The sequence below is a fragment of the Mycobacterium lehmannii genome (assembly GCF_002245535.1).
In the GTDB taxonomy this organism is placed as follows: Bacteria; Actinomycetota; Actinomycetes; order Mycobacteriales; family Mycobacteriaceae; genus Mycobacterium; species Mycobacterium lehmannii.
Map to the genome: position 1 here is coordinate 395,544 of NZ_NKCN01000001.1, position 55,295 is coordinate 450,838.

Annotated in this window: 61 protein-coding genes, 4 tRNA genes and 2 pseudogenes (2 of these 67 cut by a window edge); 38 read left to right on the plus strand and 29 right to left on the minus strand. The window is 66.5% G+C overall.

Translation table 11 applies throughout. From position 1 onward, the window contains the following. The 3 genes in view from CEX87_RS02010 to CEX87_RS02020 are tightly spaced (at most 41 nt apart) and all read right to left on the minus strand, a layout consistent with a single transcriptional unit that may run on beyond the window. Positions 1–208 carry the 5' end (the start) of an RNA polymerase sigma factor gene (locus CEX87_RS02010; RefSeq protein ID WP_064417035.1) on the minus strand. 266 nt of this gene lie to the left of the window's left edge, so 208 of the gene's 474 nt are visible here — the first part of the coding sequence; its start codon is at positions 206–208; its stop codon lies beyond the left edge, outside the window. A 41-nt stretch (positions 209–249) separates the two neighbouring features. Beyond that, positions 250–975 carry a Clp protease N-terminal domain-containing protein gene (locus CEX87_RS02015; protein WP_094285730.1) on the minus strand — a complete coding sequence of 242 codons (726 nt, stop codon included), beginning with the start codon at positions 973–975 and terminating at the stop codon, positions 250–252. Positions 976–1,008: 33 nt separating this feature from the next. Then, positions 1,009–1,497 (minus strand): SRPBCC family protein, encoded by a 489-nt coding sequence (locus CEX87_RS02020; protein ID WP_064426007.1) that lies wholly within the window; start codon positions 1,495–1,497, stop codon positions 1,009–1,011. Positions 1,498–1,573: 76 nt separating this feature from the next. On the opposite strand from CEX87_RS02020, the gene CEX87_RS02025 reads away from it, so the two are divergent. After that, on the plus strand, positions 1,574–1,927 hold the full coding sequence (locus tag CEX87_RS02025; RefSeq protein ID WP_094285732.1) for a helix-turn-helix transcriptional regulator: 354 nt from the start codon (positions 1,574–1,576) through the stop codon (positions 1,925–1,927). Between the two features lie 3 nt (positions 1,928–1,930). On the opposite strand, the gene CEX87_RS02030 is transcribed toward CEX87_RS02025, so the two are convergent. Continuing rightward, entirely contained in the window at positions 1,931–2,356 is a 426-nt protein-coding gene (locus tag CEX87_RS02030) for a hypothetical protein (RefSeq protein ID WP_064417037.1), read from the minus strand. A gap of 324 nt (positions 2,357–2,680) precedes the next feature. Here CEX87_RS02030 and CEX87_RS02035 point away from each other — a divergent pair, with 324 nt between their 5' ends. Both CEX87_RS02035 and CEX87_RS02040 read left to right on the plus strand, forming a co-directional pair. Beyond that, positions 2,681–2,989, plus strand: a complete 309-nt coding sequence (locus tag CEX87_RS02035) for a hypothetical protein (protein ID WP_064395339.1) — start codon at positions 2,681–2,683, stop codon at positions 2,987–2,989. Positions 2,990–3,138: 149 nt separating this feature from the next. Then, complete coding sequence (locus CEX87_RS02040) at positions 3,139–3,735, plus strand: hypothetical protein (RefSeq protein WP_233151220.1); 597 nt, start codon at positions 3,139–3,141, stop codon at positions 3,733–3,735. Between the two features lie 1,367 nt (positions 3,736–5,102). Here CEX87_RS02040 and CEX87_RS02045 read toward each other — a convergent pair. The 5 genes from CEX87_RS02045 to CEX87_RS02065 all read right to left on the minus strand — a co-directional run bounded on the left by CEX87_RS02045 (position 5,103) and on the right by CEX87_RS02065 (position 7,390). Next, entirely contained in the window at positions 5,103–5,537 is a 435-nt protein-coding gene (locus CEX87_RS02045; RefSeq protein WP_094285736.1) for a hypothetical protein, read from the minus strand. Between the two features lie 964 nt (positions 5,538–6,501). Beyond that, positions 6,502–6,576: transfer RNA gene (locus CEX87_RS02050), tRNA-Val, on the minus strand. A 13-nt stretch (positions 6,577–6,589) separates the two neighbouring features. After that, positions 6,590–6,660, minus strand: a tRNA-Cys gene (locus tag CEX87_RS02055). 27 nt (positions 6,661–6,687) lie between these two features. Then, positions 6,688–6,760: transfer RNA gene (locus CEX87_RS02060), tRNA-Gly, on the minus strand. Between the two features lie 105 nt (positions 6,761–6,865). After that, on the minus strand, positions 6,866–7,390 hold the full coding sequence (locus tag CEX87_RS02065) for a DUF6636 domain-containing protein (protein ID WP_233151222.1): 525 nt from the start codon (positions 7,388–7,390) through the stop codon (positions 6,866–6,868). A gap of 140 nt (positions 7,391–7,530) precedes the next feature. Here CEX87_RS02065 and CEX87_RS02075 point away from each other — a divergent pair. Next, positions 7,531–7,602 (plus strand) — tRNA-Val (locus tag CEX87_RS02075). Positions 7,603–7,685: 83 nt separating this feature from the next. Continuing rightward, on the plus strand, positions 7,686–8,093 hold the full coding sequence (locus CEX87_RS02080; RefSeq protein ID WP_064395344.1) for a pyridoxamine 5'-phosphate oxidase family protein: 408 nt from the start codon (positions 7,686–7,688) through the stop codon (positions 8,091–8,093). An 8-nt stretch (positions 8,094–8,101) separates the two neighbouring features. Here CEX87_RS02080 and CEX87_RS02085 read toward each other — a convergent pair whose 3' ends face one another. Both CEX87_RS02085 and CEX87_RS02090 read right to left on the minus strand, forming a co-directional pair. Continuing rightward, complete coding sequence (locus CEX87_RS02085; protein ID WP_094285738.1) at positions 8,102–8,431, minus strand: DUF3618 domain-containing protein; 330 nt, start codon at positions 8,429–8,431, stop codon at positions 8,102–8,104. Continuing rightward, on the minus strand, positions 8,428–8,829 hold the full coding sequence (locus CEX87_RS02090; protein ID WP_198957136.1) for a phage holin family protein: 402 nt from the start codon (positions 8,827–8,829) through the stop codon (positions 8,428–8,430). The genes CEX87_RS02085 and CEX87_RS02090 overlap by 4 nt, the downstream gene beginning before the upstream one ends. 1,069 nt (positions 8,830–9,898) lie before the next feature. On the opposite strand from CEX87_RS02090, the gene CEX87_RS02100 reads away from it, so the two are divergent. Next, positions 9,899–10,765: a L,D-transpeptidase gene (locus tag CEX87_RS02100; protein ID WP_064426004.1), complete on the plus strand. Its 867-nt coding sequence runs from the start codon at positions 9,899–9,901 to the stop codon at positions 10,763–10,765. 13 nt (positions 10,766–10,778) lie between these two features. Here the strand turns inward: CEX87_RS02100 and CEX87_RS02105 are convergent, their stop codons facing one another. Both CEX87_RS02105 and CEX87_RS02110 read right to left on the minus strand, forming a co-directional pair. Beyond that, complete coding sequence (locus CEX87_RS02105) at positions 10,779–11,474, minus strand: GAF and ANTAR domain-containing protein (protein ID WP_064395613.1); 696 nt, start codon at positions 11,472–11,474, stop codon at positions 10,779–10,781. Between the two features lie 130 nt (positions 11,475–11,604). Then, entirely contained in the window at positions 11,605–12,102 is a 498-nt protein-coding gene (locus CEX87_RS02110) for a DUF1990 family protein (protein ID WP_094285746.1), read from the minus strand. 38 nt (positions 12,103–12,140) lie between these two features. Between CEX87_RS02110 and CEX87_RS02115 the strand changes: the two genes are divergently transcribed. The 9 genes and pseudogenes from CEX87_RS02115 (at position 12,141) to CEX87_RS02155 (ending at position 20,595) form a co-directional block, all read left to right on the plus strand. Next, positions 12,141–13,007 carry an aldo/keto reductase gene (locus tag CEX87_RS02115; RefSeq protein ID WP_094285748.1) on the plus strand — a complete coding sequence of 289 codons (867 nt, stop codon included), beginning with the start codon at positions 12,141–12,143 and terminating at the stop codon, positions 13,005–13,007. A 21-nt stretch (positions 13,008–13,028) separates the two neighbouring features. After that, positions 13,029–13,646: a PaaI family thioesterase gene (locus tag CEX87_RS02120; RefSeq protein ID WP_064395350.1), complete on the plus strand. Its 618-nt coding sequence runs from the start codon at positions 13,029–13,031 to the stop codon at positions 13,644–13,646. Continuing rightward, a complete protein-coding gene (locus tag CEX87_RS02125) occupies positions 13,643–14,062 on the plus strand; it encodes a TIGR02611 family protein (RefSeq protein WP_064395351.1) in 420 nt (139 codons plus the stop codon). Before CEX87_RS02120 ends, CEX87_RS02125 begins: the two co-directional genes overlap by 4 nt. A 77-nt stretch (positions 14,063–14,139) precedes the next feature. After that, complete coding sequence (thrS, locus tag CEX87_RS02130; protein WP_064395352.1) at positions 14,140–16,194, plus strand: threonine--tRNA ligase; 2,055 nt, start codon at positions 14,140–14,142, stop codon at positions 16,192–16,194. Continuing rightward, positions 16,191–16,778: an ATP adenylyltransferase gene (locus CEX87_RS02135; protein WP_064395353.1), complete on the plus strand. Its 588-nt coding sequence runs from the start codon at positions 16,191–16,193 to the stop codon at positions 16,776–16,778. Before thrS ends, CEX87_RS02135 begins: the two co-directional genes overlap by 4 nt. Continuing rightward, positions 16,775–17,452, plus strand: a complete 678-nt coding sequence (pgsA, locus tag CEX87_RS02140) for a phosphatidylinositol phosphate synthase (protein ID WP_064395354.1) — start codon at positions 16,775–16,777, stop codon at positions 17,450–17,452. The genes CEX87_RS02135 and pgsA overlap by 4 nt, the downstream gene beginning before the upstream one ends. Then, the gene (locus tag CEX87_RS02145) at positions 17,449–18,387 is read left to right on the plus strand and encodes a phosphatidylinositol mannoside acyltransferase (protein WP_082694253.1); all 939 of its coding nucleotides are present in this window, start codon (positions 17,449–17,451) and stop codon (positions 18,385–18,387) included. The genes pgsA and CEX87_RS02145 overlap by 4 nt, the downstream gene beginning before the upstream one ends. Next, on the plus strand, positions 18,384–19,571 hold the full coding sequence (locus CEX87_RS02150) for a glycosyltransferase family 4 protein (RefSeq protein WP_094285750.1): 1,188 nt from the start codon (positions 18,384–18,386) through the stop codon (positions 19,569–19,571). Before CEX87_RS02145 ends, CEX87_RS02150 begins: the two co-directional genes overlap by 4 nt. After that, positions 19,571–20,595 (plus strand): annotated as a pseudogene (locus CEX87_RS02155) (NUDIX hydrolase). Before CEX87_RS02150 ends, CEX87_RS02155 begins: the two are co-directional and overlap by 1 nt. Positions 20,596–20,602: 7 nt before the next feature. On the opposite strand, the gene CEX87_RS02160 reads toward CEX87_RS02155, so the two are convergent. Beyond that, positions 20,603–21,322 (minus strand): cysteine peptidase family C39 domain-containing protein, encoded by a 720-nt coding sequence (locus CEX87_RS02160; RefSeq protein WP_064395356.1) that lies wholly within the window; start codon positions 21,320–21,322, stop codon positions 20,603–20,605. Positions 21,323–21,690: 368 nt separating this feature from the next. Between CEX87_RS02160 and pdxS the strand changes: the two genes are divergently transcribed. From pdxS to pdxT, 3 genes are read left to right on the plus strand one after another with little or no spacing between them, the layout of a single operon-like run. Beyond that, positions 21,691–22,611: a pyridoxal 5'-phosphate synthase lyase subunit PdxS gene (gene pdxS / locus CEX87_RS02165; RefSeq protein ID WP_064417048.1), complete on the plus strand. Its 921-nt coding sequence runs from the start codon at positions 21,691–21,693 to the stop codon at positions 22,609–22,611. Positions 22,612–22,619: 8 nt separating this feature from the next. Next, positions 22,620–23,456: an acyl-CoA thioesterase II gene (tesB, locus tag CEX87_RS02170; RefSeq protein WP_064425998.1), complete on the plus strand. Its 837-nt coding sequence runs from the start codon at positions 22,620–22,622 to the stop codon at positions 23,454–23,456. Continuing rightward, positions 23,453–24,043, plus strand: a complete 591-nt coding sequence (gene pdxT, locus CEX87_RS02175) for a pyridoxal 5'-phosphate synthase glutaminase subunit PdxT (protein ID WP_064395358.1) — start codon at positions 23,453–23,455, stop codon at positions 24,041–24,043. Before tesB ends, pdxT begins: the two co-directional genes overlap by 4 nt. Before the next feature lie 60 nt (positions 24,044–24,103). On the opposite strand, the gene CEX87_RS02180 is transcribed toward pdxT, so the two are convergent. After that, complete coding sequence (locus CEX87_RS02180; protein WP_064395359.1) at positions 24,104–25,315, minus strand: acyl-CoA dehydrogenase family protein; 1,212 nt, start codon at positions 25,313–25,315, stop codon at positions 24,104–24,106. 80 nt (positions 25,316–25,395) lie between these two features. Here CEX87_RS02180 and CEX87_RS02185 point away from each other — a divergent pair, with 80 nt between their 5' ends. Continuing rightward, complete coding sequence (locus tag CEX87_RS02185; RefSeq protein WP_064425997.1) at positions 25,396–25,830, plus strand: hypothetical protein; 435 nt, start codon at positions 25,396–25,398, stop codon at positions 25,828–25,830. Positions 25,831–25,915: 85 nt separating this feature from the next. After that, positions 25,916–26,674: a YebC/PmpR family DNA-binding transcriptional regulator gene (locus CEX87_RS02190; protein WP_064425996.1), complete on the plus strand. Its 759-nt coding sequence runs from the start codon at positions 25,916–25,918 to the stop codon at positions 26,672–26,674. Here the strand turns inward: CEX87_RS02190 and CEX87_RS02195 are convergent. Then, entirely contained in the window at positions 26,671–27,072 is a 402-nt protein-coding gene (locus CEX87_RS02195; RefSeq protein WP_064425995.1) for a YybH family protein, read from the minus strand. The two genes, CEX87_RS02190 and CEX87_RS02195, sit on opposite strands and share 4 nt — an antisense overlap. A 61-nt stretch (positions 27,073–27,133) precedes the next feature. Between CEX87_RS02195 and CEX87_RS02200 the strand changes: the two genes are divergently transcribed. After that, a complete protein-coding gene (locus CEX87_RS02200; RefSeq protein WP_233151224.1) occupies positions 27,134–27,451 on the plus strand; it encodes a hypothetical protein in 318 nt (105 codons plus the stop codon). Positions 27,452–27,457: 6 nt separating this feature from the next. Here the strand turns inward: CEX87_RS02200 and CEX87_RS02205 are convergent, their stop codons facing one another. Then, complete coding sequence (locus CEX87_RS02205; protein ID WP_064417053.1) at positions 27,458–28,684, minus strand: mechanosensitive ion channel family protein; 1,227 nt, start codon at positions 28,682–28,684, stop codon at positions 27,458–27,460. Positions 28,685–28,811: 127 nt separating this feature from the next. On the opposite strand from CEX87_RS02205, the gene CEX87_RS02210 reads away from it, so the two are divergent. The 6 genes from CEX87_RS02210 to CEX87_RS02235 all read left to right on the plus strand — a co-directional run bounded on the left by CEX87_RS02210 (position 28,812) and on the right by CEX87_RS02235 (position 32,442). Beyond that, complete coding sequence (locus tag CEX87_RS02210; RefSeq protein ID WP_094285752.1) at positions 28,812–29,120, plus strand: hypothetical protein; 309 nt, start codon at positions 28,812–28,814, stop codon at positions 29,118–29,120. Positions 29,121–29,195: 75 nt separating this feature from the next. Next, a complete protein-coding gene (ruvC, locus tag CEX87_RS02215; RefSeq protein ID WP_064395616.1) occupies positions 29,196–29,762 on the plus strand; it encodes a crossover junction endodeoxyribonuclease RuvC in 567 nt (188 codons plus the stop codon). Next, positions 29,759–30,346, plus strand: a complete 588-nt coding sequence (ruvA, locus tag CEX87_RS02220) for a Holliday junction branch migration protein RuvA (protein WP_064395365.1) — start codon at positions 29,759–29,761, stop codon at positions 30,344–30,346. The genes ruvC and ruvA overlap by 4 nt, the downstream gene beginning before the upstream one ends. Next, positions 30,343–31,407, plus strand: coding sequence for a Holliday junction branch migration DNA helicase RuvB (ruvB, locus tag CEX87_RS02225; protein WP_064417055.1), 1,065 nt, complete (start codon positions 30,343–30,345; stop codon positions 31,405–31,407). The genes ruvA and ruvB overlap by 4 nt, the downstream gene beginning before the upstream one ends. Positions 31,408–31,417: 10 nt before the next feature. After that, positions 31,418–32,056, plus strand: a complete 639-nt coding sequence (locus CEX87_RS02230) for a hypothetical protein (RefSeq protein WP_064395367.1) — start codon at positions 31,418–31,420, stop codon at positions 32,054–32,056. Then, positions 32,056–32,442 carry a DUF1304 domain-containing protein gene (locus tag CEX87_RS02235; RefSeq protein WP_064395368.1) on the plus strand — a complete coding sequence of 129 codons (387 nt, stop codon included), beginning with the start codon at positions 32,056–32,058 and terminating at the stop codon, positions 32,440–32,442. The genes CEX87_RS02230 and CEX87_RS02235 overlap by 1 nt, the downstream gene beginning before the upstream one ends. Before the next feature lie 34 nt (positions 32,443–32,476). On the opposite strand, the pseudogene CEX87_RS02240 reads toward CEX87_RS02235, so the two are convergent. After that, a pseudogene (locus CEX87_RS02240) lies at positions 32,477–33,064 on the minus strand (carboxylic acid reductase); the annotation flags it as partial. Positions 33,065–33,075: 11 nt separating this feature from the next. Beyond that, complete coding sequence (locus CEX87_RS02245; protein WP_094285754.1) at positions 33,076–33,702, minus strand: maleylpyruvate isomerase N-terminal domain-containing protein; 627 nt, start codon at positions 33,700–33,702, stop codon at positions 33,076–33,078. 73 nt (positions 33,703–33,775) lie between these two features. Here CEX87_RS02245 and CEX87_RS02250 point away from each other — a divergent pair, with 73 nt between their 5' ends. After that, positions 33,776–34,516 (plus strand): hypothetical protein, encoded by a 741-nt coding sequence (locus CEX87_RS02250; protein WP_064428428.1) that lies wholly within the window; start codon positions 33,776–33,778, stop codon positions 34,514–34,516. Positions 34,517–34,856: 340 nt separating this feature from the next. Beyond that, positions 34,857–35,165, plus strand: a complete 309-nt coding sequence (locus tag CEX87_RS02255) for a cytochrome P450 family protein (protein ID WP_064395373.1) — start codon at positions 34,857–34,859, stop codon at positions 35,163–35,165. 24 nt (positions 35,166–35,189) lie between these two features. Here the strand turns inward: CEX87_RS02255 and CEX87_RS02260 are convergent, their stop codons facing one another. Then, positions 35,190–36,632: a gamma-aminobutyraldehyde dehydrogenase gene (locus CEX87_RS02260; RefSeq protein WP_064428427.1), complete on the minus strand. Its 1,443-nt coding sequence runs from the start codon at positions 36,630–36,632 to the stop codon at positions 35,190–35,192. 372 nt (positions 36,633–37,004) lie between these two features. Between CEX87_RS02260 and yajC the strand changes: the two genes are divergently transcribed. From yajC to CEX87_RS02295, 7 genes are all read left to right on the plus strand, one after another. After that, on the plus strand, positions 37,005–37,340 hold the full coding sequence (gene yajC, locus CEX87_RS02265) for a preprotein translocase subunit YajC (protein ID WP_064395375.1): 336 nt from the start codon (positions 37,005–37,007) through the stop codon (positions 37,338–37,340). Positions 37,341–37,419: 79 nt separating this feature from the next. After that, positions 37,420–39,246 carry a protein translocase subunit SecD gene (secD, locus tag CEX87_RS02270; protein ID WP_094285756.1) on the plus strand — a complete coding sequence of 609 codons (1,827 nt, stop codon included), beginning with the start codon at positions 37,420–37,422 and terminating at the stop codon, positions 39,244–39,246. Between the two features lie 3 nt (positions 39,247–39,249). Continuing rightward, positions 39,250–40,521 (plus strand): protein translocase subunit SecF, encoded by a 1,272-nt coding sequence (gene secF, locus CEX87_RS02275; RefSeq protein WP_064417061.1) that lies wholly within the window; start codon positions 39,250–39,252, stop codon positions 40,519–40,521. 4 nt (positions 40,522–40,525) lie between these two features. Further along, positions 40,526–42,217, plus strand: a complete 1,692-nt coding sequence (locus CEX87_RS02280) for an ABC transporter substrate-binding protein (protein WP_094285758.1) — start codon at positions 40,526–40,528, stop codon at positions 42,215–42,217. Beyond that, the gene (locus CEX87_RS02285) at positions 42,184–42,750 is read left to right on the plus strand and encodes an adenine phosphoribosyltransferase (RefSeq protein ID WP_064417062.1); all 567 of its coding nucleotides are present in this window, start codon (positions 42,184–42,186) and stop codon (positions 42,748–42,750) included. The genes CEX87_RS02280 and CEX87_RS02285 overlap by 34 nt, the downstream gene beginning before the upstream one ends. An 83-nt stretch (positions 42,751–42,833) precedes the next feature. Then, the gene (locus CEX87_RS02290) at positions 42,834–45,188 is read left to right on the plus strand and encodes a RelA/SpoT family protein (protein ID WP_064395618.1); all 2,355 of its coding nucleotides are present in this window, start codon (positions 42,834–42,836) and stop codon (positions 45,186–45,188) included. Between the two features lie 90 nt (positions 45,189–45,278). Then, positions 45,279–45,572, plus strand: coding sequence for a DUF4333 domain-containing protein (locus CEX87_RS02295; protein ID WP_094285760.1), 294 nt, complete (start codon positions 45,279–45,281; stop codon positions 45,570–45,572). Between the two features lie 4 nt (positions 45,573–45,576). On the opposite strand, the gene CEX87_RS02300 is transcribed toward CEX87_RS02295, so the two are convergent. Next, on the minus strand, positions 45,577–46,572 hold the full coding sequence (locus CEX87_RS02300) for a peptidylprolyl isomerase (protein ID WP_064395380.1): 996 nt from the start codon (positions 46,570–46,572) through the stop codon (positions 45,577–45,579). A 4-nt stretch (positions 46,573–46,576) separates the two neighbouring features. Then, positions 46,577–47,446, minus strand: coding sequence for a peptidylprolyl isomerase (locus tag CEX87_RS02305; protein WP_068197332.1), 870 nt, complete (start codon positions 47,444–47,446; stop codon positions 46,577–46,579). Between the two features lie 103 nt (positions 47,447–47,549). Between CEX87_RS02305 and CEX87_RS02310 the strand changes: the two genes are divergently transcribed. Together CEX87_RS02310 and hisS are read left to right on the plus strand one after the other, a co-directional pair. Beyond that, on the plus strand, positions 47,550–48,236 hold the full coding sequence (locus CEX87_RS02310) for an MBL fold metallo-hydrolase (RefSeq protein ID WP_094285840.1): 687 nt from the start codon (positions 47,550–47,552) through the stop codon (positions 48,234–48,236). Between the two features lie 9 nt (positions 48,237–48,245). Beyond that, the gene (gene hisS, locus CEX87_RS02315) at positions 48,246–49,511 is read left to right on the plus strand and encodes a histidine--tRNA ligase (protein WP_094285762.1); all 1,266 of its coding nucleotides are present in this window, start codon (positions 48,246–48,248) and stop codon (positions 49,509–49,511) included. 103 nt (positions 49,512–49,614) lie between these two features. On the opposite strand, the gene CEX87_RS27465 is transcribed toward hisS, so the two are convergent. From CEX87_RS27465 to urtA, 7 genes are all read right to left on the minus strand, one after another. After that, on the minus strand, positions 49,615–50,157 hold the full coding sequence (locus CEX87_RS27465) for a hypothetical protein (protein WP_233151226.1): 543 nt from the start codon (positions 50,155–50,157) through the stop codon (positions 49,615–49,617). Beyond that, positions 50,154–50,684, minus strand: coding sequence for a hypothetical protein (locus CEX87_RS27315; protein WP_174522772.1), 531 nt, complete (start codon positions 50,682–50,684; stop codon positions 50,154–50,156). The genes CEX87_RS27465 and CEX87_RS27315 overlap by 4 nt, the downstream gene beginning before the upstream one ends. Before the next feature lie 100 nt (positions 50,685–50,784). Further along, on the minus strand, positions 50,785–51,477 hold the full coding sequence (gene urtE / locus CEX87_RS02330) for an urea ABC transporter ATP-binding subunit UrtE (protein WP_064417068.1): 693 nt from the start codon (positions 51,475–51,477) through the stop codon (positions 50,785–50,787). Next, a complete protein-coding gene (urtD, locus tag CEX87_RS02335) occupies positions 51,477–52,295 on the minus strand; it encodes an urea ABC transporter ATP-binding protein UrtD (RefSeq protein WP_094285764.1) in 819 nt (272 codons plus the stop codon). The genes urtE and urtD overlap by 1 nt, the downstream gene beginning before the upstream one ends. Next, positions 52,292–53,410, minus strand: a complete 1,119-nt coding sequence (urtC, locus tag CEX87_RS02340) for an urea ABC transporter permease subunit UrtC (protein ID WP_094285766.1) — start codon at positions 53,408–53,410, stop codon at positions 52,292–52,294. The genes urtD and urtC overlap by 4 nt, the downstream gene beginning before the upstream one ends. Then, positions 53,407–54,291: an urea ABC transporter permease subunit UrtB gene (urtB, locus tag CEX87_RS02345; RefSeq protein WP_094285768.1), complete on the minus strand. Its 885-nt coding sequence runs from the start codon at positions 54,289–54,291 to the stop codon at positions 53,407–53,409. The genes urtC and urtB overlap by 4 nt, the downstream gene beginning before the upstream one ends. 36 nt (positions 54,292–54,327) lie before the next feature. Further along, on the minus strand, positions 54,328–55,295 hold the 3' portion of the coding sequence (gene urtA, locus CEX87_RS02350) for an urea ABC transporter substrate-binding protein (RefSeq protein ID WP_094285770.1). The gene runs 298 nt beyond the window's last position; the window shows 968 of its 1,266 coding nt (coding positions 299–1,266); its start codon lies beyond the right edge, outside the window — the gene reads right to left on this strand; the stop codon is at positions 54,328–54,330.

A 55,295-nucleotide genomic window follows, 5' to 3' on the forward strand; every position in this document is an offset into this window, starting at 1 on the left:
CGCGGCCGGCGTCGAGGGCGCGCCGGTGCGCGATCGTGACGAGCCACGCCTCGACATTGGCGTCGGCCGGCAACTGCGGGTAGGCGCGCAACGCGGATAAGAACGTCTCCGACCAGGCGTCCTCGGCGTCGACGGGACCGACGACCGCGCGGCAGACCCGCAGCACGGTCGGGCCGTGCTCGGCCACCACGTCTTCGAACGGTCGCACCCTCACATCATGTAGACGTCGAAGGGTGGGCAGGTGTGAGATCAGTCCTTGGTGAACACCTGCAGAGCGTCGAGGAGTTCGCTTTCGAAGCGGTCCTTGTCGACACCGGCGCGGTGCAGCGGCCCGTCGTCGGCCTCGGCTTCCCACAGGGCCAGCAGGATGTGCTCGGTCCCGACGTAGTTGTGCCCCAGGCGAAGTGCTTGACGGAACGTCAGCTCGAGCACCTTTTTGGCGGCGCTGCCGAACGGGATCAGCGTGGGAAGCTCCCCGTCGGCCGGCGACGGCAACGACACCACCTGCGACACCGCGTCCGAGCCGACGCCCTGGCCGGCGAGCAGCTTGGCGGCCAGTCCGTCGGGATCCTTGGACAACGCCAGCAGGAGATGATCCGACCCGATCTCGGGATTGCCGGCCGCGTGTGCGATGTTCTGGGCCTCGACGACGACGTTGCGGGCGCGGGGGGTGAACCGACCGAAGCCCGCATTGGGGTCGAGAAGATCGGCGTCGGTGGGTGTCTTGGGGGCGAAGCGCTTCTGCGCGGCCTGTTTGGTGACGCCCATGCACTTGCCGATGTCGGTCCACGACGCTCCCGAGCGGCGGGCCTGATCGACGAAATGGCCGATCAGGTGATCGGCGATCTCGCCGAGTGACTCCGCGGCCAGCACCGCGTCGGTGAGCTGGTCAAGGGGTTCGGAGTGCACGGTCTTGATGACGTCGATGAGGTCGTCGAGCCGGACCGGGTTGGTGATCTTGGCGGGCTGCGTCATGGCGTCAACCCTAGGTTGACGGCCGATTGTGCGTCAACCGTTGGTTGACGATCGCGGATATCCGCGTCGGACCGTGCGGTCGAGGATGCCCAGCGTCGCGCGCAACGCGCTTTCGGAAATGACGGGGAAGATCCCCGCGTCGCGCCAGTGCTGGTCGATGTCGGACCAGTCGTAGAACGACGTCACGAGCGTGCCGTCGTCGGCGGGTTCGAGGCGGTAGCCGTAGACATGACCGATCTGCGGGCGGATCCGGCCCAGGATCGTCCAGGAGATCACGCTGTCCTGTTCGTAGTCGCGGATCGAGACGGTGACGTCGTACTTGCCCATGGGGAAGTCGTTGAGCGCTTCGCGGTCCATGTGCACGACGAAGCTGTCTCCGGCGGCGCGAACCGGTTCGCCTTCGGCGTCCTGCAGCATGCCGCTCGCGTCGATTGCCACATGCCCCTGGGGATCGGTCAGCACGGCGAAGATATCGGGTGCGGGTGCGGCGATGGTCCGCTGGACTTCGATGCGATCGGTCATCAGCAAATCATGCCCCGAATGTGAAACGTCGCGGAAGTCGTTTCGGTCATAGCGGTCGGGGTATTCGCCAGTTGCTATGCGCAACCACGTGGACCCCGCTCGCGTTCAGTCCGCCCTGCTGCGGCGCGCGGTCACGTTCATCAACGAGAACGCCCACAGGGAAATAACACTCAGGGATATTGCCACTGCCGTCAATGTGACGCCACGCTCGGTGCAGTACGCGTTCCGGCGACATCTGGGCACCACGCCGCTGGAGTATCTCCGGCGCGTGCGACTCGACCGAGCCCACCGCGAACTGCAAACAGCGGACCCGCGCAGCGACACCGTGATGGCGATCGCGGGACGGTGGGGATTCACTCACGCAGGCCGGTTCAGCGGCGTGTACAAACGCACTTACGGGACTCCGCCGAGCGAGACGTTGCGGGCCTGACGGTTATCTCGGGAAGAAGCCTTCGCGGGTGAAGAAGCCGGGCTGCCATCCGCGTGCGCCGAGGCAGAGCATCGGGCGGCCGTCGGGCGTCTGGGCGGCGGCTTGAGGCTTGGGGCAGGGCGCTCCGACGTCTTGGACGCCGAACAGTTCGTACGAGGCTTGCCAGAATCCCTGGTTGGTCGGGATCGGCGGCCACTGGTTCTCGATCCAGCGGCACTGCAGAACTTCGCCGCCTGGTCCGCGCCCGAAGGTGAACCGCTCGAGGTTGAAGCACGGCCCAGTGAGGTGGGCGTCGTAGTTCATGCCCGGCACGTCGGAGGCGTAGCGGCCTGGAGTGTCGGGGTAGTCGGTGTCATCAGCGGAAGCGAGCGGGGCCGCACAGATGGCGGCGCCGGCGATCGCGGCGGCGGCGAGCAGTTGGCGAATCATGTCCCACCCTCGATGTCAGGACCGGTCGGTCTCCGCAAAGCGTAGTAGGTGCGACGCGGCGGCTGACCCTTTTCCCATCACTGCACGCAGAACCGGCGATTGTGGAGGGCGCGGGGGTGTTCTCGCCTGTGTAGCCCGTGCGGCGGCGGCGTGTCGAAAGCCTGCTGCCCAGGTGCGGCGAAGTCCTGACGTCGCGGATTCAACTGCGCGATTACCGGGAAGCCTCATTGACATGCGCTTACAAGCGGCTTCACGTCATGCGCATGTCGGCGCGGAGGGCAGTTCGGCTTGGAACGATTTTCGACTCGGTGAGGAACGGGGCAAGTGATTGCAATCGCGGTGGTGCTACTGGTTTCGGCAGCTGTTTTGATCCTGTTCGGCGTGGTGCTCTACGGCAACGGCGTCGGCACGGTTCCCGACGAGCCTGGCCGCGAGCCGGCGGCCACCCGGGAGGGTCTGCGGCGCGTCTCATGGAGCGACCTGTTCGCGCGGATGAAGACGTCGGTCGGAGACATCCTGAATGAGGACGCAAGGCGGCCCCAGAAGTTGACCGCGGCCGGCGCCTTTTGCGTCCTGGTGGGGATCATCGTCCTGGTACTCGCGCTGCTGTCATTCGTCACCGCCATGGTGTAGCGACGCCGCTGAGGTGCTGGTCGGATAGCGACGATAGGTCGAAACCTTCCCTGTGATCCGGGCAGTCGGGCAGACTGACCGACATGAGTTGGGCCACCACGGTGACGAGCACGTTGGTGCCGTTCGCCTCTGTGACATCCACTGCGGCCGTGGCGATCTGGACCAAGCGCATCGACGCGAGGACCAAGAAAGAAGAACGAGATCACGCTCTCGTCCTCGACTACGAGAAGCGGGCTGGTGAGGACAAGAAGGCTGCGTTGAAGCGTTTGATCTCAGCGACCCTGCACCTCAAGCGCGGAGCCGAACAGCTCGCTGGCACCGAACACAGCCTCAGCCAGCGGCGGGCCGAGGCGATCAGACAACTGTACGAGTTCCGTGTTCGGCTGGGTATGGATGACGGAATAGCTGAGTTGATGATTTACGCCGCGGAACCGGTTCGTGACCTCACGGAGTTGATGCTCGACGAGTGGGACCGCCAGTTCCGTGAGCACGGCTACTCTTTGGCTCAGTTGGATGCCTGCAAGAGGCGACTCGTCCAGACGGCAGGCGACCTGGCGCCGACCGACGAACAAGCGATCTATGCGGAGCGCAAGTGGGACGAGCTCAAAGAAGAAGAAGGCGCATGGCTCAAAAGGCTCGGTGACGAGTCGGAGCTTGACGTCGAAGCACTGGTGGAACTCTGCAAGCAGACGTTGAAAGCCGCCCATAAAGACCTCCGTGGCGGCTACGGCGTGGAACCGGACTAACGCTGCGGTTCGGCGGTCGCGTGGGGCGTGTGCGGGTGTGCCCACGCGTGGCGCCTCATCCCGATGTTTCGAGTGGTGTAACCAAGCCTTTGTTCCGGTTCTGTGACAGCTGTTGCGCAAGTTTCGTGCGTGAACGTGCAGTTTTCGCAAATTTCTACGAGTTCGATGAAAGCTGGGCGAACGTGTCTGCGGGGCCTCGCGGACGGTTGACACTCGGCGGCGGATGTGTCAACCACCGATTTCAGCGCTTGCTGGTCGCTTCGTGGGGCGAAGGGTCGTCGAATTCGATTGTGTGCCTCAATAGCATTGCAGTACAACTGATATCAGCGAAATTTGCTTCGAGACTGCCCGCATGAATTGCGGACGCGGGCCTTTAGCCAGCAGCATGGGATGCCACTACCTGTCTTGATCGGCTAATCATGGACCCGAGTGGACGCCAGCGAAATCGAACGGGCGCATGCACATTCAGCAAAAAGAGATACGACGAACTTGCAACTGCCGATGACGTCAATTTCTGTGTAGCATCACGATCTATGGGGGGTAACACGACACGATGGGAGTATCAAATGTCGGGGTTCCTCCGGAAGGTCAGCGTTGCGTCAGCGCTCGGCGTGGTTGCACTGACGGCGACGGGATGCACGCCGATCTTCTCGCTGGTCGCCATCGGCGTCGGATAAGCCACGGTCCGCCGGCGTGGACATGGATCTAGCCGGTTTGCGTCTTCCGAAAACGTAATTCGGCCGCCGACGCCCTCGCACTGACGCGATGGCATCGATGCTGACCGCCCGGCCAGGCCAAGGCTCCGGTTCGGAGCGGAGCGTGCTCCCGGCCGACCGGCGGCACATGACGGCAGTTCCGGTAGTCAGATCTTGGTCGAAGCTGAACCGAATCTGCTTTCGGGCCGCCGTCTGCGTTGCGCACGTGTGCGTTTCGGGGATGCGCCGTAGACCTTGGCACGTCTGCCGCAATGAACCGCGGCTTCAGGCGCTGTCGTCGGTCCCTGCCCAGTGCGGCAGCAGGCCATCGGTGTCGCGACGCCGGTCACGTCAGAACGGCGATGGGGCACATCGCTATTCGGCGATCTGCTAGGAGCCGCAGCCCGTCGGCTTCACGACGACACTCTTCGGGCCGGGCAATCTTGACGAAGACTTCTACCAGGGAACGAGCGCATGGTGAAGAAACTCGCGATAGTCCTAGTGCTGACCTTCATCCCACTGACGACGTCGAGCTGCATCTGTGTTACGGATGGCGTAGCGCCGGTGTGCATTTGAGCTGAGTCGGCGACAGCACCAAGCGGGTCGTCGTGACCCGATGTGGCAGCGGCGCGCCCGAAGATCGAGGTAAAGCTGATATCCGGAAGTCTTCGGTTACTCGGTGTCCGACGAGTCGGCCGAAGGCGCGGGAGCCGTCGCCTCAGTTTCCTCGCCCTCATCTGGGTTGTTGCTTTCCCAGCTTTGCGGCCCGAGCTTGCTGGGGATAGAGGCCCACCCTGACACCAGCTTTCCGGGTGCCTCGGCCCAGCCCTGGACGAGCTTTCCGGGCGCTTCGGCCCATCCTCGGACGAGCTTGCCCGGTGCTTCGGCCCAGCCCTGGACGAGTTCACCGGGTGCCGAGGCCCAGCCCTCGAGAATCTGACCGGGCGCCGCGGCCCAGCCTCCGACGAGCTCGCCAACATAGCTGTTTCCAGTGGTGGTGAAGGCACATGGTGAGCAGCTCACTTGGCCCGGTTCGGCGGACGCCGGCGCGGCTGCGATGAGACCGGTGACGGCCATCCCTCCGGTGACGATGGCGATTTTCTTCATGTGCGGATTCCTTCCTGGCTAATGCTTCTTCATAGGTCAACTGATCGTCGGCAGCGCAGTGGCGGGCTGCAGAAGTGTCTAGTTACGAGGTGGTCGGCCGCCGAAGCAAGTCGGTAGTACCCGGAATTCACTGCACGCATGCCCATCAAGGCTGCCCCTGCGGCAGCCGCCCTTCCGGTGTTGTTGCCGGGACCGGCTTGAGCCGTCGGATTGTCCTCACTCGCAAGGGGTGCCGTTCGAAAGGCTGGCCAGTCGAGCGTGCTATCACTGACCGCGTGGGCGGTGGCCGATCGACTCACCGCGCCATGGCCTGCCATGCTGCGGCCGGGGTCTTCAGGCGGTGTGGAAGGGGATTGGGCTGCATTGGGACCAGTGAGTAATCGCTTCATGCGAGAGCCCCCTGGTGCAGGTTATCGAGTCGGGGGCAAATATATCGCCTGCGTCAGCGAGGCGCATGCCGGAAAGAGAACGGCAGCGCACTGAAACCTGGCGAGGGAGCCTGCGCCGTCGGCATGAAGTAGATGTCCTCGGGTGGCGTGAACGTCCGCAGCTATACCGACAGTGTCACTACGGTCTTGGGTTGGCCTAACCGCAACCGAAGGGCGCCGTGCAGAAGGTTCCTGGAGGGAATGTAATGCACCCCGACAGCACCAGTGTGAGCCCGGCGAGGAGCAACGTCACTGCCATTTTCGTCCAAATCAACATGTGATCAGGGTGGACCGCTCGCCAGCTCGGGGAAACAGGGTTTCCCCTGGCGTTCCCGCTGCAGCGATACGACCGATGGAGATGTCCGTGCTCGTACCGTCCGCCGGCCTACACTCTGTCGTCTCCGCGCGGTCCTAGCAGCTGCAGTGCGCGGAGGGGCCAGCGAAGTTGCTCGTCCCAGATGGCGCCGCTCAGTCGCACGGAAGTGAGGCGAAAGCGGCGAAGACCCGGGAAAATCGGGCCTGACCTGTACAAACTCTGGTGCGCGATACTGGGATTGAACCAGTGACCTCTTCCGTGTCAGGGAAGCGCTCTCCCGCTGAGCTAATCGCGCCGAACCTTCGTAGAGGTGGAGACGGGAATCGAACCCGTGTGCACGGCTTTGCAGGCCGTTGCCTCACCACTCGGCCACTCCACCGCTGGGGTTGATGCCACTGCACCTTCGAGCGGATGACGGGATTCGAACCCGCGACCCTCACCTTGGCAAGGTGATGCGCTACCAACTGCGCTACATCCGCGCGCCACGAACGACTCGTCGCCCGTCGCGAAGGACGACGATAGTCCACCAAAGTGTAGCTGCACAAATCCCGACGTTCGCCGGTGCGTCTCTGCCCGTTCACATCTCAAAACAGCTGGTACGACTGGCGTGAAACGAAGAATCCGCGCCCGGAACCGTCGTCGCGGCATGTGACCCCCGCCTCGGCACTCTCGCATTGCAGCGCGCCCGCGCGGATCGCTTCGCCGTACGCAAGTTCCTCGTCGGCGCCGAACGCCGTGTCGCCCGCGCAGACGAACTCGGGCCGCTCACCACGCGCCAGTGAGATGCCCTGGCCGTAGTCGAACTCGCAGTCGGCAGGCCGCGGCGGGGGAGACCACTGCCGGTCGATAATGTCGCAGCGAACAAAATCGGTGTCGATCATGCAGCCGACGTTCCCCGACGGCGAGATGAAGCCGGTCAACTCGGTGACCTCGCGCACCGGCGCAAGCGAAGGCGTCGACGACGAAGCCCCAGGCTTGGCCACCACCTTGTTCTGGTTCGGGCTTGGCGCCGGCGCCACTTCGGCGGGTGGTGATTCGCCGCAGCCGGCGACCACCGTCAGCACCGCACCGCAGGTGACCAACAAGACCCAACTCCGCATATCGGCCATCGCGTGACCGTAGCCCGACATGCCGCTTCGACCGCCTGAAATGAGGAAGCCGGCGCCGTGGATACCTGTCGGGCGGATTCGGGACGCGGCCCTCGATCGTGCTAGTCTTCGACGTCGTTCGGCCATTCGGTCGACTCTCCGGTCTCGTAGCTCAGTGGGAGAGCGTCCGCCTCACACGCGGAAGGTCGCTGGTTCGAACCCAGCCGGGACCACCCCTTCACTAGCGCGCGTTGCGCCCCGTCTCCCTAGACTCAACTCATGCCCCTGGTGATCACTTCGCGGTTCGCAGGTCGTCATGTCTGAAGAGAAACCGCCCGGCGAGATCCTTCCGGAAAGCGAATGCTGGAACCTGTTGGGCAGTGTGTCGTTGGGGCGCCTGGTCACCAGCGCTGATGGGATTCCCGAGATCTTTCCGGTGAACTTCGTCGTCCAGCGCAAGACGCTCCTGTTTCGCACCGCGCAGGGCACCAAGCTGGTGAGCACAGCGGTCAATCGCGACGTGCTCTTCGAAGCCGACGATCACAACGTCGGCGAAGGATGGAGCGTCATCGTGCGGGGCGTCGCGCGGACCGTGCACGACGACGACGACCGTGCGGAGGCCGAGCGGGCGCAATTACTGCCCTGGACCGCGCACGCCAAGGACCACTACATCCGCGTGCTTCCGCGACGCGTCACTGGCCGTCGCTTCCGCTTCGGTTCGTAGCGGCCGGCCTAGCGCCTGCGTCGCCACACGATGATCCCGACAACGGCGAGCACGGCGACGATCGCTGCGATCGGCACCGTCTGCTTCGGATTGTCGGTGGCGGTATGCCGGAGCGTGTCCGCCTTCTCGACGACGCGTTCCTTGGTCTCGACCGCCTTGTCCTTGGCGTTCTCCTTGGTCTCGTCGACCTTCTCCTTGGCGCGCGTCTTCACATCCAACTTGGCCTGCAGCGCCTCGACCGTCTCGCCGAGCTCCTGGCGGGTCTGCTCGATGTCGGCCTCGATGTCGTCGACGCCCGCGTCCGGTCCGGGCTCGGGGCGTGGATTCGGTGCGCTCATGACCGGGCGTCCTTCAGTTCTTGGATGTCTGCTTTCACCGTCTCGACGGTCTTCGGCGCCGCCGGTGTGACCTCCCGAGCCTGGCCGCGTCCCACCAGAGCCGCGATGCCCGCGATCACGAACAGCACTGCCGCGACGATCAGCGCCGCGGCCCAAACCGGCAACACGAGAGACAACGCCGCCACCCCCGCCGCGATCAACGTCGCCCCGCCGAAAAAGGCCAGCAGGCCCGCCACGCTGAACAAGCCCGCGCCGATCCCGGCATGCCGGGCCGATTCCTGAAATTCCTTCTGCGCCAACCGCATTTCGTCACGGATCAACCGCGATGTCTGCGTCGACAACTGGCTCATCAACTCGCCGACCGACGCGTCGGCGCCAGGTCTGGATTCCACCGTCATCACATACCAACCTCTGACTTGTCTTGACGTGTCGCGACAGTGATGCCCGTGGTCAACACGCCCGAAACACCGATGCCCCTTTGAATGCATTCGCTGACCGTTATCTGAGCGACGACGGGAGGCGCGGCAGAACCGCAGGTGAGACCGGAGATCGAGGCCGCGGCCGATCTCAAATGCGGCTCTACCATGCCGAAGCGGTCACCATTTGGAAACGGCGCGGTGCGGCGTGGCGCGTCCTTGACAACCGCCTGCTGATATTAACGCGGTCGTATGGACGCGACCTCGGTACGGCATGCAAGGTGTGCTGCCTCGGTTGAACGAAAGTGTGAGCGTGAGTGGAGGGATCAACGTCGATGACGACCTTTAGAGGAGTCAACATCGCGGCAGCTGTGGGGGCTGGACTCATAGGTGCGGCCATTGGGGTGGCCCCCGCACTGAGCCCGACTGCCTTGGCCGGGGGATATGAATGTGTCCCATCGAAGGGCGGCGCACCTGCCGGCGCACCCGGGGCGCCCGTATGTGCTCCGCTGACAGATATGGCCGGCGTGCCGATGGCACTTCCCGGCCCGCCTCCTATCGCGCCGCCTTTGGTGCCTCCCGTCGTGCCTCCGCCCCTGGTGCCGCCTCTGGTACCGCCGCCGCTGGTGCCACCGCTTGTGCCCCCGCCACTGGTTCCGCCGGTGGCCGGAGCTCCGATCGTGGGCGGCGCTCCCGCAGTGGTCGGCGCTCCGCTCACGGAGATGGGTGGACTGGCCGGAAAGGGCAAGGGAGACCCATCCCGTCCGCCGGCGCCCGGAGCGCCCGTCCCGGGTCAGCCCACTCCGCCAGGGCCGGTGACCTGACGACCCACCGAGGATAGTCCCTCCGGTTTGGCCCGGCGGCGAGCAAGTCTCGCTGCCGGGCCAAATTCATTGGCGGCCAATAAATCTGACGTGGTTTCCGCCGGTAGACCGCTGTGGCCGAACCGTGACGGAGACTTAATCGAATTGCCTATGCGCTCTTGGTCTTAAAGCGCTCCGGCTGCCCTACCATTATTGACATCGTTGTAATTTCAAGGGAGGCACCAAGATTGCGTGCTGTACTTCGGTGTGTTCTCGCCGCCGTTGTCGTCGCTACCAGTGTGGTCGTTGGGCCGGCCGGCGAAGGTGCGGCGGCCGCTAGCCAGGCGGTGAGAAGTGCCATCGCCTCCATATTGCCTGCCGAGGGGCAGGTCGTGGGGATCGCACATCCCGTGATCGTGACGTTCAAGCACTCCGTCGTCGACAGGGATGCGGCCGAGCGGTTGCTCGACATCACCTCGACGCCCCCGATGACGGGCACGTTCGAGTGGCTCGACGCCAAGACCGTCCATTGGGCGCCCGACGAATTCTGGCCCGCCCACAGCACAATTGCGCTGTCTGTCGGCGGCTTCAAGACGAACATCGCCACCGGCGCCGCAGTTGTCGGCGTTGCCAATATCGCCGACCACACCTTCACGGTCACGGTCGACGGGGTTCCACCCGACAAACTGCCTTCGCCGCACCACCGGCCCTTCTTCGGTGAGCCCGGGGTCTTTCCGGCCTCGATGGGAAGGCCCGAATACCCGACGCCGGTGGGGACGTTCCCCGTGTTGGCCAAGGAACGCGAAGTGAAGATGGATTCGAGCAGCGTCGGCATCCCCGTGACCGCGGACGACGGCTACCTGCTCGACGTGGAATGGGCTGTACGGCTCACCAGACGTGGTATCTTCGTGCATTCGGCACCGTGGGCGATCAACTCGCTGGGCCACGAGAACGTCAGCCACGGATGCATCAGCCTCAGTCCTGCAGACGCCGAGTGGTACTTCGACCACGTCAAGGTCGGAGACCCGGTTCTGGTGCAGGAGAACAACATTGAGGTGCCGCGGCCGCGGGTGGAACCGGCGAATCCTGAGGTTCCCCGGGTGATCGCACGGTAACGGGACTTCGCGTTCAAGGACGCGACTTGTCCACGATCTCCTTGGCGATCTTGAGCAGCGGCACATTGGAGTCCTGCGACAGCTTGCGGAGCAGATCGAAGGCCTGCACGGCGTCGACGCCGTAGCGTTCCATCATCATGCCCTTGGCCTGTCCGATGGTGTCGCGGCTGGCCAGGGCCTGCCTGAACTGTTCGTCGCGGCGCGCGGCGTTCCAGGCCACCGACGAATGCGCGGCGAACACCAGTCCCAGGCTCCTGGAGTCCTCGCCGAAGGCGTCGGGTTCCTCGGAATAGACGTTGAGCGCGCCCATTGTCTCGCCCTCGATGAACAACTGGAACGCCATGATCGAGCGAATTGGCGTCTCCGCCAGGGCATCCCGGCGATAGAGCGGGAAACGGTCGTCGGTGTGGAGATCGGCGACATAGACGACCTTCTTGTCCCACGCCGCGGTCAGGCACGGACCCTCCTGGTGGCGCTGCTGAATCTTGTCCAACAGCATCGGGTACATGTGCGTGGCCGCAGGCGTCTCGACGCTCTTGGGCTTGCGGGTGATCGTGATACCGGCGTACCGGGCCCCGGGGATCTCGACGGCCGCATGTTCGGCCAACTCTGCGATCACGGTGTCTGCATCGGGTCGGCTGTAGAGCCCGCGCACCAGTTCGGCGATGCGCAGGTGCGCATCTTCGCGTTCGTCGGGTCTGTTCGCCATCACCATTCGGAGTCCTTCACCGTCGTCCAGATTACGCGGGCAAGTTCAAGATCGACCTGCCGACAGCTCGTAATTATCGGTGACGAAAGCCGCCGCCAGTGCATTTTCATCGGCACCGCGGATCCGCGCGCTACAGCGCCCTGAGATACCGGTCGGTGACCACGCGCTGGACCAGCGACGTCACGGGCGACCCGAGGCGACTCCACCAGGTCGCATGCCGGGAGAACGCCGTCACCACGGCCGAGACTTCGTCGGAAGCCGGGTCGTAGCGGACCAGGAACAGCTCTTCGCCCGACTCCGCGTGACCGGGCAAGGTGCCGTAAGCGAATCCGCGGGCGTGGCGGTCGTCGACCACGTAGACGACGCGACACGGGGCCGCGACCGGGCCGAGGTGCACGAGGACCTCCGAGCCGACCTCGGCGACCTCCGTCGTCGCCTCGACTCGCACCCCTGCGCCGCGCAGCATGCCCCAGCGCATGCCGGCCGCCGCGGCTTCGTCGAAGCGGTCGCGGCCGTGGCCGATGACCGCCGTCTTGTGCACGTGGTGGTAACCGGGCGGCAGTGTGCCGGCAGTGGCACCCACCTCGGGATACGTCAGCGGGAGCGCGGCGAGATCGCTGAGCCTCACCCGCGCTACCTTGCCATCGTCGGCGTACGGTCGGTGACATGACCACTCCCGTCGCACAGGCGTCCGGCACTTTCACCATCGGCGACCTGACGGTCAACCGTCTCGGCTTCGGCGCGATGCGGCTGACCGGCAAGGGAGTCTGGGGTCCTCCCCAGGACCGCGACGAGTGTCTGCGGGTCCTGCGACGCGCCGTCGACCTCGGGGTCAACTTCATCGACACCGCCAACTCGTACGGCCCCTACGTCTCCGAGGAGCTGATCCGCGAGGCGCTGCATCCCTACGACGGTGTCGTCGTCGCGACCAAGGCCGGGCTGCTGCGCACCGGGCCAGACGTGTGGCCGGTGCTCGGCTACCCGGAGTACCTGCGCCAGGAGTGCGAGATGAGCCTGCGCCGCCTCGGCGTCGAGACCATCGACCTGTTCCAGCTGCACCGCATCGACACCAAGTTCCCCGCCGAGGACCAGGTCGGCGAACTGCTTAGGCTGCAGCAGGAGGGCAAGATCCGCCATATCGGCCTGTCCGAGGTCACCGTCGACCAGCTCGAGGCCGCGCAGACGGTGGCCCCGATCGTCACCGTGCAGAACATGTACAACCTCAGCGTGCGCTCCGCCGAACCGGTGCTCGATGCGTGCGAACCCCGCGACATCGGGTTCATCCCGTGGTTTCCGCTGGCCGCCGGGCCGTTGGCCGCGCCCGACGGGCCACTGCAGCGCATCGCCGCCGATCATCACGCCACGGCCTCGCAGTTGGCGCTGGCGTGGCTGCTCAAACGCTCGCCGGTGATGCTGCCGATCCCCGGCACCTCCAAGGTGCCCCATCTGGAGGAGAACGTCGCCGCCGCCGAGATCGAGTTGTCCGACGACGAGTTCGAGACATTGAGCAAAGCCGGAGCCGCCGGCGACTGAGCGAGGCAATACGGTGGACGGGTGAGCTCTGAGCGGCCGCCCGGTGGTGGCTTCAACCCGCCGGTGGCCACCGATAGCGGTGGACCCGACTACGGGCGTTTCATCGAAGCGGTCCGCACGTTGCAGGATCATGCCCGCGCAGCCGATGCCCCCGACGATGTGATCAGCGAAGCCGCCGACCAGATCGAGAAGGTCTCGCAGCTGCTCGCCCCCTACTACGCCGACGAATGGTCTTCGCCCTCTGGCCGACGGCTGGACCTGCCCAACCGCGGCAACGTGTTGTCGATCCCGCTCGACGTGCACGTCATCGACGATCAGCGCATCGAAGGCACCGCCGAGTTCCGCCGCTTCCACCTCGGCCGCAACGGTGCGGCGCACGGTGGCAGCGTCGCGCAGCTGTTCGACGCACTGCTGGGTTTCACCGCGTTCAAGCTCAGCGGCAGTCGGGCCCAGCGCACGGCATTCCTGCACGTCGACTACCGGCACATCGCGCACGTCGAGAAGCAGTTCCAGGTGCAGGCGGGGATCGACCGGATCGAGGGCCGCAAGATCTTCGTCTCGGGGCGATTGCTCGACGGCGACACCGTGCTGGCCGAGGCACAGGCGTTGTTCGTCAAACTCAAACCGGGTCAGCCGTGAACGCCGCAGACGTGAAGCGGCGCCTCGGGCGGTGGCGCGACCGGGTCCGGGATCGACGCTCGATCAACTTCGCGTACCGCATCGGGGTGGGCGTCGTCGGTGCCGTGGTCCTGGGGCTGGGCATCCTGGCCATCCCGTACCCGGGCCCGGGTTGGGCAATCGTGTTCGTCGGCCTCGGCATCTTGGCCACCGAGTTCGAGTGGGCGCGACGGCTGCTGGGCTACGCCAAGGAGCGCTACGACAAGGCGATGGACTGGTTTCATCGTCAACACAGCATCGTGCAGATCCTCGGTGGGGTGTTCACCGCGCTGGTGGTGTTCGCCACGCTGTGGCTGTTGGGCGCGGTCCAGTTCTTCGGCGACCTCGTCGGGCTGGAGCACAAGCTGCTTCAGAGCCCTCTGGGCATCGGGTCCTGACGGGGCCGATCGCAGGTGGGCACCGATAGCATGGTCGCGTCCTCGAGTCTGTTGACAATGAAACTGGAGAGTCACCGATGAGCGCCGCCACCAACCGCACCCCAGCAGCCCTGATCCGGGTCGCTGCCGGGACGACTGCGGGGGAGGCGGTGCGCGGGGCGGGCCTGCCGAGCCGGGGCGCATCCGACGCGATCGTCGTCGTCCGCGACGCCGAGGGCCGGCTGCGCGACCTGTCGTGGGCGCCCGACACCGACGTCGAGGTGACTCCCGTGGCCGCCGACACCGACGACGGACGCAGCGTGCTCCGGCACTCCACCGCGCACGTGCTCGCACAGGCCGTGCAGGACCTCTTCCCGCAGGCCAAGCTCGGCATCGGTCCGCCGATCGCAGACGGGTTCTACTACGACTTCGACGTCGAGCGCGCGTTCACGCCCGAAGACCTCGCTGCGCTGGAGAAGCGCATGCGCCAGATCGTCAAGGAAGGCCAGCTGTTCTCCCGGCGCGTCTACGAGTCGAAAGACCAAGCGCGCGAAGAACTCGCCAACGAGCCCTACAAGCTCGAGCTGGTGGACGACAAGTCCGGCGACCCCGACGTGATGGAGGTCGGAGGCGACGAGCTGACCGCCTACGACAACCTCAATCCCCGTACCCGCGATCGTGTTTGGGGCGATCTGTGCCGCGGTCCGCATATCCCGACGACGAAGTACATCCCGGCGTTCAAGCTCACCCGCAGCTCGGCGGCCTACTGGCGCGGTAACCAGAACAACGCCAGCCTGCAACGGATCTACGGCACCGCCTGGGAGTCGCAAGAAGCGCTCGACAAGCACCTCGAGCTCATCGAGGAGGCGCAACGCCGCGACCATCGCAAGCTCGGCGCCGAGCTCGACCTGTTCAGCTTCCCCGACGAAATCGGTTCGGGGCTGGCGGTTTTCCACCCCAAGGGTGGGATCATCCGGCGCGAGCTCGAGGACTACTCGCGGCGCAAGCACATCGAGGCCGGCTACCAGTTCGTCAACACCCCGCACATCACCAAGGCCGAGCTGTTCAAGATCTCCGGACACCTCGATTGGTATGCCGACGGCATGTTCCCGCCGATGCACCTCGACGCGGAACTCGACCCGGACGGCACGGTGCGCAAGCCCGGCCAGGACTACTACCTCAAGCCGATGAACTGCCCCATGCACTGCCTGATCTTCCGGTCGCGTGGGCGTTCGTACCGCGAACTTCCGTTGCGGCTCTTCGAATTCGGCACCGTGTACCGCTACGAGCTCTCCGGCGTCATACACGGGTTGACGCGGGTGCGCGGGCTGACGATGGACGACTCGCACATCTACTGCACCCGCGAACAGATGCGCGACGAGCTGACCTCGCTGCTGCGCTTCATCCTCGACCTACTCGCCGACTACGGCCTGACCGACTTCTATCTCGAGCTGTCGACGAAGGACCCCGAGAAGTTCGTCGGCTCCGACGAACTGTGGGAGGAGGCCACCAACGTGCTGGCCGAAGTCGGCGCCGCCTCGGGGCTCGACCTCGTGCCCGATCCCGGCGGCGCGGCCTTCTACGGTCCGAAGATCTCGGTGCAGGTCAAAGACGCGCTCGGCCGCAGCTGGCAGATGTCGACCATTCAGCTGGACTTCAACTTCCCGGAGCGCTTCGAGCTGGAGTACACCGCCGCAGACGGATCGCGACAGCGGCCCGTGATGATCCACCGCGCGCTGTTCGGCTCGATCGAGCGGTTCTTCGGCATCCTCACCGAGCACTACGCAGGAGCCTTCCCGGCCTGGCTGGCGCCCGTGCAGGTGGTTGGCATCCCCGTCGCCGACGACCACGTTCCCTACCTGAACGGCCTTGCGACGCAACTGAAGATGAAAGGTGTCCGGGCTGAGGTGGACGCCAGCGACGACCGGATGGCCAAGAAGATCGTCAACCACACCAACCAGAAGGTGCCGTTCATGTTGGTGGCGGGGGACCGCGACGTCGAAGCCGACGCCGTCAGCTTCCGCTTCGGTGACCGCACCCAGATCAACGGCGTACCGCGCGACAAGGCCGTCGCCGCGATCACCGACTGGATCGCCAGCCGTCGAAACGCCGCTCCCACAGCCGAACTGCTCGAGGCGGGTACAGCCAAGTGAGCGCCGAAGAGCAAGCCGACAGCGGCATCGACGAGCACACGGTGGTCGACCGCGGCGCCGGCGACCCCGACCATCTGCAGCGGCTCTGGACGCCGCACCGGATGAGCTACATCGCCGAAGCGCCCATGAAGGGCGGGTCGGCGGGTTCGGGCAAGTCCCGCCAGCCGTTCACCGACATCCCCACGATGCCCGACGAGGAGGGACTGGTCGTCGCGCGCGGCGAGTCCGTCTACATCGTGCTCAACCTCTACCCGTACAACCCGGGGCACTCGATGGTGGTGCCCTATCGAAGGGTGTCGGAGTTGGAGGACCTCAATCCCGACGAGAGCTTCGAGCTGATCTCGTTCACGCAGAAGCTGATTCGCGTGATCAAGTCGGTCTCTCACCCGCACGGTTTCAATGTCGGGCTCAACCTGGGTCAGTCCGCTGGCGGCTCGCTGGCCGATCATCTGCACATGCACGTGGTGCCGCGTTGGAGCGGCGACGCGAACTTCATCACGATCATCGGCGGCTCGAAAGCGGTGCCGCAGTTGCTGCGTGAGACCCGTGAACTGCTGGCCACCGAATGGGCGAGACAGCAGTGAGCAACTTCTACCTGATGACCCGCGCGGCGTACGAGAAGATCAGCACGCCGATTGCCAAGGGTGCGCTGCGCGCGGGGTTCACCCCGGACAGCATCACGATCCTGGGCACCGCGGGGTCGGTGCTGGGGGCGTTGACGCTGTACCCGATCGGTCATCTGTGGTGGGGCTCGTTCGTCGTGTGGCTCTTCGTGCTTGCCGACATGCTCGACGGTGCGATGGCCCGCCAACGCGGCGGAGGCACCCGATTCGGGGCGGTGCTGGACGCCACCTGCGACCGCATCAGCGACGGCGCCATCTTCTGCGGGCTGCTGTGGTGGGCGGCGTTCGGGCTGCAGAGCGCATCACTGGTGGTCGCGACGGCTATCTGCCTGGTGACCTCGCAGGTCATCTCCTACATCAAGGCAAGGGCCGAAGCCAGCGGACTGTCGGGGGAGGGCGGTCTGATCGAACGTCCGGAGCGGCTGATCATCGTGCTGCTGGGCGCGGGACTGTCGGGTCTGTTCGGGGTGGTGTGGCTGCTGCACATCGCGATGTGGGTGCTCGCGGTGACCAGCCTGGTGACGCTGGGTCAGCGTGTGCACAGCGTGCGGACCTCACCGGGAGCGATGGACCGGATCGCGAAGCCCGACGCCACCGACGCGGGCGGGGACGAACCGGAGGCGGACGAGCCGTGACCACCAGCCCCTCGGGACCGTCGGCCATTGCCAACCCGCTGGGTGGCCGGTTGGCGGACTGGGGGTACGCGGCGGGCTGGCGGATGGTGCGCGCGATGCCGGAATTCGTCGCGCGCAACACGTTTGATGCCGGTGCTCACTTCGCGGCGCGCGGCGGTGGGCCCGAACAGCTGCGAAAGAATTTGGCCCGTGTCGTCGGTGTACCACCCGAGCAGGTGCCCGACGGCCTGATTCGTGCTTCGCTTGCCTCTTACGCCCGATACTGGCGGGAGGCTTTCCGGTTGCCGACGATGGACCACGAGGCGATCGCCCGCGAACTGGTCGTCGACGACGTCGACCTGCTGTGGGCCGCGTTGGACGCCGGCCGCGGCGCGGTCCTGTCCTTACCGCACAGCGGCAACTGGGACATGGCAGGGGTCTGGCTGGCCCAGAACTACGGCACGTTCACCACGGTGGCCGAACGCCTCAAGCCCGAGTCGCTGTACAACCGCTTCGTCGCGTACCGCGAGGGTTTGGGATTCGAAGTCGTCCCGCTGACCGGCGGTGACCGGCCGCCGTTCGAGGTGCTTGCCGAGCGGTTACGCGACAACCGGCCGGTATGTCTGATGGCCGACCGTGACCTCAGCCGCAGCGGGGTCGAGGTCGATTTCTTCGGCGAACCCACGCGCATGCCCGCGGGCTCGGCCAAACTCGCCATCGAGACCGGGGCGGCGCTGTTTCCGGTGCACTGCTGGTTCGAAGGCGATGGGTGGGGCATGCGGGTATTTCCCGAGATCGACACGTCATCGGGCGACGTCACCGTCATCACCCAGGCGTTGGCTGACCGGTTCGCCCGCAACATCGCCGCCCACCCGGCCGACTGGCACATGATGCAACCGCAGTGGCTGGCCGACCTGTCGGCGGAGCGACGCGCGAGGCTGGAGGCCACCCCGTGAGGATCGGCATGGTCTGCCCGTACTCATTCGATGTGCCGGGTGGAGTGCAGTCGCACGTGTTGCAGCTGGCGGAGGTGATGCACGGGCTGGGCCACCACGTCAGCGTCCTGGCCCCCTCGTCGCCGGGCGCGCAGTTGCCCGATTACGTCGTCTCCGGCGGCAGGGCCGTGCCGATTCCGTACAACGGATCGGTGGCGCGCCTCCGGTTCGGGCCGGCCACACACCGCCTGGTCAAGCGGTGGCTGGCCGACGGCGACTTCGACGTGCTGCACCTGCACGAGCCCAACGCGCCCAGCCTGTCGATGCTCGCCCTCAACATCGCCGAGGGCCCGATCATCGCGACGTTCCACACGTCGACCACAAAGTCGTTGACGCTGACCGTTTTCGAGCCGATCCTGCGGCCGATGCACGAGAAGATCGTCGGGCGCATCGCGGTTTCGGACCTGGCCCGTCGCTGGCAGATGGAGGCGTTGGGCAGCGATGCCGTCGTCATCCCCAACGGGGTGGACGTGGCGGCGTTCGCGTCCGCGCCGCTGCTCGACGGCTATCCCCGCCCGGGGGGGTCGGTGCTGTTTCTGGGCCGCTTCGACGAACCGCGCAAGGGCATGGCCGTGCTGCTGCGCGCGCTGCCCACGTTGGTCGAACGGTTCCCGGATGTCGAGATCCTCGTCGTCGGTCGCGGTGACGAGGATGAATTGCGTGACGATGCCGGCGACCTCGCCTCGCATCTGCGCTTTCTCGGTCAGGTCGACGATGCCGTCAAGGCGTCGGCGATGCGCAGCGCCGACGTGTACTGCGCCCCCCACACCGGCGGCGAGAGCTTCGGCATCGTGCTCGTCGAGGCGATGGCCGCAGGCACCGTGGTGGTCGCCAGCGACCTGGACGCGTTTCGGCAGGTGCTCGACGATGGGAGGGCCGGCCGCCTCGTCCCGGTCGACGACGCGGCGGCGCTGGCCGAAGGGTTGATCGAGGTGCTCGCCGACGATGCGGTGCGCGAACGCTACGTCACCGCCGCGACCCACGCGGTCCGGCCCTACGACTGGTCGGTGGTGGCCCGACAGATCATGCGGGTGTACGAGACCGTCTCCGGGTCGGGCACCACGGTGACGGTCTCCGGCGGAGACAGCTCAGCCAAGGCCACGGCGACGGCGAGGACCAGGAAGGCGACCGGAGGCGTCCGGTGATCACCTGGATCGTCGTGATCGCGCTGGCGGTACTGGCCGTGGTCATCCTGGCGGTCGGCGCGTGGGCGCTGCAGACCGCCAACCGGCTCGACCGGCTGCATGTGCGATACGACCTGTCCTGGCAGGCGCTCGACGGAGCACTGGCCCGCCGCGCCGTCGTCGCCCGCGCCGTCGCGGTCGATGCCTACGGTGACGGGCCGGAAGCCACACGGCTGGCCGTGCTGGCCGACGCCGCCGAACGGGCACCGAAATCTGCCCGCGAGGGCGCCGAGAACGACCTGTCCGCGGCGCTGGCCCAGGTGGATCCGGGGTCCGTGCCGCAGGCTCTTGTCGCCGAACTGGCCGACGCCGAAGCGCGGGTGGTGCTGGCCAGGCGATTCCACAACGACGCGGTGCGCGACACGCTCGCCCTGCGCGAACGGCCGGTGGTGCGCATGTTGCGGCTCGGTGGAACCGCCGCGCTGCCAACATATTTCGAGATCGTCGAGCGGCCCGAGACGGTACCGGAGGGCGGTCGGAGGTGAGCTGGCGCACGTCGGCGCGGGTGATTCTGCTCGACGAGGCCGGGGCTGTGCTGCTGTTTTGCGGCTCGGACCCGGCGCTGGCTGACGCGCCGCGATGGTGGTTCACCGTCGGTGGTGCCGTCGAGGCGGGGGAGGAGCTTGCGGCCGCCGCCGCGCGGGAGGTCGGCGAGGAGACCGGTCTGCGGGTGGCTGCCGCCGACCTGGTCGGGCCGCTGTGGAGGCGTCAGGCCGTCTTCGAGTTCGACGGTTCGGTGATTCGCAGCCAGGAGTTGTTCTTCGTTTACCGCACAACGCGATTCGAGCCGACGATGGGCGGTCACACAGCGCTGGAGCGGCGCACGATTCATGGCTACCGCTGGTGTGATGGGACGGTGATTCACGAGCCGGTCGCCCGTGGCGAGACCGTCTACCCGCTGCAACTCGGCGAACTGCTCGACCGGGCCGCCGTTCTGGCCGACGGGCCGACCCGCCCCGCCGGGCCGACGGTGCAGATTCGCTGACGAGTCGTCAGCCGGCCACGATCAAATCGTGCGCCCCGGGCGCCCACGCCTTCTCGAAGACGTCAATGGGCACTTGTTCGCCGTCACCGTCCTCGCTCCCGCTGTCGGAGAGGTAGACGATTCCGGCCTCCGGGTCCACACCGCTCACCACGACGGAGTGGTCGTCGTCGGTGTGGCTGCCGTCCTCCGCCCAGATCGTCTCGGAGTTGACCCCCGCGATCAGTCGACGTCCGCTGTCGAGGTAGGTGATGAGCGCGGGGATGCCGGTGGCCAGGCCGGTCTGGGCAGCCAGATCGTCGTCGGTGGCGGTGGCGTTGACTCCGTAGTGCTTCAGGAGAAGCACCTGGTCGTCGGAGTCGGTCCCGTTGTCCGAGTTCGGATCGTTGGGATTGGGGGGTGTGTAGATCGGCCGGTCGCTGCCGGGACTCTTGAGGTTCGAGGCCACCGCAACGATTTCCTGCTCGGTGGGTGCCTTCCCAGTGCTCAGGCCCACGACGGTGGCGACCGCCATCAGCCCGCAATCCTGGAAGTTCTGCTGGCTCCAGTAATTGCTCGCTTCGTCTGGGTCACCGTGCATCTCCGTCGGAAGCATCGGACTCTCCGCGACACCGGGTGTCCCCACTGAGGCGAACGCGACCTCGTGCGTGACGTCTACGGCCCCAACCCCCCAGACGCCCAGTGCCAGTGCGGCCACCAGCGATGTGAACCCGATGGGAGTGCTCTTCATCTGCCCGCTCCTGTCGTTGCCTGGACCCGGAATCAGCGGACAGCCAGTCGGCTCCCAGCTTCGCGCGGGCAGCTTATCGTCCACGGATCGCCGGCGTCAGAGCATCGGAGATGTTCAGCGGGGTGTGGGCACCCGATGCGGCGGCGGCCGAATCGCGCGGCTCCAGGTCTCTCCCATGCAGCGTGGGTCACTGGGGCGCTGCTGGATTGTCGGCTATCGCCGGTGTGATGAGACAATGGCATCCGAACTGATTCCCGGTGGGGGAGCCGTCACGGCAGCGGTTCGCAAGTCACCGCCCGCGAACTGCGGATTCAATTGATTTGGCGGCCCCACTACACTGGATCGGTAGCAATTCGGAGGAGATAGCAGTGGAAACCGCAGCGAACGGCTCGCACCACAACGGCTCTGGCCATACCGGAACAGCCCGGGTGAAGCGCGGCATGGCCGAGATGCTCAAGGGCGGCGTGATCATGGACGTGGTCACTCCCGAGCAGGCCAAGATCGCCGAGGGTGCCGGTGCGGTGGCGGTCATGGCGCTCGAACGGGTGCCCGCCGACATCCGCGCCCAGGGTGGCGTCGCGCGCATGAGTGATCCCGACCTCATCGAAGGGATCATCTCGTCGGTCACCATCCCGGTCATGGCCAAGGTCCGCATCGGCCACTTCGTGGAGGCGCAGATCCTGCAGAGCCTCGGCGTCGACTACATCGACGAGTCCGAGGTGCTGACGCCCGCCGACTACACCCACCACATCGACAAGTGGAAGTTCACCGTGCCGTTCGTGTGCGGTGCGACAAACCTCGGCGAGGCGCTGCGCCGCATCACCGAGGGCGCGGCGATGATCCGCTCGAAGGGCGAGGCCGGCACCGGCGACGTGTCCAACGCGACCACCCACATGCGTCAGATCGGCGGTGAGATCCGTCGGCTGACGTCGCTGTCGGAGGACGAGCTGTACGTGGCGGCCAAGGAATTGCAGGCTCCATACGACCTGGTGGTCGAGGTGGCTCGGGCAGGCAAGCTGCCGGTGACGCTGTTCACCGCAGGCGGCATCGCGACCCCGGCCGACGCGGCGATGATGATGCAACTCGGCGCCGAGGGCGTGTTCGTCGGATCGGGCATTTTCAAGTCCGGCGACCCCGCAGCGCGCGCCGCGGCCATCGTCAAGGCCACCACGTTCTACGACGATCCCGATGTGCTGGCCAAGGTGTCGCGCGGGTTGGGTGAGCCGATGGTCGGCATCAACGTGGAGGGTGTCGCAGCGCCACACCGGCTCGCCGAACGCGGCTGGTAACCGGCCGAATGGCGATCGAACAGATCCTCGATCTCGAACAGCTCGAGGTCAACATCTACCGCGGAAGCGTGTTCAGCCCCGAATCCGGTTTCCTGCAGCGCACTTTCGGCGGACACGTGGCGGGCCAGTCGCTGGTGTCTGCGGTACGCACGGTCGACCCGACGTTTCAGGTGCATTCGCTGCACGGCTACTTCCTGCGCCCGGGCGATGCCAAGACGCCGACGGTCTACATCGTCGAGCGGCTGCGCGACGGGGGGTCGTTCATCACCCGCCGCGTCAATGCGATCCAGCACGGCGAGACCATCTTCTCGATGTCGGCGTCCTTCCAGACCGACCAGAGCGGAATCGAGCACCAGGACGCGATGCCGGTGGCGCCGCCACCCGACGACTGTCCGGGACTGACCGAGATCAAGGCGTTCGACGACGCGGGCTTCAACCAGTTCGCCGAGTGGGACGTCCGCATCGTGCCGCAGGAGAAGCTGACCCGGTTGCCCGGCAAGGCTTCTCAGCAGCAGGTGTGGTTCCGTCATCGCGACCCGCTGCCCGACGACTATGTTCTGCACATCTGCGCGCTGGCCTACATGAGCGATCTGACGCTGTTGGGTTCTGCGCAGGTGCACCACGCCGGGGAGCGTCAGCATCTGCAGGTCGCCTCGCTCGATCACGCGATGTGGTTCATGCGCTCGTTTCGCGCCGACGAGTGGCTGCTCTACGACCAGTCGTCGCCGTCGGCCTCCGGCGGCCGATCGCTGTGTCAGGGCAAGATCTTCAACCAGTACGGCGAGATGGTGGCGGCGGTCATGCAGGAGGGGCTGACCCGCTTCAAACGCGACCACACATCGTGAGCACTGCGCATGTCGGTGTCCTTGCGCTACAAGGCGACACCCGCGAACACCTGGCGGCGCTGCGCGAGGCCGGGGCGGAGGCGTCGACCGTGCGACGGGTGCGCGAACTGGAGGCCGTCGACGCGCTGGTGATCCCCGGCGGGGAGTCCACGGCGATGAGCCACCTGCTGCGCGAACTCGATCTGCTCGAACCCCTGCGGTCGCGCCTGGCCGACGGTATGCCTGCGTACGGCTCGTGTGCGGGGATGATCCTGCTGGCCTCGGAGATCCTGGATGCCGGGTCGGCGGGCCGGGAGGCCACGCCGCTAAAGGGGATCGATATGACGGTGCGGCGCAACGCGTTTGGTCGCCAGGTCGACTCGTTCGAAGACGACATCACCTTCGGCGGCGTCGACGGGCCGGTGCACGCCGTGTTCATCCGGGCACCGTGGGTCGAACGCGTCGGACCCGAGGTCGAGGTGCTCGCCGAGGCCGCCGGTCACATCGTTGCGGTGCGACAGGGCAACCGGCTCGCAACGGCGTTCCACCCGGAGATGACCGGCGACCGCCGCATCCACAAACTGTTCGTTTCGATGCTCTCCGAGTAGCGATTTGTGCACACTGAGGAGCGGTGAGCGCTCCTAGCGGTGCACAAATCGCCAGAAGGGCTAGCGGATTTCGAGACCCGTGACGGCGCGGCCGATCACCAGGCGCTGAATCTCGCTGGTGCCCTCGAAAATCGTGAAGATCTTGGCGTCGCGGTGCATGCGCTCGACCGGATACTCCCGGGTGTAGCCGTTGCCGCCGAGGATCTGGATCGCCTCATCGGTGACGTACACCGCGGTCTCGCTGGCCACCAGCTTGGCCATCGAGCCCTCGGCGTTCTCGAACGCCTTGCCGTTGCGCGCCATCCAGCCGGCCCGCCAGACCAGCATCCGGGCGGCGTCGATGCGGGCCTTCATATCGGCCAACTTGAATGCGATGGCCTGGAATTCGCCGATCTTGCGGCCGAACTGCTCACGCTGGCGGGCGTAGTCGAGCGCGTACTCATACGCGGCGCGAGCCACGCCGACCGCCATGGCGCCGACGGTGGGCCGCGTGCGCTCGAACGTCGCCAACGCGGCCTGGCTCTTGGCCCTCTTGCCCTCGCGCACCCGCGCGATGCGCTCCTCGAACTTGTCCCTGCCGCCGACGATCAGCCCGCCAGGAATGCGCACATCCTCGAGCACCACCTCGGCGGTATGCGATGCGCGGATGCCGTGCTTGAGGAACTTCTGTCCCTGCCGGAAGCCGGGGGTGTTCGGCGGGATGATGAACGTCGCCTGCCCGCGCGTGCCGAGTTCGGGGTACACCGACGCGACCACGATGTGCACCTCGGCGATACCGCCGTTGGTGGCCCAGGTCTTGGTGCCGTTGAGCACCCACTCGTCTTTGGCCTCGTCGTAACGGGCGCGGGTGAGGATGGCGCCGACGTCGGAACCGGCGCCGGGCTCCGACGAGCAGAACGACGCGACCTTCGGCTCGTTGACGGTGCCGAACATCTGCGGCAGCCATTCGCCCATCTGCTCGGGGGTGCCGTTGGCGGCCAGTGACGCCGCGGCCAGGCCGGTGCCCAGGATCGACAGCGCGATACCGGCGTCGCCCCAGAACATCTCCTCGAACGCGACGAGCATGCCCAGACCGGACGGTTCGCCGGCCTGCTCGGCGAAGAACTCCATCGAGTACAGGCCGACCTTCGCGGCCTCCTGGATGATCGGCCACGGCGTCTCTTCGCGTTCGTCCCACTCCGCGGCGGCAGGGCGGACGACGTCGGCGGCGAATTCGTGCACCCAGTCCCGGACGTGGACGAGATCCGGCGAGAGCTCAAGCGAGAAGGACATGCCGCTATCTTACTGCGGAGTAAGATAGCGACGAAGTATTGTGGCAGACCTAACAGCGCCGGCAGGACGGGAACGCCGCGATGACGATGGTCGAAGTCGAGCCCCAACCGCGCATCGACACCCTGGTCACGCTTGCCAGTGGCGGTGACGCGCGGCGCACCGAGTACACCGGCACCGCCTGGTTCGACGGCAAACCCCAGGTGTCCGGCCTCGCGTTGCGCAGAGCACCGAACGCGCCCAAGGGCATCCGGACGCCGAACTTCTCGGCGTCGTTCTTCCTCCCCGACAGCCTCCCGTACAACCGGGCCTCGCTGAGCAGCGCGACGTTGTCGGTGTCGGTCGTCCTGCAGGCCTCCGGCGAGATCGGCGCGATCGTCGACGCGGCCGTGACCTTCACCGACGACCCGTCGGGCGCACCGACGTGGCTGCAGCTGCACGTGCAGGGTCACATCGGCTGGCCGGCCGCCGTCGGCTACCGCGTCATCGCGCTGACGTCGCCCGACGCAGTTCGGTAGGGCGCAAACGTCCACGTAGACTCGTCGGGCGGACTCAGCGCACGAAAACTTGGCGCACGAAAGCGCACGGAGAGGTACTACCTGCATGAGCGGCCATTCCAAGTGGGCCACCACCAAGCACAAGAAAGCCGTCATCGACGCCCGCCGGGGCAAGATGTTCGCCAAATTGATCAAAAACGTCGAGGTCGCGGCGCGTGTGGGCGGCGGCGACCCGGCGGGCAACCCCACGCTGTACGACGCGATCCAGAAGGCCAAGAAGTCGTCGGTGCCCAACGACAACATCGAACGCGCCCGCAAGCGCGGCAGCGGTGAGGAAGCCGGCGGCGCCGAGTATCAGAACATCACGTATGAGGGCTACGGGCCCAACGGCGTTGCGGTGCTGATCGAATGTTTGACCGACAACCGCAACCGGGCGGCCGGCGAGGTGCGCGTGGCGATGACCCGCAACGGCGGCAGCATGGCCGACCCGGGTTCGGTGTCCTACCTCTTCTCCCGCAAGGGCGTCGTCACCCTCGACAAGAACGACCTCACCGAAGACGACGTGTTGATGGCGGTGCTCGACGCCGGGGCAGAGGACGTGAACGACCTCGATGATTCGTTCGAGATCATCTGCGAGCCAACCGATCTCGTTGCTGTACGCACGGCGCTTCAGGATGCTGGCATCGACTACGAGTCGGCCGAGGCAGGGTTCGTGCCCTCGGTGACGGTGCCGCTGGACGCCGACGGTGCGCGCAAGATCATGAAGCTGGTCGACGCGCTCGAAGACCTCGACGATGTCCAGGACGTCTACACCAACATCGACATTCCCGACGAGGTCTCCGCCGAACTCGACGCTGAGGACTAGATCGTCATCGCCACGCGGTAGTGGCGGTGGGCGAACAACCAGTTCCCGTCGACTCGCACCAGTTCATCGACATACTCGCCGACCAGTTGGCGACTCGGTTGATCGCGCAACTTCATGACTTCCAGGCAGTACGACCGTGCGTCGGCCCGGTCGTCGCACACGGTCAGCGACGCCATCTGGGTGAAGAACGCCATCTGCTCAATGGCTCCGAAGATGCCGTCCCAGTGGTCACGCAGTTCGCTCTTGCCGCGGCACTCCCCGCCCGAACCGGTTCTGCGGCCGTCCTCGGTCCAGCACGCCAGATACGCGTCGAGGTCCTTGCGCATGACCGCGTCGCTGTAGATTTCGAGGCGCTCTCGGATGAGTTGTCTGTCTTCGGCGTGCCCGCTGAACGTCATTGGCTCATTATCGAGATGACTACTTCAACGAGCGGAGGCCGCGGGTATGGCCAGGGTGACGGTGACCGATCCCGAGGGGGAGACGGTGACGGTGCGGCGCTGGTGGTGGCGCACGATCCCATGGGAGACCGGGTTTTCCACACTGGACGCGGTCATCTTCCTGCTCGTCCTGCCGTTCATGGTGATGTGGCCGTTCTGGTTGTTGCTGAAGTGGCTCGGCGTGTCGTGGAAGATCGTCATCGAACGCGACGGCGAGCGGATCGGACGCGAACGGGTGCGCGGCTGGCGCCGATCGGGCGAGCGCATCTACGAAATCGCGGCGTCCGTGCAGGCGGGTACGTACCCAGTCGATCAGGTCGACCAGCCCACGGCGCCCTGAGGGCCCCTAGTTCCTCCCGTTCGATCGAGCGAACTGGTCGTCGTAATCGGAAGTTTCATCGAATGCCCGCGCGCGCTCGTCGGCCTCGGGGCTGCCGGAGAATATGCCGGACGCGACACGATCGGTCTCCCCGGAACCGCTCGGCCGGATGGCCGGTTTGGTTGGGGCAGGGGCGGGTCCGATGCGGTGCATCGGCAGACCATTCTGCGTGCGTTGCAGCCAGTCGACCATGCCCTCGCGCACGCTGCACCGCAGGTCCCAAAGAGCGCCCGAGTTGGGCGCGCTCACGGTGATCCGCACCTGGACGAAGCCGCCGACCGCACTGGTCGTCTGTAGTACGCCCATCCGGCCGTCCCACTGATCACTCTCGGCCAGCAACCGGTCCAATTCGGCGCGCATGTCGTGGAACGACACCGTGAAGTCGACGTCGAGTTCCACGGAGCCCATGATCTCGGTGGCGCTGCGGGTCCAGTTCTCGAACGGCTCGGTGGTGAAGTAGGTGGACGGCAACACGAGCCGGCGCTCGTCCCAGATCCGCACGACGACGTAGGTCAGCGTGATCTCCTCGATGCGACCCCACCACTGACCGTTCTCGAGCTGGACGATGTCGCCCACGCGGATCGCCCCGGAGAACGCGATCTGCATCCCGGCGAACACCGCGCCCAGCGACGTCTGCGCGGCCAGGCCCGCGACCACCGACAACACACCCGCGGAGGCGAACACCGTGGTGCCGATGTCGGAGAACGACGGGAACGTCATCAGGATCGCGGCACCGCCGAGGATGACGACGACCGCGATTGCCAGCCTGCGCAGCACGGTCACCTGCGTCCGAACTCGGCGCCACAGCCGGTCGGCGTCCGAGATCTCCTCACCGCCCCCGCCGTAACGGGCGATCATGCGCCGCTCGGCAACGCGGACAAAGCCCGTGACCAGCCAGGTGATCGAGACGATCATCAGAATGAGAAGCCAGTGGTCCACCCACCCACGCCACGAGTCCGTGGTCTCCGACGTCCGTCGCACCGCGACCGTCGCCGCGATCACCATCAGCAGCATGCGCACGGGCTTGCGCGTGAGCACCTCGATGTCCTTGATCAGCGCGCTGCGGCGACTGACGCGTGCCATCACCCAGGTCAGCACCACCCCGAACACGTACACGGCGGCGATCGCTCCGGCTGCCCAGGCAAGGGTGACGGCGAGGTTGCTTGCGGTCTGCAGTTCGGTTTCGTCGGGCATGGAATGAGGTCAACTCCACGAATCGGGATCAGGTCCTCAATCGACGGTAGCCCTGTTGCCGCGTGAGGAAACATCGGCTTCGGGGCGTCGAACGCGGATCCTGCCTTCTCGCAAGCACAATTGGCGGGTGGCAGTGGTACTCGACACATTCGGCACCGAGTGGCAGATCAGCAGACGGTGGTGGCCGTTCCCGGGCGACGCCCTCGATCTAACATTCGGCTGGCTGGAGATTCTCGTCGGCGCGCTGTTTGTGGTGCTGTGGCCGTTCTGGTTGCTCGGCAAGTTCTGCGGTGTGCGCTGGGTGATCACCGTCGAGCGCGACGGGCATCAGGTGGGCCGCGAACTTGTCCGCGGGTGGAGCAGGTCGAAGGGCCGCATGAGCGAGATCGCGCTGGAGATCACCGCGGGCGGCCGCGGAGGTCAGTTCGTGATCTGAGCGGGCGTGTCCCTGCCAAGTGGCGAGCCTTCGGGCGGCTAAGCTCTCGAACAAGTGTTCACAGAAGGGCCGGACGTGCGGGTGATGGGAGTCGACCCCGGGTTGACGCGCTGCGGCCTGTCGGTCATCGAGGGCGGTACGGGTCGGCAGGTCACCGCGCTCGACGTCGACGTCGTTCGCACCCCGTCAGGCGATCCGCTGCACCGGCGCCTGTTGGCGATCAGCGAGGCCGTGGAGTACTGGATGGACACTCACAGACCCGACGTGATCGCGATCGAGCGGGTGTTCTCCCAGCAGAACGTCTCCACCGTGATGGGCACCGCCCAGGCCGGCGGAGTGATCGCGCTCGCGGCCGCGCGCCGCGATATCGACGTGCACTTCCACACACCCAGCGAGGTCAAGGCGGCGGTCACCGGCAACGGCAACGCCGACAAGGCGCAGGTGACCGCGATGGTGACCAGAATCCTTGCGCTGCAGGCCAAGCCGACTCCGGCCGACGCGGCCGACGCGTTGGCCCTTGCGATCTGCCATTGTTGGCGGGCACCGATGATCGCCCGGATGGCGGCGGCCGAGGCGCTGGCCGCCGAACAACAACGCAAGTACAAGGCCACGCTCAAGGCGAAAGCGAGGGCGGCACGATGATCGCATCCGTTCGCGGTGAGGTTCTCGACATCGCACTCGACCACGTCGTGATCGAGGCGGGCGGGGTCGGTTACAAGGTGATGGCCACCCCGTCGACGTTGGCAACCCTGCGCCGCGGCGCCGAGGCGCGCCTGATCACCGCGATGATCGTGCGCGAGGACTCCCAAACGCTCTACGGCTTCGCCGACGGCGACGCCCGCGACCTGTTTCTCACCCTGCTCGGGGTGTCCGGAATCGGTCCCAGCATCGCGTTGGGCGCGCTGGCGATGTACGACGGGCCGACCTTGCGCCAGGCCATCGGCGACGCCGACATCACCGCGCTGACCCGGATTCCCAAGGTGGGCAAGAAAACCGCCGAGTTGATGGCGTTGAGCCTGCGCGACAAGGTGGGCGCGGTCTCGCCGTCCGGTGCGGCGACCGCGACGGGCCATACGGTGCGGGGCCCGGTGGTGGAAGCGCTCATTGGACTCGGATTCGCGGCCAAACAGGCCGAAGAAGCCACCGACAAGGTGTTGGCCAACGACCCCGAAGCCAATCAGTCGAGTGCGTTGCGGGCGGCGTTGTCGATGCTGGGTAACAAATGAGCCGATTCACCGACGACGACGGCGACGCCGACGAGCGCGAGGTCTCGCCGGCGCTGACGGTCGGTGAGGGCGACATCGACGCGAGCCTGCGGCCGCGGTCGCTCCACGAGTTCATCGGGCAACCGCGCGTCCGCGAGCAACTGCAACTGGTCATCGAGGGCGCCAAGAACCGCGGCGGCACACCGGATCACATCCTGCTGTCGGGCCCGCCCGGGTTGGGCAAGACGTCGCTGGCCATGATCATCGCGGCCGAACTCGGTTCCTCCCTGCGGGTGACGTCCGGGCCGGCGCTCGAGCGTGCCGGTGATCTCGCCGCGATGCTGTCCAACCTCGTCGAGCACGACGTGCTGTTCATCGACGAGATCCACCGCATCGCCCGGCCTGCCGAGGAGATGTTGTACCTGGCGATGGAGGACTTCCGCGTCGACGTCGTGGTCGGGAAGGGCCCCGGCGCGACGTCGATTCCGCTGGATGTCGCGCCGTTCACGCTCGTGGGGGCGACCACCCGCTCGGGCGCGCTCACGGGGCCGTTGCGTGACCGGTTCGGGTTCACCGCCCACATGGACTTCTACGAGCCCGCCGAACTGGAGCGGGTGTTGGCCCGTTCGGCGGGGATCCTCGGTATCGAGTTGGGCGCCGACGCGGGTGCTGAGATCGCGCGCCGGTCGCGGGGCACGCCGCGCATCGCCAACCGACTGTTGCGCCGAGTCCGCGACTACGCCGAGGTCCGTGCCGACGGCGTGATCACCCGCGATATCGCCAAGGCGGCGCTCGAGGTCTACGACGTCGACGAGCTCGGCCTCGACCGCCTCGACCGCGCGGTGTTGTCCGCGCTGACACGCAGTTTCGGCGGGGGACCGGTCGGTGTCTCCACACTTGCGGTCGCGGTCGGCGAGGAGGCGACGACCGTCGAAGAGGTGTGTGAGCCGTTCCTCGTGCGCGCCGGGATGATCGCGCGCACGCCGAGGGGACGGGTGGCCACCGCGCAGGCCTGGACGCACCTCGGCCTGACCCCGCCGAGCGGAGTCACCGGCCTGGGGCAGGTGGGACTTTTCGACTGAGGAGGCGGCAATGGGCAGCGGCACGATCAGGCTGGGCGGGCTGCTCGGCGTGGCCTGCGCCGGCGTGGTGGTACCGGCGTATCTGGTCGGCTCGCCGGAGACGCCGAACGACGCCGGCGGGCTGGGCGCCTATTTCGATAGCGCGGCAACGTTTCTCACGCTGAACGGCACGCTGCCGCTACTGCATCTGCTCTTCGGCTTGCTCTTCCTCGGCGTGCTCGTGTCGACGCTGCGGTCGGCGGCCGGGCCGACGGGTGCGGTGTACACCGCGGCGATCGGTGGGACGGTGTTTTTCGCACTGACCGCGGCCGGTCTGGCTGCCGAGGTGGCCGTGCCCGCCGCCATCGTGCGGTTCGACGACCTCACCGTGACGTCGTACTCGCAGCCGTTCCTCGGCCTGGCGGTATGGCTTTATCACTACAGCCATATCGGTTCGGCCGCAATGATATTCGCCACCGCCTACATCGTGTGGCGCACGGGCGTGCTACCGAAGTGGTCGGCGTTTCTGGCGGTGCTCGGGATTCCCGCGCTGCTGCACACCTGGATCGGTCTGCCCGGTGCATACAGCGTGCTGGTTTGGATCGCGTTGACCGGTCTGGTGATGTTGGCCGTTCCGCCGGTGGTACGAGTGGAAAGCATGGTCGCGTAATGGGTTTCGTCGGATTGTTCTTCGCGGGTCTCGCCGCCCTCCTGCACATCTACATCTGGGTGATGGAGTCGCTGACGTGGACGTCGGCGCGCACCCGAGCGACGTTCGGTCTCACCGAAGAAGAAGCGCTGGCCACCAAGGAGTTAGCCTTCAACCAGGGCTTCTACAACCTCTTTCTGGCCATCATCACGCTCGCTGGAATCGTCATCGGCGGCATCGGCTACAACTGGGTTGGCATCGCATTGATGTTCGCCGGTGTCGGATCGATGCTGGCGGCGGCGCTGGTGCTGTTGTTGTCGTCACCGGACAAGGCGAAGGCCGCCCTCGCTCAGGGCATCTTCCCGCTGATCGCGATCGTGCTGTTGGCGGTGGCCGTCACGCTGTAGCGCGCGTAGCGCCGAACGCACGCTCGCCGTCGTCTTACAGCAGCCCCAACAGTTCCAGATCAGTGGCGTACTTGACGATGACCTCGCGCGTCACATGCGGAATGTCCTTGTCTGGACCGATCTTCGCATCCTGCACCGCCGTGCGGAACCGCTCCGTAGGGGCGATCGAACCCTGGATCGGGGTCTCCGGCCGCTGGTAGTTGTGCAGCAGCGGGAGCAGCGACGCCTGTCGCTGCCGCTCGGGCAACCCGCGCATCGCGGTGTCGAATCGCTGCAGCCACGTGGCGTAGTCACCGACGCGTTCGACCGGATACCCCGCATCGATCCTCCAGTCGACGAACTGGTCGAGCCCGATGCCGTCGTCATAGGGGTTCATGACGTAGTACGTCTCGAAACCGGGTCCGCCGTCGTGGCCGACCTGTGCACCAAGCGTCGAGATGGCCTCGGCGATGAACTCGACGGGAAGCCCGTCGTAGTGTGCGCGTTGGCGGTTGCCGCCCTCGTCGACCTCGTAGAACGAGAACGGCGCGACGCCGGTCGCGACGAGGCTCAGGATCAACCGCGTGAACATGTCCGGCACGTTGAGCTGACCGGCGTATGTGGTGTCGGCCAAAATCATGTCGACGTGCCTGGTCAGCGAATCGCCGGTATCGCGGTCTCGGGGGCGGCGCGTCCGGAAAGCACCTCGACTGCTGACAACGCATCGGGCACACAGATCAAGAGGTCCCGGGTGGCGCACAACGCCTCTGTGGAGGGTTCAACACCGCCGACCGCTTCGGCGAGGTCGAGCAGATGCACCGTCGCCTCCATCAGGGCGGTCTCGGCGACGACTGCCAGCGTCGTGCTGCCGACGACCGGATACGCGATCGTTGTCGCGGCGGACATCGGCGTGTCACGTAGAACCAGGGCACTTTCGGCGAACCGCTGGGCGGCCGTGCGCGGCGTCAGGGCCGCGGCCTCCGAAACCGCTTGTTCGGCAAGGCTTCCGGCGTTGGTGTTGGCGACACCGTCGGGTTCGTTGAAGCGGCGCAACATGGTCGCCGCATCGACGACGGCGGCGGGGCCGTCGACGACCGCTGCGGTGAGACGGTCGAACATCGACGGTTCGGGACAGACGTGGGCGAGCAGCGCGGCCACATTCCAGCCTTCACAGCGCGTTGGTGTCGACCACTCTTGCGTCGTCATCTGCTCGCACCGTCGTGCCCACCGCTCCCACGCGTCGGCCAGGACGCGGCGGGCCGAGTCACCGTCGAGTCTCATGGCGCCAACCTTGCCAAGGACGGGTTACAGATCGCCAGCCTGGGTAATCACGCATTACAACGAAGGAGGCATCATGACCGATACGCGTGTACACCCCCGTGGTGGACGTCTGCGGATGCCGCGCAGTCGCGGCGCCACAAGTGGATTCCTGTTGATCCTGCTGGGCGCGTGGGGCGCACTGGCTCCCTTCATCGGGCCCCTGTTCAACTTCGCGTACAGCCCCGACCAGGCCTGGACGTGGACCACCGGCCGAGGCTGGCTTCAGGTACTGCCGGGCGTGGTGACCGTACTGGGCGGCCTGCTCCTGCTGATGTCACGAAACCGTGCGACGGCCTCGCTCGGCGGATGGCTCGCCGTGGCAGGTGGCGTGTGGTTCATCATCGGCCGCGCTATGGCCGGCCCGTTGGGTATGGGTGACGCGGGTGTACCGGTCGCCGCCACCGAGGGCAAGCGCATCGCGCTGGAGCTGACGTATTTCTACGGTCTGGGCGCACTGATCGTGTTCCTGGGCGCAGCGGCGCTTGGCCGCATCTCGGTGCGAAGCGTGCGCGACGTCGAGTGGGCAGATCGCCCCGTGGCCGCACACACCGTCGCCGACGAACACGCGCCGGCCACTGGCGCCCCGGTTACTGCGGCCGACCCCGCTCCGGTCGCCGGTCACGCTCCCCACACAACCGGGCAGCCGGCAATGGCGGAGCAGCGAACCGAGGTCATCGGCCCCACGGCCGAGGCCGCACAACAACCGCGTCGCCGCGGCTTGCTCGACAGGTTCCGCTCTCGCGGCCATCGTGGCGGCAAGCTCGCACACCGGTAAGCGTTAGCAGATTGCAAGGCGCCCCACAGATTGTGGGGCGCTTCGCGTTTCGTCGTGCGCATTGCTCGCGATGGCGGCCTGCTTCGAAAGCACTTCGGGCGCATGTTCGCGCATGTTGATCCTTCGCCCTGCACGCCACGCCCCAGCGCAGGTGACGTGCATCTCTACTGGCCATCTCATGGGACGAGATTCACGGTGTCTTTGTGACCTGCGTGACTGCCGCGCAGCCCGACCGAAGATAGCCTGGCTATCTAATTCATTCGATTTGCGCGCCTCGGCGGATGAACTTCGCGCGGGGGCATTCGATAGTCGACTTTAAGTCCTTGTCAGGAGGCCAACCATGTCCGACAGGCCTGGTATCACCGATTCCATTGTCGCGCGCCGGAATTCGGCCACCGCAGTCTGCGAGGCGTTCGGTTTCCCGCAAGAGGACTGGCCGCTCTTCGCGCGGTTGGCCAGCGGCCCGATGACGCCCCACGACGAAGAGGCGCTGTATCAGTACATCGACGTCAAGATCGCTGAGCGTTGCTGGAAGCCGACCGACGACCTGTTGTCCAACCTGATCGACGTCGAGGTGGGCGGCGTCGAGCTGACCGTCGACGACATCTACCGCTTTGTCTCCACGCTGATCGGCATCAGGGTCTTCTGACCAATAGCGAAAGCGCGCGGGAATTCAGCCCGTGTAGGCCATGACGTGCTTGATGCGGGTGTAATCCTCGAACCCATACATCGACAGGTCCTTACCGTGGCCCGACGACTTGAACCCGCCATGCGGCATCTCGGCCACCAGCGGAATGTGGGTGTTGATCCAGACACAGCCGAAATCAAGGGCAGCCGACACCCGTAGTGCTCGTGACACATCGCGGGTCCACACCGACGACGCCAACCCGTATTCGGTGCCGTTGGCCCACGCGATCGCCTCGTTCTCGTCGGTGAACGCCTGGACGGTGATGACCGGCCCGAAGATCTCCTGCTGAACCAGCCTGTCGTCCTGCCGAAGGCCGCCGATCACCGTCGGTTCGACGTAAAAACCCTTGTCGCCCTGGCGTCCTCCACCGACCGCGACGGAGGCGTGTGACGGGACGTCTTCCAGGAACGCCAGCACCCTCTCCAACTGAGTGGAGTTGTTCACCGGCGGCACCCACGCGTCTTCGTCATCGACCGGCTTGCCGTACGTCGTGGTGGCAGCGCGCGCCTGCTCGGCCAGCGCCTCGGTCAGGTCCGAGGCCACCCGGGACGTCGCGAGCACGCGCGTTGCCGCCGTGCAGTCCTGTCCGGCGTTGAAATAGCCCGCCGTGGCGATGCCTTCGGCTGCCGACGCGATGTCGTTGTCGTCGAACACGATCACCGGCGCCTTGCCGCCCAACTCGAGGTGTGTGCGCTTGAGATGTCCGCCCGCGCTGACCGCCACCGCACGGCCCGCCGCGACGGAACCGGTGATCGACACCATCTGCGGAGTCGGATGTGCCACGACCGCTGCGCCCGTTTCCCGGTCTCCGCAAACGACATTCAGCACTCCGGGCGGAAAATGCCTGGCGGCGATCTCGGCCAGCATCACCGTCGTCACCGGCGTGGTGTCGCTGGGCTTGATGACGACGGTGTTTCCCGCTGCGACCGCGGGCACGCACTTCCAGATCGCCATCATCATCGGGTAGTTCCACGGCGCCACCTGCCCGATGACGCCGATCGGTTCGCGGCGGATCCACGAGGTGTGGTCCTCCATGTATTCGCCGGCCGACTTGCCCTCCAGCATCCGCGCTGCTCCCGCGAAGAAGCGGATCTGGTCCACCATCGGGGGAATCTCTTCGGCCATCGTGACGTGGTTGGGCTTACCGGTGTTGCGTCCCTCTGCCGCGACGAGCGCCTGGGCGCTTCGCTCGACGTCGTCGGCGAAGTCGAGCAGCGCCTTCTGCCGCACCGACGGCGTGGTGCGCTTCCAGTCAGCGAACGCTTTCGACGCGGCCGTGTACGCGTTGTCGATGTCGGCCTCGGTGGAGATCGGCGCGGTGCCGTACCGCTCACCGGTCGACGGATCGACGAGCGCCATGGTGGCGCCGCTGACCGAGTCGACGCCTTCGCCGCCGATGAAGTTCTGGACCTTGAAGTCGCTGGCCATTCGACCCTTTCTTCGTCAGGAATGGGAGGCAGCGCAGCGCGTCGCCGACTGTCCGCCGGACACCGCCACACGCCCACCGGCTCTGCTCGACGGTGCTCATCGAGCAAAAGCCTAACCAAGACCGCACCGATCCGGTCGATAACAACGGGGGAGTGCGGTGTGATCCGCGCTCATTTAGCGCAAGGACGACGGAATCCGTTGATCACCGCGGCCCGGACGTGCCTTGGCTTGCCCGCGACCCGGCGATTTCGTGATCTCATTGCGGTGGGCTGGTCGCTGCCGAAGCCCGCAATGGCACACTGGTCACTTATGGGTGCGCGCCCCGACCGCGCTGCGCCGTGACCATATGACCTAACGAAAGACTTTGTCGCCATGGATTTGGTTGTCTTCCTTCCCCTGCTCATCGTGCTGGGCGCATTCATGTTCTTCGCGTCCCGCCGACAGAAGAAAGCCATGCAGGCCACCATCGACCTGCATGAATCTCTTCAGATCGACGACCGCGTGCACACCACGTCCGGTCTGGTCGGGACCATCAAGGGCATCACTGACGATGAGGTGGAGCTCGAGATCGCCCCGGGCGTCGTCACCACCTGGATGAAGCTCGCGGTGCGTGACCGCATCACCGACGATGACGAGTTCGAAGACGACGAGCCCGGGTCGACCGCGACCGAACTCACCGAAAGCCCGAACACCAAGACCGACGGCTGAGTCCGCGGGCGATCTTCACAGCTGAAGCCCGTAGTCTCTGCGGTGCTGACGAACCGATTCCGAGGAGACCTGACAAAACGTGGCATCGTCTTCGACGCCGGTGCACCCTGCCCGCTACCTCTCGCTGTTTCTGGTGTTGCTGGTCGGCGCCTACTGCCTGGTCTTCCTGACCGGAGACAAGAAGCCCGAACCCAAGCTCGGCATTGATCTGCAGGGCGGTACCCGCGTCACCCTCACCGCCCGCACGCCCGACGGGTCGCCGCCCACCCGCGAGGCGCTGGGCCAGGCGCAGCAGATCATCAACGACCGGGTCAACGGTCTCGGTGTGTCCGGATCCGAGGTGATCATCGACGGCAACAACCTTGTCATCACGGTGCCGGGCAGCGAGAGCAGCGACGCTCGCAACCTCGGCCAGACGGCACGCCTGTACATCCGCCCCGTCGTGCATGTGATGCCCGCCGAGGTGCCCGGCCAGCAGCCGCTGACCGAGGGACCTGCCGGTATGCCTCCCGGCGGTCCGATTCCGGGGATGCCGGGCGGGATGATCCCGGGTATGCCGGGACCCGAGGGGCCCGCCGGCCAGCAGCCTCCCGCCGGCCAGCAGCCTCCCGCCGGCCAGCCGCCTGCCGAGCCCGCCGCTCCTCCGGCCCCGCAGCCGCGTCCCTATCCCCACGACCCGCCTGCCCAGCCCGCACCGGAGCCGCCTCCGACGCCGGCGCCGGGTAGCCCCGCACCGTCACCGGACGCTCCGGGACCGGGTGCTTCGGAACAGACGCCCACGTCACCCGAAGACGTTCCGCTCGCGCAGCGCATCGCCGACGAGAAGCAACTGCGGCAGAGCACCGATCAGCAGATCCAGATCCTGGCGTTGCAGTTCCAGGCCACGCGCTGCGGCGAGGATGACGTCCTCGCGGGCAACGACGACCCGAATCTTCCGCTCATCACCTGCTCGGCGGACGGCAACGAGGTGTACCTGCTGGACAAGGCGATCATCAACGGCGAGCAGATCCAGGACGCCACCTCCGGTCTCGACCAGCAGCGCGGTGAGTACGTCGTCGACGTCCAGTTCAAAAGCGATGGCGCGAAGACCTGGGCGGATTTCACCGCCGCCAACGTCGGAACGCAGACCGCGTTCGTGCTCGACACAAAGGTGATGAGCGCACCCGAGATCCGCGAGCCGATCCCGGGCGGACGCACGCAGATCAGCGGCCAGTTCACCCAGCAGACGGCCCGCGAGTTGGCCAACGTGCTGAAGTACGGCTCGCTGCCGTTGTCCTTCGAGTCGTCGGAGGCTGAAACCGTCTCGGCCACACTGGGTCTGTCGTCCCTGCGTGCGGGCTTGATCGCCGGTGCGGTCGGCCTGGCGCTGGTACTGGCCTATTCGCTGCTCTACTACCGGATGCTGGGCGTGTTGACCGCCCTGTCGCTGGTCGCTTCCGGCGCAATGGTTTACGCGATCCTGGTGCTTCTGGGCAGATGGATCGGTTACACGCTGGACCTGGCCGGCATCGCCGGTCTGATCATCGGTATCGGTATGACGGCCGACTCGTTCGTGGTGTTCTTCGAACGCATCAAAGACGAGATACGCGAAGGGCGTTCGTTCCGGTCGGCGGTGCCGCGCGGTTGGGCGAGGGCCCGCAAGACGATCGTGTCCGGCAACGCGGTGACGTTGCTCGCCGCGGCGGTGCTCTACGTACTCGCCGTCGGGCAGGTCAAGGGCTTCGCGTTCACCCTGGGCCTGACCACGATCCTCGACGTGGTCGTGGTCTTCCTGGTGACGTGGCCGCTGGTGTATCTGGCGTCGAAGTCGCCGACACTGGCCAAGCCTTCGTTGAACGGACTCGGTGCGGTGCAACAGATCGCCAGGGAGCGACGCGCGGCCGCGCACGCGACGGGACGGGACTGACATATGGCGCCCAAACAGTCATCGGAAGAACAGCAGACCAGCGCCGTGGAGGCGCCGAACCTCGAGTCGACCGCGCCTCAGCACGGCTTCTTCGTCCGCCTCTACACCGGCACCGGTGCCTTCGAGGTCATCGGCAAGCGCAAGCTGTGGTACGCGGTCAGCGGTGCGATCGTGCTGGTGTGCCTGCTCAGCATGGTGCTGCGCGGCTTCACATTCGGCATCGACTTCGAGGGCGGCACCAAGGTGTCGATGCCGACCGCGACCGAGTCGGGCACCGTGACCGTCCAGCAGGTCGAGGACGTGTTCAGCAAGACGCTGGGTAAGAGCCCCGAGTCGGTGGTCGTGGTCGGCAGCGGCGGATCGGCCACCGTGCAGATCCGGTCCGAGACGCTGACCAACGAGGAGACCGAGCAACTGCGCACCGCGCTGTTCGACGCATTCAAGCCGAGGGGGGCGAACGGGGCGCCCAGCAAGCAGGCCATCAGCGACTCCGCGGTGTCGGAGACGTGGGGCGGCCAGATCACCCAGAAGGCGCTGATCGCGCTGGTGGTGTTCCTCGTGCTGGCGACGGTCTACATCATGCTGCGCTATGAGCGCTACATGTCGATCGCGGCGATGGCGACGCTGGTGTTCGACCTCGTGGTCACCGCCGGTGTGTACTCACTCGTCGGCTTCGAGGTCACCCCGGCCACGGTGATCGGCCTGCTCACGATCCTCGGCTTCTCGCTCTATGACACCGTCATCGTGTTCGACAAGGTCGAGGAGAACACCCACGGCTTCGAGCACACCACGAGACGCACCTTTGCCGAACACGCCAACCTCGCGGTCAATCAGACCTTCATGCGGTCCATCAACACCAGCCTCATCTCCGTGCTGCCGATCGTGGCGTTGATGGTCGTGGCGGTGTGGCTGTTGGGTGTGGGCACGCTGATGGACCTGGCGCTGGTGCAGTTGGTCGGCGTCATCGTCGGGACCTACTCGTCGATCTTCTTCGCGACCCCCCTCCTGGTAACGCTGCGCGAGCGCACGGACCTCGTGCGCAACCACACCCGCCGGGTGATGAACCGCCGCAAGAACGCGTCGGCACGCGCCTCCCAAGCCGACGAGGATGCCGACGAACCCGAGACGGTCGGCGCGGCCGCGACGGCGCGTGCCGACGCCGCGCCGCGGACTGCTCCGCCGCCGGACAAACCCGCGCCGGGGGCACGTCCGGTGCGGCCGACCAGCAGCCGAACCGGACGCCCGTCGGGTAAGCGCGACACGCGGCGGCGGTAGGGGGATGAGCGCCGGCAAGCGGGCGGGCACACAGCCCGCGAGGGCAGTGAACCCGATCCGGCGTTGCGGTGTCCTGGCGGCCGTGCTGGTGCTCGCCGCGTCGTTGGCGTCGGCCTGCACGCGCAGCCCCGCCGACAGCATCGACTACGCCGTCGACGGCACGCTGATCACCTACAACACCAACACCGTCGCGGGTGCCGCGTCGGCCGGTCCGCAGGCGTTCGCCCGGGTGCTGACGGGCTTCAACTACCACGGACCCGACGGCCAGATCGTCGGCGATCACGACTTCGGGACCATCTCGGTCGTCGGCAGGCAACCGCTGGTCCTCGACTACGAGGTCAACGCGAACGCGGTGTACTCCGACGGTAAACCGATCACCTGCGACGACGTCGTGTTGGCGTGGGCGTCGCAGTCCGGGCGGTTCCCGAACTTCGACGCCGCCAGCCGCGGGGGCTACAGCGATATCGCCACCGTGGACTGCACGCCGGGGCAGAAGAAGGCGCGGGTTTCGTTCGCGCCCGATCGTGGGTTCGTCGACTTCGGGCAGCTGTTCTCCGCGACGTCGATGATGCCGTCGCACGTCATCGCCGACCAGCTGGGTCTCGGCGACAGCGGAGTCACCCGGGCCATCCTCGAGAACGACGGCGCCGCGGTGGAGCGCATCGCTCAGGTCTGGAACACCGGTTGGGACCTCAAACCCGATCTCGACCTGAAGCGGTTCCCTTCGTCGGGGCCCTACAAGCTGGAATCGGTGACCGAGGACGGGGCCGTCGTGCTGGTCGCCAACGACAAATGGTGGGGCGCCGAACCGGTCACCAAGAAGGTCACCGTGTGGCCGCGCGGCGCCGACATCCAGGAGCGCGTCAATCAGGGCGCCTACGACGTCGTCGACATCGCCACCGGATCGTCGGGCACGCTGAACATGCCCGATGACTACGTGCGAACCGATGCCCCGTCGGCCGGCATCCAACAGGTGATCTTCGCGCCGGAAGGGCCCTTGGCTGCACCGCCCGCGCGCCGCGCGCTGGCCCTCTGCACGCCGCGCGATGTGATCGCCCGCAACGCCGAGCAACCCATCGCCAACTCGCGGCTCAACCCCGCCACACAGGATGCCTACAGCGGCGCCGAGGCCGGTCCGGAGCCAGGGCAGTTCGTCGCCGCCAACCCCGACGCCGCCCGCGCCGCGCTCAACGCGCGTCCCCTGACCGTCCGCATGGGGTATCAGAGCCCCAACGCGCGACTGGCGGCCACCGTCGGCGCCATCGCCAAGGCGTGTGCGCCCGCCGGCATCATCGTCGAAGAGGCTGCAAGCGACACCGTGGGCCCACTGTCGTTGCGCAACAACGAGATCGACGTGCTGATCGCCAGCACCGGTGGTGCTGCCGGCAGCGGGTCGTCCGGCTCGTCGGCGATGGACGCCTACCAGTTCCACACCGGAAACGGCAACAACCTGCCGCGCTACTCCAACCCGCAGGTGGACCGGGTCATCTCCGCGATCGCGATCACCAACGACCCCAAGGAAATGGCCCGGCTGCTCAGCGAGGGCGGCCCGGTGCTGTGGGCCGACATGCCGACGCTGCCGCTGTACCGACAGCAGCGGACGGTGCTGACATCCAAGAAGATGTTCGCTGTGAGCACCAACCCGACGCGGTGGGGCGCGGGATGGAACATGGACCGTTGGGTGTTGGACCGGTGAGTGGCGGTGGCGAAGACATCTCGTCGCTGATCGCGAGGATGATGCGCGAGGTGCCCGACTTTCCGGAGCCGGGCGTCGCGTTCAAGGACCTCACCCCGTTGTTGGCCGACGCGCACGGGCTGGCCGCGGTGACCGACGCGTTCGCCGAGGTCGCCCGCGGCGCGGACCTCGTGGCGGGGATCGACGCGCGCGGCTTCCTGCTCGGTGCGGCGGTCGCATTGCGGCTGGGCACGGGCGTGTTGGCGATCCGCAAGGGCGGCAAGCTGCCGCCGCCGGTGTTCAGCGAGACCTATGCGCTCGAGTACGGCACGGCCACGCTGGAGATCCCGGCCGACGGGATCGACCTCGGCGGCCGCAGTGTGCTCATCATCGATGATGTGCTGGCGACCGGCGGCACCGCGGCCGCGGCGGTCAAACTGCTGCAGAACGCGGGGGCCTCCGTGCCGGGGGCCGCGGTGCTGCTCGAGTTGACCGCGCTGGGCGGCCGTGAAGCGCTCGAACCGCTGCCGGTCACCTCGCTCTACACCGTCTGAGGGATATCCTCGAAGGCGCGTGTTGTGACGCAGCGGTACCAGACCGATGAGCGCTTTGCGACGGACCAGACCGGGAGGTGACCATGGCTGAAGAACCCGGCACGGGCCAGGCCGTGCAGTCAGCGCCGCCCGGTGCCCAGATTCCCGAGACGCAGCCGCTGGAGATGCCGAAGCCCTCCGCGAGCGCGTCGCGCCGCGTGCGTGCCCGGCTGGCGCGCCGGATGACGTCGCAGCGCAGCGCGATCAACCCCGTACTCGAGCCGCTGGTGGCCGTCCACAAGGAGATCTACCCGAAGGCCAATCTGCAGTTGCTGCAGCGGGCCTACGAGGTGGCCGAGCGGCGGCACGCCGATCAGCTTCGCCGGTCTGGTGATCCCTACATCACGCATCCGTTGGCGGTGGCCAACATCCTGGCCGAGCTCGGCATGGACACCACCACGCTGATCGCGGCGCTGCTGCACGACACGGTCGAGGACACGGGATACACCCTGGAAGCGCTGACCGAGGAGTTCGGCACCGAAGTCGGCCATCTGGTCGACGGCGTCACCAAGCTGGACAAGGTCGCGCTGGGCACCGCCGCGGAGGGCGAGACCATCCGCAAGATGATCATCGCGATGGCACGCGACGCACGCGTGCTGGTGATCAAGGTCGCCGACCGGCTACACAACATGCGCACGATGCGGTTCCTGCCGCCCGAGAAGCAGCAACGCAAGGCACGCGAGACGCTGGAAGTCATTGCGCCGCTTGCGCATCGGCTGGGTATGGCGACGGTCAAGTGGGAACTGGAAGATCTCGCCTTCGCGATCCTGCACCCCAAGAAGTACGAAGAGATCGTGCGACTGGTCGCCGACCGCGCGCCGTCACGCGACACCTACCTGGCCAAGGTGCGCGCCGAGATCACCGCGACGCTGAACGCGTCGAAGATCACCGCGATCGTGGAGGGCCGGCCCAAGCACTACTGGTCGATCTACCAGAAGATGATCGTCAAGGGCCGCGACTTCGACGACATCCACGACCTCGTCGGCGTACGCATTCTCTGCGACGAGATCCGGGACTGCTACGCGGCATTGGGCGTGGTCCACTCGCTGTGGCAGCCGATGGCCGGGCGCTTCAAGGACTACATCGCCCAGCCGCGCTACGGCGTGTACCAGTCGTTGCACACCACCGTCGTCGGGCCCGAGGGCAAACCCCTGGAGGTGCAAATCCGCACCCACGACATGCACAAGACGGCAGAGCTGGGGATCGCCGCGCACTGGCGCTACAAGGAAACCAAGGGCCGCAACGCCGTTCCCAATCAGCACTCGTCGGCCGAGATCGACGACATGGCTTGGATGCGACAGCTTCTGGACTGGCAGCGGGAGGCCGCCGACCCTGGCGAGTTCCTCGAATCGCTGCGTTACGACCTTGCGGTGCAGGAGATCTTCGTCTTCACCCCCAAGGGTGATGTCATCACGCTGCCCACCGGATCGACGCCGGTCGACTTCGCCTATGCGGTGCACACCGAGGTCGGTCACCGCTGTATCGGCGCACGGGTGAACGGCCGCCTCGTCGCTTTGGAGCGAAAGCTCGAAAACGGCGAAGTCGTCGAGGTTTTCACGTCCAAGGCGATGAATGCCGGACCGTCGCGCGACTGGCAGACCTTCGTGGTCTCACCGCGCGCGAAGGCCAAGATCAGGCAGTGGTTCGCCAAGGAACGCCGCGAGGAGGCGCTGGAAGCCGGTAAGGATGCCATCGCGCGTGAGGTTCGGCGGGGCGGACTTCCGTTGCAGCGCTTGATGAACGCCGAGTCGATGGGCGCGCTGGCCCGCGAACTGCGGTACGTCGACGTCTCGGCGCTCTACACCGCGGTCGGTGAGGGCCACGTCTCGGCGCGGCATGTGGTGCAGCGGCTGGTCGCTCAGGTCGGTGGCGACGAGGAGGCCTCCGACGAACTCGCCGAGCGGTCGACGCCCGCGACGATGCCGGTGCGCCAACGCACCAGCGACGACGTCGGGGTGGCCGTGCCGGGTGCTCCCGGTGTGCTGACCAAGCTCGCCAAATGCTGCACGCCGGTGCCCGGCGACAACATCATGGGTTTCGTCACCCGCGGCGGCGGGGTCAGCGTGCACCGCACCGACTGCACGAACGCCGGGTCGCTGCAGCAGCAGTCGGAGCGGATCATCGACGTGAAGTGGGCGCCGTCGCCGTCGTCGGTGTTCCTGGTCGCCATTCAGGTCGAGGCGCTCGATCGGCACCGGTTGCTGTCGGACGTCACGCGGGTGTTGGCCGACGAGAAGGTCAACATCCTGAGCGCGTCGGTGACGACGTCCAACGACCGGGTGGCCATCAGTCGGTTCACCTTCGAGATGGGCGACCCCAAGCATCTGGGCCACGTGCTCAACGTGGTGCGCAATGTGGAGGGCGTCTACGACGTCTACCGGGTCACGTCCGCGGCGTGAGCCGCAATTGGGCAGAGGCGGCGTGAGCCGGCGCAGCGGCAAATTCCGCTGAAGCGCGTCAATTTTTGCTCGTTCTGGGATACTGCGACGATGCGGCCCGCCGTAGTCGTCCTCCTCGTCTCCCTCGGAGTCGCCGTCGTCGGTTGCGGGTCGACGATCAAACCCGACGCAGCTGCGCAGTCCGTCGTCGACCTCGTCTCCGAGCAGACCGGATTCACACCGACCGACGTGAAATGCCCCGAGGACGTCAAAGCCGAAGAGGGCGCGAAGTTCGAGTGCACGTTCACTGGACCCGAAGGTATGGCGTACACCGCGAAGATGCGGGTGACCAAGGTCGAGGGCGAGGACGTCGAGTTCTACATCGAGACCGCCCCGGCCGAGTAGTCGCTCAATCCAAGCGGATCGACTCGACGACGACGTCGGCGACGGGCTTGCCGTCCTCGCCGCCGTCGGCCACACCCTCGGCCGCGATCTTGTCCAGTGTCGCCAGACCGGTCTGGTCGATCGTGCCGAACACCGTGTACGTCGGCGGCAGCTGCGAGTCCTCGTAAACGAGGAAGAACTGGCTGCCGTTGGTGCCGACGCCGGCGTTGGCCATCGCCAGAGTCCCGCGCGGATAGCGCACCGGCGAGCGCAGCGCCGGATCGCTCAACCGGTACTGGTTGGTCGGGTATTCGTTCGGGAACTGATACCCGGGGCCGCCGATGCCGGTTCCGCTGGGGTCGCCGCACTGCAACACCCCGAGATGCACTGCCGTCGTCAGCCGGTGGCAGGGGGTGTCGTCGAAGAAGCCCTGCTGGGCCAGGTTGGCGAAGCTGTTGACCGTGCACGGGGCCTTGGCGTTGTCCAATTGCAGACCAATGTCGCCCTTGCTGGTGGTCATGCTGGCGCTGACAAGCGCGGGGTCCGTGGGTACGCGTCCGGTGCGCGGCAGCTTGGCCGGCTTGCTCGACGGCTCTGCGGTGCGCGGGTACTGGCAATTCGAGCCGAGCGTCGCGGGCCGATCGAACTTCGGCAGTTCGTCGACCGCCAGACCGCCGGTCGCGCCGTCGGGAACCGCACCGTCAAACCTCTCGAGTTCACGGCCCAACGCCGCCAGGAAGACGACGCTGATGACGACCACCAGCACCGTCAACACCGACACCAGGTATCCGATGACCAGACCCGCGATGGCCAGCCCGCGACCCTCCTCGCCGGTCTTCTTGATCTGCGACAGCGACACGTGGCCAAACACGATGCCCAGCGGCGCGAAGACGAACGCGCACACCAGCGCCGCGACGGCCAGCGTGTTGGTCTGCCTGGGCGGCGGATAGCCGTACGAGTGTTGCTGCGCCGGATAGCCGTACGGCGGTGGAGGACCGCCGTACGGCGGGGGCGCGGTCACGGCGTCAGTCCAACAGGATCGACTTCACGGTGACCGGCGTGGCCGGCGCACCATCCTGGCCGCCGCCGGCGACCCCGCCCTGCGCGATCTTGTCCAGCGTGGCCAGGCCGGTGTCGTCGACCCTGCCGAACACCGTGTAGTTCGGGGGCAGCTTGGAGTCCTGGTAGACGAGGAAGAACTGGCTGCCGTTGGTGTTCGGACCGGCGTTGGCCATGGCCAGGGTGCCGCGCGGATAGGTGACCGGCTCTTGGAGCTTGGGGTCGTCGGGCTGGAACTGGTTGGTCGGGTACTCATTGGCGAACGAGTAGCCCGGGCCGCCGGAGCCCTTGCCTGTCGGGTCGCCGCACTGCAGCACCTTGAGCTGTTCGGCGGTGGTCAACCGGTGGCATGGGGTGTTGTCGAAGTAGCCCTGCTGGGCGAGGCTGGCGAAGCTGTTCACCGTGCACGGCGCCTTGCCGTTGTCGAGCAGCAGGCCGAGGTTGCCCTGGTCGGTGGACATGCTGGCGCTGATCTCGGCGGGTTCGGTGGGCACCTTGCCTGCGCGGGGCGGATCAACCGGCTTGCTGGCCTGCTCGGCGGACGCCGGGTACTGGCAATTCTCGCCGAGTCCGGCCGGTGCTACGAACGCCGGAAGCGATCCGGGCGCCGACGGGGCCGCCGACGTGGGCGAGGTCTCCGTGGCGGCCGCGGTCTGGCTGTCGGAGTCGCGGTTGGTGACGACGAGCGCGACCACCGCGGCGACCACGACGATCGCGCCGGCCACCGAGCCGATGATCGCGTACTGGCGCCGCTTGCGTGCCTTCTCCGCGCGACGCTCCAACTGCCGCTCGAGCTTGCGCTTCGCCGTCGCCCGCCGCTGTTCATTGGTCGGCACCGCTGATGTCCTCCTCTTGTCGGTCGATCGGCAACGAGTGTGCCAGGCATTGCTGAGTGTGGCGCCGCGACCCACGCCATCGGGTGGTGGGAAACTGGACGTCGTGTTCATCACCGGGTTTGCCGCCGGCATGCTGGCGTGCAACTGCTACGTGCTGGCCCCACGGGCCGGGGGCGACGCCATCGTCGTCGACCCCGGCCAGCGGGCGATGGGGCCGTTGCGCCGGATCCTGGACGAGAACCGGCTGACACCTGCGGCGGTGCTGCTCACCCACGGCCACATAGACCACATCTGGTCGGCCCAGAAGGTGGCCGACATGTACGGCTGCCCGGCCTACATCCATCCCGAGGACCGCTTCATGCTGACCGACCCGATCAAGGACTTCGGGCGGGGGTTCCTCGGGGGCCTGGCCAGCTCGGCGTTCGGCGCGTTGTTCCGCGAGCCCAAGCAGGTGCTCGAACTGGACAAGGACGGCGACAAGGTGGACTTGGGCGGTGTGACGGTCACCGTCGACCACACGCCCGGACACACCCGCGGGTCGGTGGTGTTCCGCGTCGACGAGGCCATCGGGTCCGGGCCGGGTTCGGTCGCGTTCACGGGCGATACCCTGTTCCGGCAGTCGGTGGGCCGGACGGACCTGCCGGGCGGCAGTGGTCGAGACCTGCTCGGCTCGATCGTCAACAAACTGTTGGTGCTCGACGACGACACCGTGGTACTACCGGGGCACGGCCCGAAGTCCACGATCGGTGTCGAACGCCGCACCAACCCGTTTCTCGAAGGCTTGATCTAGTGAGTTCCAGTGAGTGAATTTCAGGCGCCCAAGGGCGTCCCGGACTACCTGCCGCCCGACTCGGCGCAATTCGTCGGTGTGCGCGACGGTCTGCTCGACACCGCCCGCCGGGCCGGCTACGGCGACGTCGAACTGCCGATCTTCGAGGACACCGCGTTGTTCGCGCGCGGGGTCGGGGAGTCGACCGATGTGGTGTCGAAGGAGATGTACACGTTCTCCGACCGCGGTGACCGCTCGGTCACGTTGCGGCCGGAGGGCACCGCGGGGGTGATGCGCGCCGTCATCGAGCACGGCCTGGACCGCGGGCCGCTTCCGGTGAAGCTGTGCTACTCGGGGCCCTTCTTCCGGTACGAGCGACCGCAGGCCGGCCGCTACCGTCAGCTGCAGCAGGTCGGGTTGGAGGCCATCGGCGTCGACGACCCGGCCCTAGACGCCGAGGTGATCGCGATCGCCGATGCGGGCTTCCGATCGCTGGGACTCGACGGTTTCCGGCTGGAGATCACCTCGCTGGGTGACGAGACCTGCCGTCCGCAGTACCGGGAATTGTTGCAGGACTTCCTGTTCAAGCTGGACCTCGACGACGAGACTCGGCGGCGCGCGGAGATCAACCCGCTGCGGGTGCTCGACGACAAGCGCCCGAAGATGCGTGAGATGACCGCCGATGCGCCGGTGATGCTCGACCACCTCTCCGACGTCGCCAAACAGCACTTCGACACCGTGCTGGCACATCTGGACGCGTTGGGGGTGCCGTACGTCATCAACCCGCGGATGGTGCGCGGGCTGGATTACTACACCAAGACCACCTTCGAGTTCGTCCACGACGGGCTCGGCGCCCAGTCGGGTATCGGCGGGGGCGGACGCTACGACGGCCTGATGGCACAGCTCGGCGGAAAGGACCTGTCCGGCATCGGGTTCGGCCTAGGTGTCGACCGCACGCTGTTGGCCTTGAAGGCTGAGGGCAAGACCGTCGGCGGGACGGCACGGGTCGATGTCTTCGGGGTTCCGCTGGGCGATCAGGCCAAGGTGACGCTGACCGTGCTGGGTGCGCGACTGCGGGCGGCGGGTGTGCGCGTCGACCTTGCCTACGGCGACCGCGGTATCAAGGGTTCGATGCGGGCCGCGGACCGTTCGGGTGCGGCGCTTGCGCTGGTTGCTGGTGACCGCGACATCGAGGCGGGCACCATCGGTGTGAAGAATCTGGCGACCGGGCAGCAGACGGACGTAGCGGTGGACGACGTGCTGGCCGAGGTGCTGGCCCGCCTCAACCGCGCCTGATTTCTTGGCCCTAGTGCCGCTAGGGACGCGAGCGTGCGGGTCTGCACACGACGCGCCGCGAAATTCCGGCAGTTTGCGCACACTGGCGGCCTATCGAGCGTGCTCAAGCGCGGTGTACGGCGTCGGCGAGCACCCGGTCGAGCATCCCGATGCCGCCACTGAACACGTTGCCGCGCATGAGGACTCGCGTCGATGACGGGGTGACCGCGACCAGAGTCGACGTCAGCAACCGCGACCGCCGCTCGAACTGCACCTGGTTCAGCGGTGCCACGATCTCACCGGTGCCGTCGCGGTAGGTCTGGTTCCGGCGGTCGAAGACGGCCGCCGCGGGGTACGCGCTCAGCGGTGTCATCCGCATGTGTCGAAGTGCTGCGCCGCCGCGGATCATCGTCCTGAAGGCCAGGATGCCGATGACGAGCAGCGCAGCCCCGATCGCCGCCGAGGGCCACACCATCGAATACGCGAACGCGTAGAAGATCGACACGACGCCGAAGCCGCCGAAGATCAGCGCGGACATCGTCAACAGCAGCACGGTCATCTCCGTCGGCGCGCGTCCTCGGTCGATCAGCAGGACCTCAAAACCGCGCTCGGCCACCACGACAGGCCCCTGCTCCGCCAGCGGTATCGGCTCGAGCGGGGCGCTCACGCAGAGCCGCGGGCGACCGAGTTCAAGAGTTCGTCGATATGCCCGACACCGCCGTCGAACGGGTTGCCGCGTTTGAGTGTTTTCGTGCCCCCGGGTGTGACGGCGACGAGCTTCGGTGAGCTGGAACCGATTTGGAACTTGCGGGCGAAACGCACCTGATCCAGCTGTACCAGTGCGCCGCCGCGATAGCTGAACAGCTCGAGCTTGCGGTCGAGCACCGCGGCGGGCCGGCACTCGTTCAGCGGTCGGCTGCGGTACTTGCGGATCCTGCGGACGACGAGAAATGCGGATACCGCCAGTACCACGCCCACCGCGAGGAAGACGGCACCCAGCGCCCGCGACGGGGCACCGCCGATCAGCGTGATCAGCCCGAACCCGCCGACGACGAGCGTCAAGACGCCGAGCACGAACGCCAGCACCGTCAGCGCCCCGGTGCCTCGGTCCACGACCAGCACCCGACGACCGTCGTCGGTGACGACAAGACCGCCGGTGTCGGCCAGTACCTGCGGCTCCGAAGCTGTGTTCACGGGTGCACTGTGCCACTTCGGTGGCCGCGAGCGTGCGCAAACTGCTGGAAACGCGCGGCGTGTCGTAGGCAGACGCGCGCGCTCGCGGGAGGAGACAGCACTAGATGGCCATCGCGGCGCGGACATCGGCTTCAGACGACGAGCCGCCCGCGCCGCTGGAGGTCACGCGACCGGACTCGAGGACGTAGTAGTGCTGGGAGGACTCCAGCGCGAAACCGATGTGCTGTTCGACCAGCAGCACGCCCATGTCACCCCGCTGGGTCAGCGACGTGATCGCCGCCTCGATCTCGGCGACCACCGATGGCTGGATGCCCTCGGTCGGCTCGTCGAGGATCATGCACTTCGGCGTGGTGATCAGCGCGCGGGCGATCGCCAACTGCTGGCGCTGACCCCCCGACAGCAGACCGGCGCGGCGCGTCAACAACTCCTTCAGCGCGGGGAACAGGTCGAGTTGTTCGTCGATGAGCCGCTTACCGTTCTTGCGCCCGTCCGCGACGACTTGCAAATTCTCCATCGTGGTGAGCTGGCCGAACGACTGCTGGCCCTGCGGCACGTAGGCCAGTCCACGCGCGACGCGCGCACTCGGGCGCAGCCTGCTGATGTCGTCGCCGTCGAAGAGCACCTTGCCCGCACTGCATCGCAACAATCCGACCGCGGCACGCAGCAGCGTGGTCTTACCCGCTCCGTTGTGGCCCATCACCGCGGCCACCCCGTCGGAGGGCACGTCGACGCTGGCCCCGTGGATGACCTCGGACCGGCCGTACCCGCAACGCACGTCGACCAGTGACAGCATCAGGACTCCTCGATGAGTTCGGCGGGGACATCGGCGGTGCCCGCCGCGGCGGTGCCGAGGTAGACCTCTTGCACCTTGGGGTTGGCCTGCACCTCGGCGACAGAGCCCTCGGCGATCACCTGTCCGCGCGCGAGCACGCTCACCGACGTGGCGAACGCGCGCATGAAGTCCATGTCGTGTTCGACGACGACCACTGTGCGCTGGGCGCCGATGCGGCGCAACAACTTTCCGGTCTCTTCTCGTTCCTCGTGGCTCATGCCCGCGACGGGTTCGTCGAGCAGCAGCACGTCGGCGTTCTGCACAAGCAGCATGCCGATCTCCAGCCACTGCTTCTGTCCATGGGCCAGCACCCCGGCCGGCTTGTCGGCCAGGTCGCTCAGCCCGATGGTGTCGAGCGCCTCTTCGATCGCGGGAAGCACACCCTTGCGGCGCCGCAACAACGTCCACGCCGACCGTCCGGCACCCGCCGCGATGTCGAGGTTCTGCAGCACGGTCAGCTGCTCGAAGACGGTGGCCGTCTGGAACGTGCGCCCCACCCCTAGCCGGGCGATCTGATGCACCTTCTTGCCGAGCAGTTCGACGCCGGATTTGTTGACCGACCCGGTGGCGTCGACCAGGCCGGTGATCGCGTCGATGACCGTCGTCTTGCCCGCACCGTTCGGGCCGATCAGGAAGCGCAGGTCGCCCTGAAACAGCGTCAAGTCGACATCGCTGACCGCCTTGAAGCCATCGAAATCCACTGTGAGTCCGCGTACTTCGAGGTACTCGGTGCCCATGCCGACGTTGCCGCCCGCGATCGGTTCTGCTTCCAGCGTCATGTGGCTGCACCCACCTTCTCGGTGTCGGGATCGGCCTGCGGTTGGGGTTCGACTGCGACGGGTTTCGTGCGCCTGCGGATCCGGCGCCGTTTGAACAGCACACCCAGACCGGCCAACCCAGCCGGGAAGAAGCCGACCACGACGATGAACAGCAGGCCCTGTGCGTAGGTCCATTCCGAAGGGAAGCGTTCGGAGAACAGCGTCTGCGCCCACGCGACCCCGATCGCGCCGAGCACCGGCCCCAGCAGCGTGGTGCGCCCGCCGATCGCCACGCCGATCAGGAACGCGATCGAGGGCAGGATGCCCACCTGCGAGGGTGCGATGAACCCGACGATCGGTGCGAACAACGCGCCCGCGATGCTGGCGAACAGCGCTGCCACGGTGTAGGCGACCACCTTGATGTTCGCCGGGTCGTAGCCGAGGAAGCGGACACGCTCCTCACCGTCGCGAACCGCGACCAGCAGTTCGCCGTACCGGCTCTGCATCAATTGGCGGACCACCGCGACGACGGCGAGCAACACGCCGGCGGCGATGAAGTACAGCATGCGCCGGTTGGCCGGGTCGTTGAGCGTGAACCCGAAGAACGTGCGAAACCTGTTGAGCCCGTTGCTGCCACCCAGGCTGGTCTGCCCGACGAGCAGAATCGCCAGCGCGGCGGCCAGCGCCTGCGACAGGATGGCGAAATAGGCACCCTTGACGCGGCGCTTGAACACGCCGAGCCCCAGCGCAGCCGCGATCACCGTAGGCACAACCACGATTGCCGCCAGGGTGAAGACGGGGGAGGCGAACGGCTGCCAGTAGCCGGGCAATTCGCGCACACCGGCGATCTGCATGAAGTCCGGCACGTCGTTGCCGAATATCTGCGCGTCGGCGATCTTCAGATGCATGCCCATCATGTAGCCGCCGAGCCCGAAGAACACGCCCTGACCCAACACGAGCATGCCGCCGCGGCCCCACGCCAGCCCGATGCCGACCGCGACGATCGCAAAGCACAGAAACTTGCCCAGCAGGCTGAGCCGGAAATCCGACAGCACCGCGGGCGCCACGGCGAACAGCAGCACCGCGGCCACCGCGAAACCGGCCCAGGTCTGCCAGCGGCCAACGAAGGTTCTCACGCGAGACTCCTTGTGCGGACGGTGAACAGGCCCTGCGGGCGGGCCTGCAAGAAGATCACGATGATCACGAACACGATCACCTTGGCCAGCGATGCGGTGGTGTTGTATTCGATGAACGAATTCAAGAAGCCCAGCGCGAACGCCGCGATGACCGTGCCCTTGATCTGGCCGAGTCCACCGACGACGACCACCAGGAAGGCGTCAATCAGATAGCTCTGCCCGATGGTCGGGCTGGTCGACCCGATCAGCGTCAACGCGACACCGGCCACCGCGGCCAGCCCCGAACCAATGAAAAACGTTGTGATGTCAGTCTTCCGGGACGAGATTCCGCTGGTCTCGGCGAGGTCGCGGTTCTGGACGACCGCCCGGATCCGCCGACCCATCGGGCTGACCTTGAGCACGGTGGCCAGCGTCGCGACGCAGACGACGGCAAGCACCAGGATGAAGATCCGCGTCTTGGGCACCACCGCCCCGAACATCTCCACCCCGCCCGACAACCACGCCGGCGCCACCACGTTGACCGCGGGAGCTCCGAAGACGTCGCGAGCGACCTGCTGAAGGATCAACCCGACACCGAAGGTGACCAGCAGTGTGTCTAGTGGCCGGTGATACATCCGGCGGATCAGCGTGGTCTCCAGAAGCGCACCCATCGCCCCACCGATCACGAATCCGACGGCCAGCGAGATCAACAGCGACGCACCGGCGCTCGACACGATCTGCTGCACCACGTAGGCGGTGTAGCAACCGGCCATGATGAACTCGCCGTGCGCCATGTTGATGACGCCCATCTGGCCGAACGTCAGCGACAACCCCAGCGCGGCGAGCAACAGGATCGAGCCGAGGCTCAATCCCGTTGCCAGCTGTCCGATAAGGACATCCACTACGACATACTCCCGTCGCTTCGCTCGCCCGGAGCCTCAGCTGGACAGGCCGGCCGCCCACGGATACGACTTGAGATAGGGGTCGGGCTCGATCGGTCCCGGCGACTCCCAGATCGTGTGGATCAGCCCGTCGGGCCGGATCTCGCCGATACGCGCGGTCTTGGTGATGTGGTGGTTCTCCCCGTCGATGGTGACCAGGCCCTCCGGGGCGTCGAACGTCACGCCACCCGCATTGTCCTGAATCGCCTTGACGTCGAACGACTTCGCCTTTTCCACCGTGTTCTTCCACAGGTACACCGAGACGTAGGCGGCCTCCATCGGATCCGACGTCGGTTTGTTGGCGCCGTACTTGTCCTTATAGGCCTTGACGAACGCCTTGTTGACCGGGTTGTCGACGGTCTCGTAGTAGTTCCAGGCGGTGAGTTGACCGGTGATGTTCTGGATGCCGATGCCGCCGACCTCTTCCTCGGCGATCGACACCGACACCACCGGCATCGCCTCCGGGGTCAGGCCGACGTTGCGGTACTCCCGGAAGAAGGCCACGTTCGAATCGCCGTTGAGCGTGTTGAATATGGCGTCGGCATCGGCGGTGCGGACCTTGTTGACGATGGTCGAGAAGTCTGTCGAGCCCAGCGGCGTGTAGTCCTCGCCCTTGATCTCGATGCCGTTGGCGCCCGCGTATGCCTTGATGATCCGGTTGGCGGTCTGCGGGAACACGTAGTCGCTGCCGACCAGATAAAGCGACTTGACGCCCTTCTCTTTGAGGTAGTCGAGCGCGGGCACGATCTGTTGATTGGTGGTAGCGCCGGTGTAGAAGATGTTCTTCGACGACTCCAGGCCCTCGTACTGCACGGGGTAATACAGCAGCGAGTTGGCGCTCTCGAAGACCGGCAGCATGGCCTTGCGCGACGAGGAGGTCCACCCGCCGAACACCGCTGCCACGCAGTCACTGCTGATCAGCTTTTCGGCCTTCTCCGCGAACACCGTCGGCTCGGACGCGCCGT

Excerpts from the sequence above, each read along its gene's own strand:
- CEX87_RS02020 (WP_064426007.1), bottom strand. The coding sequence starts at position 1,497 with ATGACCGATCGCATCGAAGTCCAGCGGACCATCGCCGCACCCGCACCC.
- CEX87_RS02015 (WP_094285730.1), bottom strand. The coding sequence starts at position 975 with ATGACGCAGCCCGCCAAGATCACCAACCCGGTCCGGCTCGACGACCTC.
- yajC (WP_064395375.1), top strand. The coding sequence starts at position 37,005 with ATGGATTTGGTTGTCTTCCTTCCCCTGCTCATCGTGCTGGGCGCATTC.
- CEX87_RS02065 (WP_233151222.1), bottom strand. The coding sequence starts at position 7,390 with ATGGCCGATATGCGGAGTTGGGTCTTGTTGGTCACCTGCGGTGCGGTG.
- CEX87_RS02255 (WP_064395373.1), top strand. The coding sequence starts at position 34,857 with ATGTCCGACAGGCCTGGTATCACCGATTCCATTGTCGCGCGCCGGAAT.
- CEX87_RS02160 (WP_064395356.1), bottom strand. The coding sequence starts at position 21,322 with ATGAAGAGCACTCCCATCGGGTTCACATCGCTGGTGGCCGCACTGGCA.
- CEX87_RS02290 (WP_064395618.1), top strand. The coding sequence starts at position 42,834 with ATGGCTGAAGAACCCGGCACGGGCCAGGCCGTGCAGTCAGCGCCGCCC.
- CEX87_RS02205 (WP_064417053.1), bottom strand. The coding sequence starts at position 28,684 with ATGCCCGACGAAACCGAACTGCAGACCGCAAGCAACCTCGCCGTCACC.
- CEX87_RS02260 (WP_064428427.1), bottom strand. The coding sequence starts at position 36,632 with ATGGCCAGCGACTTCAAGGTCCAGAACTTCATCGGCGGCGAAGGCGTC.
- CEX87_RS02190 (WP_064425996.1), top strand. The coding sequence starts at position 25,916 with ATGAGCGGCCATTCCAAGTGGGCCACCACCAAGCACAAGAAAGCCGTC.
- CEX87_RS02230 (WP_064395367.1), top strand. The coding sequence starts at position 31,418 with ATGGGCAGCGGCACGATCAGGCTGGGCGGGCTGCTCGGCGTGGCCTGC.
- CEX87_RS02030 (WP_064417037.1), bottom strand. The coding sequence starts at position 2,356 with ATGATTCGCCAACTGCTCGCCGCCGCCGCGATCGCCGGCGCCGCCATC.
- CEX87_RS02245 (WP_094285754.1), bottom strand. The coding sequence starts at position 33,702 with ATGAGACTCGACGGTGACTCGGCCCGCCGCGTCCTGGCCGACGCGTGG.
- CEX87_RS02280 (WP_094285758.1), top strand. The coding sequence starts at position 40,526 with ATGAGCGCCGGCAAGCGGGCGGGCACACAGCCCGCGAGGGCAGTGAAC.
- CEX87_RS02180 (WP_064395359.1), bottom strand. The coding sequence starts at position 25,315 with ATGTCCTTCTCGCTTGAGCTCTCGCCGGATCTCGTCCACGTCCGGGAC.
- tesB (WP_064425998.1), top strand. The coding sequence starts at position 22,620 with ATGGCGATCGAACAGATCCTCGATCTCGAACAGCTCGAGGTCAACATC.
- ruvB (WP_064417055.1), top strand. The coding sequence starts at position 30,343 with ATGAGCCGATTCACCGACGACGACGGCGACGCCGACGAGCGCGAGGTC.
- CEX87_RS02090 (WP_198957136.1), bottom strand. The coding sequence starts at position 8,829 with ATGACGGTGGAATCCAGACCTGGCGCCGACGCGTCGGTCGGCGAGTTG.
- CEX87_RS02285 (WP_064417062.1), top strand. The coding sequence starts at position 42,184 with ATGGAACATGGACCGTTGGGTGTTGGACCGGTGAGTGGCGGTGGCGAA.
- secF (WP_064417061.1), top strand. The coding sequence starts at position 39,250 with ATGGCGCCCAAACAGTCATCGGAAGAACAGCAGACCAGCGCCGTGGAG.
- CEX87_RS02250 (WP_064428428.1), top strand. The coding sequence starts at position 33,776 with ATGACCGATACGCGTGTACACCCCCGTGGTGGACGTCTGCGGATGCCG.
- CEX87_RS02195 (WP_064425995.1), bottom strand. The coding sequence starts at position 27,072 with ATGACGTTCAGCGGGCACGCCGAAGACAGACAACTCATCCGAGAGCGC.
- CEX87_RS02295 (WP_094285760.1), top strand. The coding sequence starts at position 45,279 with ATGCGGCCCGCCGTAGTCGTCCTCCTCGTCTCCCTCGGAGTCGCCGTC.
- urtD (WP_094285764.1), bottom strand. The coding sequence starts at position 52,295 with ATGACGCTGGAAGCAGAACCGATCGCGGGCGGCAACGTCGGCATGGGC.
- ruvA (WP_064395365.1), top strand. The coding sequence starts at position 29,759 with ATGATCGCATCCGTTCGCGGTGAGGTTCTCGACATCGCACTCGACCAC.
- CEX87_RS02105 (WP_064395613.1), bottom strand. The coding sequence starts at position 11,474 with ATGGCGAACAGACCCGACGAACGCGAAGATGCGCACCTGCGCATCGCC.
- CEX87_RS02085 (WP_094285738.1), bottom strand. The coding sequence starts at position 8,431 with ATGAGCGCACCGAATCCACGCCCCGAGCCCGGACCGGACGCGGGCGTC.
- CEX87_RS02080 (WP_064395344.1), top strand. The coding sequence starts at position 7,686 with ATGTCTGAAGAGAAACCGCCCGGCGAGATCCTTCCGGAAAGCGAATGC.
- CEX87_RS02025 (WP_094285732.1), top strand. The coding sequence starts at position 1,574 with ATGCGCAACCACGTGGACCCCGCTCGCGTTCAGTCCGCCCTGCTGCGG.
- CEX87_RS02185 (WP_064425997.1), top strand. The coding sequence starts at position 25,396 with ATGACGATGGTCGAAGTCGAGCCCCAACCGCGCATCGACACCCTGGTC.
- urtE (WP_064417068.1), bottom strand. The coding sequence starts at position 51,477 with ATGCTGTCACTGGTCGACGTGCGTTGCGGGTACGGCCGGTCCGAGGTC.
- CEX87_RS02115 (WP_094285748.1), top strand. The coding sequence starts at position 12,141 with ATGACCACTCCCGTCGCACAGGCGTCCGGCACTTTCACCATCGGCGAC.
- CEX87_RS02045 (WP_094285736.1), bottom strand. The coding sequence starts at position 5,537 with ATGAAGAAAATCGCCATCGTCACCGGAGGGATGGCCGTCACCGGTCTC.
- thrS (WP_064395352.1), top strand. The coding sequence starts at position 14,140 with ATGAGCGCCGCCACCAACCGCACCCCAGCAGCCCTGATCCGGGTCGCT.
- CEX87_RS02235 (WP_064395368.1), top strand. The coding sequence starts at position 32,056 with ATGGGTTTCGTCGGATTGTTCTTCGCGGGTCTCGCCGCCCTCCTGCAC.